Consider the following 57,671-nt stretch of genomic DNA (forward strand, 5'->3'; position numbering starts at 1 on the left):
TGATTCGCTACGCCATGGGCGACTATACTCTCGACGGCCTGAACAACGGCCAGTGGCGGGAGATCCCCCAGGAGAACAAACCATGAAGCGACCGATCCTTGCCCTCATCCTGCTTAGCCCATTCGCCGCCGGCGCGGCGAGCTTTGATTGCCAGCAGGCCAGGGCGGCGGATGAAAAGGCCATTTGCGCCCATCTCTCGCTAAACGATAAAGATGTCGAAATGGCAACTAAATACCAGTTTCTGAAAGGACTGTTCGCCATGGGCGGACGCGGCGCCATTCAGGATGCGCAGCAAAGCTGGCTCAAACAACGCCAGCAGTGCGGCGGAAACCTCTCCTGCCTGACGCAAGCCTACGACCAGCGTCTGAAACAGCTGGATGAGATATACGCCAGCATTAATAAGCCGCTTTAATAAGGATGCCTATGTTCAAGCCGCACGTCACCGTCGCCTGCGTGGTTCACGCAAAAGGCAAATTTCTGGTCGTTGAGGAGACTATCAACGGCAAAGCGCTGTGGAACCAGCCCGCAGGCCACCTGGAAGCGGATGAAACCCTGGTCCAGGCCGCAGAGCGTGAACTCTGGGAAGAGACCGGGATCCGCGCCACTGTGCAGCACTTTATCCGCCTGCATCAGTGGATCGCCCCGGACCGCACGCCGTTTCTGCGCTTTCTGTTCGCCATCGAGCTTGACGATACGTGCGCTACCGAGCCGCACGATAGCGACATCGACCGCTGCCTGTGGCTAAGCGCCGAGGAAATTCTCAATGCGCCCAACCTGCGCTCTCAGCTGGTAGCGGAAAGTATCCGCAGCTATCAGCGCGATCCACGCCACCCGCTGTCGCTGATCGGGGCCTTTAACTGGCCGTTTTAACAGGCAAAACGGGGGCCAACGCTCCCGGATCTCGCAGCTAGCCCCTCCGACGATAAGTCCGACCCGCGCAGCGGCGCGCAAGAGGGGGTGCCTGAGCCGCGACTGCGTGCTAGAATATGCCGCCTTGAAGTTCAATGTGGTGAGTATTCCAATGTCAGAAAATCCAAAAAAAGTGATCGTCGGCATGTCCGGCGGCGTCGACTCCTCGGTTTCCGCCTGGCTGCTTGTCCAGCAAGGCTACAAGGTCGAAGGCCTGTTCATGAAGAACTGGGAAGAAGACGATGGTGAGGAATACTGCACAGCCGCTGCCGATCTCGCCGACGCTCAGGCCGTCTGCGATAAGCTCGGCATTGAGCTTCACACCGTAAACTTTGCCGCCGAATACTGGGACAACGTGTTTGAGCTGTTCCTGGCTGAATATAAAGCCGGACGCACGCCGAACCCGGATATTCTGTGCAATAAAGAGATCAAATTTAAAGCCTTCCTCGAATTCGCGGCGGAAGATCTTGGCGCCGACTATATCGCCACCGGCCACTACGTGCGCCGCGCCGACGTTAACGGCAAAAGCCAGCTGCTGCGCGGGCTCGACGGCAACAAAGACCAGAGCTACTTCCTCTACACCCTCGGCCACGAGCAGATTGCCCAGAGCCTGTTCCCGGTGGGCGAGCTGGAAAAGCCGCAGGTACGCAAAATCGCCGAAGAGCTGGATCTCATCACCGCGAAGAAAAAAGACTCGACCGGCATCTGCTTTATCGGCGAACGCAAGTTCCGCGAATTCCTTGGCCGCTACCTGCCCGCTCAGCCGGGTAAAATCCTCACCGTAGACGGCGAGGAAATCGGCGAACATCAGGGGCTGATGTACCATACCCTCGGCCAGCGTAAGGGCCTCGGCATCGGCGGAACCAAAGAGGGTAGCGAAGATCCGTGGTACGTCGTCGATAAAGACGTCGAGAAAAATATTCTGGTGGTGGCCCAGGGTCACGACCATCCGCGCCTGATGTCGGTGGGGCTGATTGCCCAGCAGCTGCACTGGGTCGATCGCGAGCCGCTGAAAGGCACCCTGCGCTGTACGGTGAAAACCCGCTATCGCCAGACCGATATCCCCTGCACCGTGAAGGCGCTGGACGACGAGCGCATCGAAGTCATCTTCGACGAGCCGGTTGCGGCGGTGACGCCGGGCCAGTCGGCGGTGTTCTACAGCGGCGAAGTGTGCCTCGGCGGCGGCGTTATCGAACAGCGTCTGCCGCTGCAGGCCTGACAGACGGTTTTTACCGCCGATAGCTGAATTAGCCAGCGGCGGCTTACAAGGAGTACCTGTGGCGAAGAATTACTATGACATCACGCTGGCGCTGGCTGGCGTTTGCCAGGCAGCCCGTCTGGTTCAGCAGCTGGCGCACCAGGGGCATTGCGATAGCGACGCCCTGCACGTCTCGCTGAACAGCATCATCGACCGCAACCCGGATTCAACGCTGGCGGTGTTCGGTAGCAGTGAAGCCAATCTTCGCCTCGGGCTTGAAACCCTGCTCGGCGTTCTGAATACCGGCAACCGCCAGGGGCTGAACGCCGAGCTGACCCGCTACACTCTCAGCATGATGGTGCTTGAACGTAAGCTTGCCGCAGGCAAAGGCGCCATGGATACCCTCGGCAACCGCATCGCCGGCCTGCACCGCCAGCTGGAACATTTCGATCTGCAGTCCGAAACCCTGCTTAGCGCCATGGCGGGCATCTACGTTGACGTTATCAGCCCGCTGGGGCCGCGCATTCAGGTCACCGGCTCTCCCGCCGTGCTGCAGAGCCCGCAGGTGCAGGCGAAGGTTCGCGCCTCGCTGCTGGCCGGCATCCGCGCGGCGGTGCTGTGGCACCAGGTAGGCGGCGGACGTCTGCAGCTCATGTTTTCTCGTAATCGTCTGGTTAACCAGGCAAAACAAATTCTTGCTCATTTAACCCCGGAGTTATGATCTATGGAATTATCCTCACTGACCGCCGTTTCCCCTGTCGATGGACGCTACGGCGATAAAGTCAGCGCGCTGCGCGGTATCTTCAGCGAATTCGGTCTGCTGAAGTTCCGTGTTCAGGTAGAAGTACGCTGGCTGCAAAAATTAGCCGCGCACGCAGCGATCAAGGAAGTTCCTGCTTTTGCTGCTGACGCAATCGGTTTCCTTGATAAAATCGTTGCCGATTTCAGCGTCGAAGATGCGCAGCGTATTAAAACCATCGAGCGCACCACCAACCACGACGTGAAAGCGGTAGAGTATTTCCTCAAGGAAAAAGTGGCCGACGTTGCCGAGCTGCACGCGGTTTCCGAATTCATTCACTTCGCCTGCACCTCCGAGGACATCAACAACCTGTCCCACGCGCTGATGCTGAAAACCGCCCGCGACGAAGTGATCCTGCCCTACTGGCGGCAGATGATTGACGCGATCAAAAACCTCGCCACCCAGTACCGCGACGTGCCGCTGCTCTCCCGCACTCACGGCCAGCCGGCAACGCCGTCCACCATGGGGAAAGAGATGGCTAACGTCGCTTACCGCATGGAGCGTCAGTATCGCCAGCTGAATCAGGTCGAGATCCTCGGTAAAATTAACGGAGCGGTCGGCAACTACAATGCCCACATCGTCGCCTATCCGGAAGTTGACTGGCACCAGTTCAGCGAAGAGTTTGTCACCTCGCTGGGTATTCAGTGGAACCCGTACACCACGCAGATCGAGCCGCACGACTATATCGCCGAGCTGTTCGACTGCATGGCGCGCTTCAACACCATTCTGATCGATTTCGATCGCGACGTGTGGGGCTACATCGCGCTCAACCACTTCAAACAGAAAACCGTCGCCGGCGAAATCGGCTCTTCCACCATGCCGCATAAAGTGAACCCTATCGACTTCGAAAACTCCGAAGGCAACCTGGGCCTGGCTAACGCCATGATGCAGCACCTGGCAAACAAGCTGCCGGTCTCCCGCTGGCAGCGCGATCTGACCGACTCCACCGTCCTGCGTAACCTCGGCGTCGGTATCGGCTACTCCCTGATCGCCTACCAGTCGACCCTGAAAGGCGTCGGCAAGCTGGAGCTCAACGGCGATCGCCTGCTCGACGAGCTGGATCACAACTGGGAAGTGCTGGCCGAGCCGATTCAGACCGTGATGCGCCGCTACGGAATCGAAAAGCCGTACGAGAAGCTGAAAGAGCTGACCCGCGGCAAGCGCGTGGACGCCGAAGGCATGCAGCAGTTCATCGATGGTCTGCCGCTGCCGGAAGACGAAAAAGTGCGCCTCAAGGCCATGACGCCGGCCAACTACATCGGCCGCGCGGCCACAATGGTTGATGAGCTGAAGTAAGCCCCGCTACCCTCTTGCCCCAGGGGAAGAGGGTTTTGCCACCTCGCGCGCCAGCGCCAGAAAAGCGGCCAGCCCGGCAGAGGGATTACGCCTTCCGGGATAGTAAAGACACAGCCCCGGAAACGGCGGCGTCCAGTCCGATAGCAGCCGCACCAGCCGCCCGGCGGCAATATCCTCGGCAACGTTCTGCTCAAGAAAAAAACCGATCCCGACGTTTTCAAGCACCGCCGCGCGGGCCAGCGAAGCCTCGTCCAGGGTCAGCGGACCCTCGATCTGCGGATGGACCACCTCCCCCTGCTTTTCCAGATGCCAGCGATAGAGAGAGCCGTCGGGCAGCCGCACGCGAATGCAGGGATGATTTTGCAGATCCGCCGGCTCGCGCGGCGCCTCGCGGTTGGCCAGATAGCCCGGCGAGGCGACCACCGCATAGCGCTGCGGCTGCCCGAGGGAGAGCGCGATCATGTCATTGGGGATCAAATGCGCGACGCGAACGCCGATATCAAACCCCTCGGCGACGATATCAATCAGTCGCCCCTCGGTCACCAGATCGACGTGCATCTCCGGATAGCGACGCAGGAACTCCAGCACCAGCGGCGTCAGAATCGCGCGCCCGGCAAACGGCGGCGCGTTTATCCGCAGCACGCCCGACGGGGTCTCCCGCCGCGAACGAACCTCTGTCAGCGCGTCGTGAACGCCCTGCAGCGAGGGGCCCATCCGCGCGATGAACAGCTGCCCGGCATCGGTCAACGCCACGCTGCGCGATGTCCGATTAAATAGCCGCACGCCGAGGCTGGCCTCAAATTTGGCGACGGCGTGACTCAGCGCGGTGGTCGACACCCCGAGCTCAACGGCCGCCGCGCGAAACGTTCCCCGGCGGGCAATCGCCATAACAGCATCTAAATCCGTAAGCGCAATACGCGACATTATCCCGATTCCTTCATTGTGGCATCCCGGTTGGGCCCAATTGTTTAAATTATAAAGAGTTCTTACAGTAAGCAGGCCATTTAATTGCCGGAGTTTACGATGGATATACCAGCAGCCGTACAGCTTTTTTTCACCGCCCAGGATGCGGATACGATTGCCGAAGCGTTTACCGCTGACGCCGTGGTTCGCGATGAGGGCCATACCTACAGCGGGCGCCAGGCCATTCGGGCATGGCGGATCGCGGCAAGAGCGCAATATCAGTTTATTGCCGAACCTTTCGAAGCCCTGAGCCGGGACGATATCGTGACGGTGCGCGCTAAAGTGAGCGGTAATTTCCCCGGCAGCCCGGTGGTGCTCGATTACCGCTTTCAGCTGGCGGATGCGCACATCGCCCGCCTGGAGATTAAATAATGGCTGATTTTCTGACCTTCAGCGGAAAACGCGTGCTGATCACTTCCGGAACCAAAGGCGCGGGCGCCGCCACCGTCGCGCTGTTCAGCCAGCTCGGCGCGCGGGTGTTAACCTGCGCTCGCCATCCGCCCGCCGAGCCCTCTGAGGCGCTCTTCGTCAGCGCCGATCTGAGCGAGGAGGCGGGCTGCACCCTGTTGGCAAAGCGCGTACAGGAGCAGTTGGGGGCCGTCGATATTATCGTGCATATGCTGGGAGGCTCTTCAGCCCCGGCGGGCGGCTTTGCCGCGCTGGACGAGGCGCAGTGGCAGCGGGAGCTGGCGCTTAATCTGTTTCCGGCGGTGCGCCTGGATCGGCTGCTGCTGCCGGCGATGGTCGAAAGGAAGTCCGGGGTGATAATTCACGTCTCATCCATTCAGCGGACGCTACCGCTACCGGAAGCGACCACCGCCTACGCCGCCGCCAAAGCCGCGCTGTCGGTATACAGCAAAAGCCTATCCAAGGAGGTTTCCCCGGCAGGCGTGCGCGTTCTTAGCGTCTCCCCTGGCTGGATTGAAACCGAAGCCGCCGTCGGCTTAGCCAACCGTCTGGCGGCGCAGGCGGGGACTGACTACGCCGGCGGACAAAAGATCATCATGGACGCCCTCGGCGGCATTCCGCTCGGCAGGCCGTGCCGGCCAGATGAGATAGCCAATCTGATCGCTTTTCTGGCCTCCGACCGCGCCAGCGCCATCACCGGCGCCGAGTACGTTATTGACGGCGGCACCATCCCAACTGTATAAGCCCGCGCGGCGCTGGTTCACAGCCCGTAGCCGCGTCGTCCCGCTTTCTAACACGGCCGGCGCCCGGCTCCCCCACCAGCCAGGGCGCCGCGCGTTTAAATATTCCGCCCGCTTATCAATGACCTGCTACAAAAATGGCGGTTCAGCGCGAAAACACGCGAAAAATCAATTGAAATTCGTTATTTAACAGCCGTTTATATTCAAGGTGTATAATTAGCGCTAAACTATTCAAATCAAATAATGAATATGGAGAAGCGGCATGCGCGTACTCGTGGTTGAAGATAACGCTTTACTGCGCCACCACCTGAAAGTTCAGCTTCAGGAGTTAGGCCACCAGGTCGATGCGGCGGAGGATGCAAAAGAAGCCGATTACTATCTCGGTGAACACCTGCCGGACATCGCCATTGTCGACCTCGGCCTGCCGGATGAAGACGGCCTGTCGCTGATCCGCCGCTGGCGCAGCCATGAGGTGTCGGTGCCGGTGCTGGTGCTCACCGCCCGCGAAGGCTGGCAGGATAAGGTCGAGGTGCTGAGCGCCGGGGCGGACGACTACGTCACCAAGCCCTTCCATATCGAAGAGGTCGCCGCCCGCATGCAGGCCCTGCTGCGCCGCAACAGCGGCCTGGCGTCGCAGGTTATTTCCCTGCCGCCTTTCCAGGTCGACCTGTCGCGCCGCGAGCTGTCGGTCAACGATCGGCCGATTAAGCTGACGGCCTTTGAATACACCATTATGGAAACGCTGATCCGCAACCGCGGCAAAGTGGTCAGCAAAGATTCGCTGATGCTGCAGCTCTATCCTGACGCCGAGCTGCGCGAAAGCCACACCATCGACGTGCTGATGGGCCGTCTGCGTAAAAAAATCCAGGCCCAGCATCCGCACGACGTGATTACCACGGTGCGCGGCCAGGGCTATCTGTTCGAACTGCGCGGATGAAAGGTCCGCTACGGCATATTTTGCCGCTTTCCCTGCGCGTCCGCTTTCTGCTGGCGACGGCAGCCGTGGTGCTGGTGCTCTCGCTGGCCTACGGCATGGTCGCGCTGGTCGGCTATAGCGTAAGCTTCGATAAAACCACCTTCCGCCTGCTGCGCGGCGAAAGCAACTTGTTCTATATGCTGGCGAAGTGGGAAAACAACCGCATCGACGTTGATATCCCCGAAAACCTCAATATGCAGAGCCCGACGGTCACGCTTATCTACGACGCCAGCGGCAAGCTGCTGTGGACCCAGCACGACGTCCCGTGGCTGACCAAACGTATTCAGCCGGAGTGGCTGAAGAGCAACGGCTTTCACGAAATCGAATCCGACGTCGACAGCACCAGCAAGCTGCTGCGCAATAACCACGAAGCGCAGGAGGAGCTGGACGCCCTGCGTCAGCAGGACGATGGCTCCGAGATGACCCACTCGGTGGCCGTCAATATCTATCCGGCAACCGACAGAATGCCGCAGACTGAGTATCGTGGTGGTCGACACCATCCCGGTGGAGCTGAAACGCTCCTATATGGTGTGGAGCTGGTTTATCTACGTGCTGGTCGCCAACCTGCTGCTGGTCATCCCGCTGCTGTGGGTCGCCGCGTGGTGGAGCCTGCGGCCGATCGAATCGCTGGCCAAAGAGGTTCGCGAGCTGGAAGAGCGCCATCGCGAAATGCTCGACCCCAATACCACCCGCGAGCTGACGCGGCTGGTCAGCAACCTGAACCGCCTGCTGAAAAGCGAGCGCGAGCGCTACGACAAATACCGCACGACGTTGACCGATCTGACCCACAGCCTGAAAACGCCGCTGGCGGTAATGCAGAGCACCCTGCGCTCGCTGCGTAGCGAAAAGATCGACGTCAACGCCGCGGAGCCGGTGATGCTGGAACAGATCAGCCGCATCTCGCAGCAGATTGGCTACTATCTGCACCGCGCCAGCATGCGCAGCGGCGGAGGCTCTGCTCAGCCGCGAGCTGCATCCCATCGCCCCGCTGCTCGACAGCCTCACCTCGGCGCTGAATAAGGTCTATCAGCGCAAAGGAGTCAACATCACCCTCGATATCTCGCCCGAGATTAGCTTTGTCGGCGAACAGAACGACTTTATGGAGGTGATGGGCAACGTGCTGGATAATGCCTGTAAATACTGTCTGGAGTTTGTTGAAGTCTCCGTCCGCCAGACCAACGATAACTACCTGCATATTCTGGTGGAGGACGACGGACCGGGGATCCCGCACGGCCAGCGAAGCGCGGTGTTCGATCGCGGACAGCGCGCCGATACGCTGCGCCCCGGCCAGGGCGTCGGCCTCGCCGTCGCTCGCGATATCGTCGAGCAGTATGATGGCAATATTCTTACCGGCGACAGCCTGCTCGGCGGCGCCTGTATGGAGGTGATTTTCGGCCGCCAGCTGCCCGACGAGCCGGAAGACTAACCGCCCCTTCGCCCCCGGCGACGCCCGCCTCCCGCGGGCGTCGCGGATCTCTGTGACCAGGCAAACAAACGCTGCCAACAAAGAGGCAGTTTGAGGGATGGCGTGTATAATCCCAAACAGACACCTGCTGTGGAATATAAAAATGGATTATCAATTAACGCTTAACTGGCCTGACTTTATCGAACGCTACTGGCAAAAACGCCCGGTGGTATTAAAGCGGGGCTTTGCCAATTTCGTCGATCCGATTAGCCCGGATGAGCTGGCCGGACTGGCGATGGAAAACGAAGTCGATAGCCGCCTGGTCAGCCATCAGGACGGAAAATGGCAGGTCAGCCACGGTCCGTTCGAAAGCTACGATCACCTGAGCGAGAACAACTGGTCGCTGCTGGTGCAGGCGGTCAACAACTGGCACGAGCCGACGGCGGCGCTGATGCACCCGTTCCGCGCTCTGCCGGACTGGCGTATCGACGATCTGATGATCTCCTTCTCGGTTCCCGGCGGCGGCGTCGGCCCGCATCTCGATCAGTACGACGTGTTTATTATTCAGGGAACCGGCCGCCGCCGCTGGCGCGTGGGCGACAAGGTGCCGATGAAGCAGCACTGCCCGCATCCGGATCTGCTGCAGGTTGACCCGTTCGAGGCGATTATCGATGAAGAGATGGAGCCGGGCGATATCCTCTATATTCCGCCGGGATTCCCGCACGAAGGCTATTCGCTGGAAAACTCGCTGAACTATTCCGTGGGCTACCGCGCGCCGAACGCCCGCGAGCTGTTCAGCGGCTTTGCCGACTATATCCTGCAGCGTGAGCTCGGCAGCCAGCGCTACGCCGATCCCGACGTGCCGTCGCGCGACCATCCGGCGGATATTTTACCCGTCGAGCTGGATCGCCTGCGCGAGATGATGCTGGGCCTGATTAATCAGCCAGAGCACTTCAAACAGTGGTTTGGCGAGTTTATTACCCAGTCCCGTCACGAGCTGGACGTGGCCCCCGCGGAGCCGCCGTATCAGCCGGATGAGGTTTACGATGCGCTGCAGCAGGGCGACAGGCTGGTCAGGCTCGGCGGGCTGCGCGTGGTGCGCATTGACGGCGAAGTATTCGTTAACGGCGAGAAGATTAACTCCCCGCATCGTCCGGCGCTGGACGCGCTGGCAATGCATCTGGCGCTCAGCGCGGAGCACTTCGGCGATGCGCTGGAAGATCCATCGTTCCTCGCGATGCTGGCGGCGCTGGTCAACAGCGGCTACTGGTTCTTCGAAGACTAGACCTGCATTCCCGACCTGCGGGCCGGGCTACGGGCTCGTCGCCGGTAGCCCGGCTCAGCGCGGCGCTACTGCGCGCCCCGTTTTGCCGTCAGCTCGGCTATCCGCACGATAACCTGTACCGCCTTCTCCATTCCTTCCAGCGTCACGAACTCGTGCTTGCCGTGGTAGTTATAGCCGCCGGTAAACAGGTTCGGGCAGGGTAAGCCCATAAAAGAGAGCTGCGCCCCGTCGGTGCCGCCGCGAATCGGCTTCATTTCCGGTTCGATATGGCAATCAACCATCGCCTGACGGGCGATCTCCACGACGTGCGGATGCGCCATCACTTTTTCATGCATATTGTAGTAGCTGTCTTCAATCACCAGCTCGATATAGCAGTCCGGGTGCAGCCCTTTGCCGACCTTTTTGGCGATCTCCATCATCCTGCGCTTGCGGGCTTCAAACTGCTTGCGGTCAAAATCGCGGATAATGTAGTGCATCTCGGCGCGATCGACGGTGCCTTTGATATTCGACAGATGGTAAAAGCCTTCATAGCCTTCGGTGGTTTCCGGCGCCTCGTCGGCCGGGACTTCGGCATGAATTCTTGCCGCCAGCGACAGGGCGTTAACCATTACGCCTTTGGCGGTGCCGGGGTGAACGTTGTTGCCGACGATTTTGATGGTCACCGAGGCGGCGTTGAAGTTTTCAAACTCCAGCTCGCCGACGCCGCCGCCGTCCACGGTATAGGCCCAGCGCGCGTCGAAGGCGGCAACGTCGAAGTGTTTCGCCCCTTTCCCCACCTCTTCGTCGGGGGTAAACGCCACGCGGATATCGCCGTGGGGAACGTTTTTCGCCTTCAGCGTCGCCAGGGCGGTCATAATCTCGGCAATACCGGCCTTATCGTCCGCGCCTAGCAGCGTTTTGCCATCGGTGGTGATCAGCGTTTGCCCCAGCAGCTGATGCAGCACCGGGAACATCACCGGCGAGAGCACCTCGTCGCCGATGCCGAGCGCAATATCGCCGCCGCGATAGTTTTCGACAATTTGCGGGTTGACGTGCTTACCGCTGAAGTCAGGTGCCGTATCGACGTGAGAGATAAAGCCAACGGCTGGAATATCGCCCGCCACGTTGGCGGCCAGGGTCCCCATCACCGTCCCTTTCTCGCTTAGCGTCACGTTAACCAGCCCCATTTCTTCCAGCTGCGCCTGCAGCAGGCGCAACAACTTCCACTGCCCTTCCGTGCTCGGAATCTGACGCACGCCGGGCTTCGACTGCGTGTCTAAAGAAACGTACTGTAAAAAACGCTCAAGCAATTTATCCATGTGGCCACCCTCATCATTTGTGACAACATTATTCATAAGCCCGAAAAGACAAATATTGCGTCAGGTCATTTTTAACCCGGCAAACGCGAATTTAATACATTAACTTACGTAATGTTGTAAAGGTAAGCTCTCTGCGGGCGACAAGGATTGGCGATCGATAGCGTTTGCCGTAGAATGCTTGCCCTTATTAATTATGTGCAGCCCCAAAGGTGGTTAACCACAAACCCCGCATCGGTAAGCCCTCCGCTGCGTCTACATGGGACAGAGTCAAAAATTGAATATACAACCGCGTTCACCTTCGCCGCTGGTTCAGCTGGCGGGAATTGGCAAAAGCTTTGATGGCAAAACGGTAATCTCCGGTCTGAATCTGACCATCAATAACGGTGAGTTTCTCACTCTGCTTGGCCCTTCTGGCTGCGGTAAAACCACCGTTCTTCGTCTTATTGCCGGGCTGGAAAATGTCGATAGCGGGCATATTCATCTCGAAGACCACGATATCACCCACGTTCCGGCGGAAAACCGCCACGTCAATACCGTCTTTCAAAGCTACGCCCTGTTCCCGCATATGACGGTATTCGAAAACGTCGCCTTCGGCCTACGGATGCAAAAAACCCCGGCGGCGCAGATTGCGCCTCGCGTCGTCGATGCCCTGCGCATGGTGCAGACTGGAGGAGTTTGCCCAGCGCAGGCCGCACCAGCTCTCCGGCGGCCAGCAGCAGCGCGTGGCCATTGCCAGAGCGGTGGTCAACAAGCCGCGTCTGCTGCTGCTCGATGAATCCCTCTCGGCGCTGGACTATAAGCTGCGCAAGCAGATGCAAAACGAGCTCAAAGCGCTGCAGCGCAAGCTCGGCATCACCTTCGTCTTCGTCACCCACGATCAGGAAGAGGCGCTGACGATGTCCGATCGCATCGTGGTGATGCGCGACGGCAAAATTGAGCAGGACGGCACCCCGCGCGAAATTTACGAAGAGCCGAAGAACCTGTTCGTTGCCAGCTTTATTGGCGAGATCAATATCTTTAACGCTACGGTAATCGAGCGCCTCGACGAGCAGCGCGTCCGCGCCTGCGTTGAGGGCCGCGAGTGCAATATCTACGTTAATTTTGCCGTTGAGCAGGGGCAGTCGCTGAACGTCATGCTGCGCCCGGAGGATCTACGCGTCGATGAGGTCCACGACGCCAGCGAAGCCGACGGCCTGATCGGCTACATCCGCGAGCGCAATTACAAAGGCATGACCCTCGAATCGGTGGTCGAGCTGGAAAACGGCAAAATGGTGCTGGTCAGCGAATTCTTTAACGAGGACGATCCCGATTTTGACCACCCGCTTGACCAGAAAATGGCCATTAACTGGGTAGAGAGCTGGGAGGTTGTACTGGCTGATGAAGAACACCAGTAAATTCCAAAATGTGGTGATTGCCACCATCGTCGGCTGGCTGGTGCTGTTCGTTTTTCTGCCCAACCTGATGATTATCGGCACCAGCTTTTTAACCCGCGACGACGCTAACTTCGTCAAAATGGTCTTTACGCTGGATAACTATGCGCGCCTGCTGGACCCGCTCTATTACGCCGTGCTGCTGCACTCGCTGAATATGGCGCTGCTGGCGACGCTCGCCTGCCTGGCGCTCGGCTACCCCTTCGCCTGGTTTCTCGCCAGGCTGCCGGAGAGGGTCCGTCCGCTGCTGCTGTTTTTGCTGATCGTCCCGTTCTGGACCAACTCGCTGATCCGTATCTACGGGCTGAAAATCTTTCTCAGCACCCGCGGCTACCTCAACGAGTTTCTGCTGTGGCTGGGGGTCATTGAGACGCCTCTGCGCATCATGTACACCCCGTCGGCGGTGATTATCGGCCTGGTCTACATTCTGCTGCCGTTTATGGTGATGCCGCTCTACTCCAGCATTGACAAGCTGGATCGCCCGTTGCTGGAAGCGGCGAAAGACCTCGGCGCCAGCCGGCTGCAAACCTTTATCCGCATTATTATTCCGCTGACCATGCCGGGGATTATCGCCGGCTGCCTGCTGGTGATGCTGCCGGCGATGGGGCTGTTCTACGTCTCCGACCTGATGGGCGGCGCGAAGAACCTGCTGATCGGCAACGTCATTAAGAGCCAGTTCCTCAATATTCGCGACTGGCCGTTTGGCGCCGCCACCAGCATTACGTTAACCCTCGTAATGGGCCTGATGCTGCTGATTTACTGGCGTGCGGCAAGGCTGCTTAACAACAAGGCGGAGCTGGAATGATCGGTCGACTGCTGCGCGGCGGCTTTATGACCGCCATTTACGCCTATCTCTACATTCCCATTATTATTCTGATCGTTAACTCGTTTAACAGTTCGCGCTTCGGCATCAGCTGGCAGGGATTTACCACCGGCTGGTATGGCCTGCTGATGAACAACGACAGCCTGCTGCAGGCCGCGCAGCACTCGCTCACCATGGCGGTGCTGTCGGCGACCTTTGCCACCCTGATCGGTTCGCTGACCGCCGTCGCGCTCTATCGCTACCGTTTTCGCGGTAAGCCGTTCGTCAGCGGAATGCTGTTTGTGGTGATGATGTCGCCGGATATCGTGATGGCGATCTCTCTGCTGGTGCTGTTTATGCTGATTGGCATCCAGCTGGGCTTCTGGTCGCTGCTGTTCTCGCATATCACCTTCTGCCTGCCCTTCGTGGTGGTCACGGTCTATTCGCGCCTCAAGGGATTCGACGTGCGGATGCTGGAGGCGGCGAAGGATCTTGGCGCCAGCGAGCTAACGATTCTGCGCAAAATTATTCTGCCGCTGGCGCTGCCGGCGGTTGCCGCCGGATGGCTGCTGAGCTTTACGCTATCGATGGATGACGTGGTGGTCTCGTCGTTCGTGACCGGTCCCGGTTACGAGATCCTGCCGCTGAAGATCTACTCGATGGTCAAAGTGGGGGTATCGCCGGAGGTGAACGCCCTGGCAACGATTCTGTTAGTTCTGTCGCTGGTGATGGTTATCGCCAGCCAGTTGATTGCACGTGATAAAACTCAGGGGACGTTAAAATGAAAAAATGGTCACGCCACCTGCTTGCGGCGGGTGCTCTGGCAGTCGGGATGAGCGCCGCGCACGCGGACGATAGCAAAACGCTCTATTTCTATAACTGGACCGAATACGTGCCGCCGGGCCTGCTGGAACATTTCACCAAAGAGACCGGGATCAAGGTTATCTATTCGACCTACGAATCGAATGAAACCATGTACGCCAAGCTCAAAACCTATAAGGACGGCGCCTACGACCTGGTGGTGCCGTCGACCTATTTCGTCGATAAGATGCGCAAAGAGGGCATGCTGCAGAAGATCGATAAAAACAAGCTGACTAACTTCAGCAACCTCGATCCGCAGATGCTGAATAAGCCGTTCGACCCGAATAACGACTACTCCATTCCGTATATCTGGGGCGCCACGGCCATCGGCGTCAACGGCGACGCCATCGACCCGAAAACCGTGACCAGCTGGGCGGACCTGTGGAAGCCGGAGTATAAAGGCAGCCTGCTGCTAACCGACGACGCGCGGGAGGTGTTCCAGATCGCGCTGCGCAAGCTGGGCTATTCCGGCAACACCACCGATCCTAAAGAGATTGCCGCCGCGTATAACGAGCTGAAAAAGCTAATGCCAAACGTCGCGGCGTTCAACTCGGATAACCCGGCGAACCCCTATATGGAAGGTGAAGTGAATCTCGGCATGGTATGGAACGGCTCGGCGTTCGTCGCTCGCCAGGCCGGGACGCCGCTGGAGGTGGTATGGCCGAAAGAAGGCGGGATCTTCTGGATGGATAGCCTGTCGATTCCGTCCAACGCCAAAAACGTCGACGGCGCGCTGAAGCTGATTAACTTCCTGCTGCGTCCGGACGTCGCCAGACAGGTTGCCGAAACCATCGGCTATCCGACGCCGAACCTCGCCGCGCGCCGGATGCTCAGCCCGAGCGTTGCCAACGATAAATCGCTCTACCCGGATGCGGAAACCATCCAGAAAGGCGAATGGCAGAACGATGTCGGCAGCGCCAGCACCCTGTACGAAGAGTATTATCAAAAGCTTAAGGCTGGTCGTTAATCCCGCCCCTCGCCCATCAGTATCTGGCCGAACTCGGCCCGCAGCTGATTCTTCAGGACCTTGCCGGTGGCGCTCACCGGCAGGGCATCAATGAAAACGATGCGGTCCGGAACCTGCCATTTCGGCACCCGCTGCTGGTACCACGCCAGCAGCGCCTGCTCCTCGATTTCAGCGCCTTCCGCCCTGACGCACAGCAGCACCGGGCGCTCATCCCAGCGCGGATGCTGCGCGGCAATCGCCGCCGCGCTGCGAATCGCCGGGTGGGCAAGGGCAATATTTTCCAGCTCCACCGTTGAGATCCACTCCCCGCCGGACTTGATGATATCCTTAGCCCGATCCTGAATCGTCAGATAGCCGTTCGCATCGACGGTGCCGATATCGCCGGTATCAAACCAGCCGTCAGCGGTGAGCGCCGTTTCGCTGCGGCCAAAGTAGTTGGCCACCACCCAGTGGCCGCGGACCTGCAGATAGCCCCGGCTTTCGCCATCGCTGGGCAGCGGCTCTCCGTCGACGTCCACCACCCGCAGATCGATGCCAAAGATGGCCCTTCCCTGCCCCTCGGCCACCCGCTGCCGCTGCGCCTCCGTCAGCGCCTGGTGTTTACCCAATGGCGTATTGATGGTGCCGATGGGCGACGTTTCGGTCATTCCCCAGGCGTGGATCAGCTCGATACCGTAGTCGCGGCGAAACGCCTCCGCCATCGAAGGCGGCAGCGCTGATCCGCCGACGAACGAGCGTTTAAAACAGGGCAAGCGGATATCCGATTTGCGCAGCGCCGCCAGCAGCCCGGCCCAAATAACCGGTACGCCAAAGGCCACGCTGACCCGCTCGGCGCTCAGCAGCCGCAGCAGGCTCTCGCCGTCGAGATGCGGCCCCGGCAGCACCAGCCGTGCTCCAGCCATCGCGGCGATAAAGGGCGTGCCCCAGGCGTTGACGTGAAACATCGGCACTACCGGCAACAGGGAGTCGCGTGCCGAGATACCGGCGGCATCGGGCTGATTGCCGCTCAGCGCGTGCAGCACCAGCGAACGATGGGTATTGAGCACCCCTTTGGGTTTGCCGGTGGTGCCCGAGGTGTAGCACAGCGACGCGGGCGTGCTTTCGCTCAGCGCCGGCCAGGCGTAATCGGCATCGCCGCAGGCCAGCAGCTCATCGTAAAACAGCAGCGCATCAAGCTCGCTGAGCGCCTCTTCGCTGCGGGCTTCCATCAGGACAAAATAGCGCACGGTCGGCAGATGGGGCCGCAGCTGGCGCAGCAGCGGCAGGAAGGTGGCGTCAAAAAACAGCACCTGGTCGGCGGCGTCGTTGATGATAAAAGTCAGATGCTCAATCGACAGCCGCGGATTGAGGGTATGGGTCACCCTCCCTCCCGCGCCGATGGCAAAATAGATCTCCAGATGACGGCGATTATTCCACGCCAGGGTGGCGCAGCGGGCGCCGGCGGGGATGCCCAGCCGATCGACGGCGGATGCCAGGCGGCGCGCGTTAGCCGCTACCGCCCCCCAGCTGCTGTACTCCGTCTCCCCGCCCGTGCTCACGGAGACGATTTCGCTATCGGCATGATAGCGCCCCGCGTGATTGATTAACGTTCCGGTGGTTAAATCCTGATACATCATCGATGGGTGCATGGCAGGTTCTCCGCGGCGTCGACGCGCTTTTCGGGCAAAAAAAAGCGCCAATACGGGCGCCTTATGGGATATGCAAATTTTCGAGTGCGGTTTCGCGGCCAGAGATCAGGCGCGCACGGGGTGCGCCCGCGATTTAATCAGCGCATCTTCCACGTCAAAATCGCTCAGCGGGTAGTTTGTCGCCACCATATAGAAGCGGCCGTCCTGCGCCGGATACTCATGGACGTTGTAATTCACCATCCGCGGCTGGGCGCCTGAGGTCTCTTCGGCCGAACAGTGAGCATGTTGCGTCAGCGGATATTTCGAACGAACGGCAAGACGGTGGGTTTTAATCCCGCTGTAGATTTCGCCGTGATGTTCATCGCCGAGGATCAGGTAGTCAAAATACTCTGGATGCACGCTAACGCTCCCTTTCCGTTACAAGAATGTAGGAAGATGTCATAAAAAAGCATGCAATACCGTTTTCCCTGTCACATCATCGCATCAATTCCACAACCTCAGACGAAAATGCCGGAAGCGCCGGCGAGCAATACGCCGCAGATCGCGGCCCGGTCACGCCCTCCGGCCCTGAAATGCGCCCCCGCAGCGGCGTGCCTGTGCGCCAATCGATCACAGATCTTTTAAGAGCTGGTCGATAAACTCCGGCACCACCTGGCTTGCCAGGCCATAGCGCTTCTCGGCGAACTCGCTGCCCACCTGGCTCGGCTCAAGGTTGAGCTCAACCGTATGCGCCCCCTGCAGGCGGGCCTCATGAACGAAGCCCGCCGCCGGATAGACGTGCCCGGAAGTACCGATAGCAATGAAAATATCGGCATCGGCCAGCGCGCTATAAATATCGTCCATTCCCAGCGGCATCTCGCCAAACCAGACCACGTGCGGGCGCAGCGGCGCCGGGAACTGACAGCAGTGGCACTTGTCGTCCACGGTGACGTCCCCGGTCCACTCCAGCACCTGCCCGCTCCACGCGCAGCGCACCTTCAGCAGCTCGCCGTGCATATGGATCACCCGACGGTTGCCGGCGCGCTCGTGCAGGTTGTCGATGTTCTGCGTCACCAGCACAAAACGATCGCCCAGCGCCTCTTCCAGCCGCGCCAGCGCCAGATGCGCCGCGTTAGGGGCAATATCCGGCCCCTGCAGCTGGCGGCGGCGGGCGTTGTAAAACGCCTGCACCAGCGCCGGATCGCGGGCAAAGCCCTCCGGCGTCGCCACATCTTCCACCCGATGTTCTTCCCACAGGCCGTCGGCCGCGCGGAAGGTTTTAATTCCCGACTCAGCCGAAATCCCTGCGCCGGTCAGCACCACTATCCTGGGTTTGTCCATCGTTTCCGGAGCCACCTTATCCTCTTTAAAGAAAACTCGCTGACGCAGTCGCTCGCGCAGGCGTCGTTTATTGCGGCGAAAACGGCTCAATCGATGTAAGCGGCGCGACAACATAGCTACCTCTGTGATTAATCAGTCAAATGAAGGAAGGCCGCACCGCGCATTCCTCCCGCATCGCCGTGGCGCGCCCGCTCGATGCGCGGCACCCGGGCAACGGGAAGTAAATGACGCGGCAGGCGCTGCGCCAGCCCTTCGCTTATTGCAGTAAAGTTAGACAATCCTCCGCCAACTACCAGCAGATCCGGGTCAACGATGGTTAAAATATTACCCAGACACACCGCCAGCAGGTCAAGATAGCGCTCGACGTGGGCGCGCGCTTTTTCATCGCCCTGCTGCCACAGCGCGACAATTTCCGGTGAGGTGAGGGATTGTTGGTAAAAGTGCTGGTACAGCCAGGCAAAGCCGCGGCCGGAGAGATAGTTTTCAATGCAGCCCAGCTGACCGCAGCCGCAGCGGGTCAGCGGAAAATCGCGTCCGACCACCTCCAGCGCGTCCACCGGCAGGCGAATATGACCAAATTCGCCGGTGATATAGCTATGTCCGGTAATCGATTTGCCGTTGAGGATCAGGCCACCGCCTACGCCGGTGCCGAGAATCAGCCCCATCACCAGCGGATAGCGGGTAAACTCATCGTCCCAGGCTTCCGACAGCGCAAAGCAGTTGGCGTCGTTATCGAGACGCACCTCGCGCCCCAGCCGGGCGCTGAGGTCGGCGCGCAGCGGCTTACCGCTGGCGGCGGGCACGTTGGCGGCATATAGCGTACCGTCCGCGGTCTCCGGCATTCCCGGAATACCGATCCCGACGGAACCCTGGCAATCGAAGCGGGCGTCCGCCTCAAGCACCAGCGCCTCTACCGCCTGGAGAAAATCCTCATAACTCGCTTGCGGGGTGGCGACGCGCTTTTCCCACTGCAGCCGCCGCTCCCTGTTAAATACGCCTAACGCAATCTTGCTGCCGCCAATGTCAAATCCGTAATACATTTCAGCAATTCCTCTTTCTAACCCTGCGCTTCAGCTTGCAAAATGAAGCGCATTAACGGGTCATGACGATAAATTACTGGCCACTCAGCACCCTCGCCGGGTCAATGCGGCTGGCGCGGCGGGCGGGATACCAGCTGGCCAGCAAACTCAGCAACAGTGCCGTCACCAGCACATAAATGACGTCCAGCCAGTGCAGTTCAGACGGCAGGAAGTCGATAAAATAGATGTCGCCGGAGAGGAATTTATGCCCAAGCAGGGATTCAAGGCCGTTAATAATCGACGTCAGCTTCAGCGCGCAAACCACGCCAATGGCAACCCCAATCAGGCTTCCGACCGAACCGGCAAGTAAACCATACCATACGAAAATCGCGCGGATCAGGCCGTCTTTCGCCCCGAGCGTGCGCAGCACCGCAATATCGCTGCTTTTATCCTTCACCGCCATCACCAGGGTGGAGACGATGTTAAAGCAGGCGACCCCGATAACCAGCACCATCGCCAGATACATAATGGCGCGGATCATCTGGATATCGCGATACATATAGCCGTAGGTGCCGATCCAGCTCTTGATATAAACGTAGCTGTTGGTGACTTCACCGGCGTCGCGCACCAGGGTATTAGCGTGGAAGACATCGGTGACCTTAATCGCGATGCCGGTAACGCTGCTGCCCATATCCAGATACTGCTGGGCATCCACCATCGGGATCATGGCGAAGCTGTGATCGAGCTGGCCGCTCAGCTGCAGGATCCCGGTGACGTGCAGCCTGACGCGTTTCGGCTGCAGCAGCTGGTGCTCGGCGTCGGAGTTGGGGATCATTATCGAGACCCAATCGCCCTGCTTGACGTGCAGCGCATCGGCGACGCCCTTGCCTAAAATAACCTGCTGCTCGCCGGGCTTAAAGCCGGCCCAGGCGTTGTTCTGCACGAAGGTCGGCAGCGAACTCAGGCGGCTCTCCTGCTGAGGATCGACGCCCTTCACCTGAATGGCGCGCATGTTGCTGCCGCTCTCCACCAGCCCGGTAAAGTTGATATAGGGCGCCGCCGCCACGATGCCCTTGACCTTTTCAACCTTCGCCAGCGCGTCGTTCCAGTTGTTCCAGGGCTGCTTAACCGGCTCGATCTCCCCGTGGGGAACCACCGCCAGGATGCGGTTATTGAGCTCGCGTTCAAAGCCGTTCATGGCGCTCAGGCCGACGATCAGCACCGCCACGCCCAGCGCAATGCCGACGGTCGAAATCACCGAAATAAGCGATACCATGCCGCCGCGTCGGCGCCCGCGGCTAAAGCGCAGGGCAATCAACAGGGATAACGGAGAGGCCATTACTCGGCCCCCATCAGGGTCAGTTCCGCGTTCAGGTGGCCATCACGCATCTCCAGCTGACGGTTCATCCGTTTTGCCAGCTGCAGATCGTGAGTCACCACCAGAAAAGCGGTACGTTGCGCGATATTGAGTTCGCCCAGCAGCTGGAAAATGCTGTCGGCATTGCGGGCGTCAAGGTTGCCGGTCGGCTCATCCGCCAGCACCAGCCGCGGTTTATTAACCAGCGCGCGGGCAATCGCCACGCGCTGGCGTTCGCCGCCGGAAAGCTCGGACGGACGATGGTTACTACGGTGCTCAAGGCCGACCGCGCGCAGCATCTCTTTGGCCTGGCGTTCGATATCGGCCGCCTTCTGCTTGCCGATCAGCAGCGGCATCGCCACGTTTTCCATGGCGGTAAAATCCGGCAGCAGGTGGTGGAACTGATAGATAAAGCCCAGCTCGCGGTTGCGCAGGTCGGCGCGGGCCGCCGCGGAGAGCTGGCTCATCGGCTGGCCGGAGAAAATAACGTCGCCCGAGGTTGGGGTATCGAGGCCGCCAAGCAGATGCAGGAGCGTACTTTTGCCGGAACCCGAGGTGCCGACAATCGCCATCATCTCGCCCTCCTCGATGCTGAAGCTGACATCGTGCAGCACGTCCGTTTGCACGTTGCCTTCCTGATAGCGTTTGCACAGGTTGTCGCATTGCAGCAGGATCTTATTCATAACGTAAAGCCTCAGCGGGTTGGATGGCGGCAGCGCGCCAGGAAGGATACAACGTAGATAACAATGCCAGCACCATCGCCACCAGCGCGATAATCATCACCTGCAGCGGTTCGATGGCGACCGGCAGCGCGGCGCCGTCAAGAAACGCGCCGATAATCGGCATCAAATTGTTGAGCTGGCTGGCGAGCAGCGCCCCGAGCAGCGCGCCGAGCAGCGCCCCGACGATCCCGGCGCTGGCGCCCTGCACCATAAACACCAGCATAATCTGCCGCGGCGTCAGGCCGAGGGTTTGCAGAATCGCCACCTCGCCCTGTTTTTCCATTACCATCATCCCGAGCGAGGTGATGATATTGAAGGCTGCCACCGCCACAATCAGGCTCAGCAGCAGGCCCATCATATTTTTTTCCATCCGCACGGCCTGAAACAGCTCGCCCTTGCGCTCGCGCCAGTCCCGCCACTTCGTGCCCTCAGGCAGGGTCTGCTGGCTGAGCGTATCCACCTGCAGCGGCTGGTTGAGCCACAGGCGCCAGCCGGTAATATTGCCCAGCGGGTAGCGCATCAGACGCGAGGCGTCGTCGATGTTGGTCAGCATCTGGTAGCCGTCGACTTCGCTACTGGCGGCGAAGGTCCCGATGACGTTAAACAGGCGCTGGCTCGGCACCCGGCCCATCGGCGTAAACTGGCTGGCGGAAGGCACCATCACGCGGATCTGGTCGCCGCGATTAACCCCGAGCTGGCCGGCCAGCTGCTCGCCGAGAATAACGTTATATTTCCCGGCCTGCAGGTCGCTCTGCTTGACGTTAACGAGGTACGGCGTCAGCGGATCTTTCTGCGCCGGATCGATGCCAAGCATTACCCCAACCGCGACGCTGCGCGCGCTTTGCAGCACCACGTCGCCGGTGGTCAACGGCGCGACCCGGCTGACGCCCTGCAGCTTCACGGCGCTTTCCGGCAGCGTTTGCGGATTGATTGAGCCCTGCTGGGCGCTAAGAATGGCCTGCGGCATCAGCCCCAGGATGTTGTTCTGCAGCTCGCGTTCAAAGCCGTTCATCACCGACAGGACGGTCACCAGCGCCATCACGCCGAGCGTAATGCCGATGGTTGAGAGCCAGGAGACGAAACGGCCGAAGCGGTCGGCTGCGCGCCCGCGCATGTAGCGAAGGCCGATAAAGAGTGCGGCAGGTTGGTACATGTATTCCATCTGGTTGCTGATAGCCGATGCACGAGTATATATGTCATAGCACAACGCGTAAATCACTGAAACGGTAAGTTTTTGTCGCCAGACCGGGAAAAAGTAAAGATAAATCAACCGGATATTTGATATGTCAGTTCTTATCTATCAGAATCTTTCCCCGCCGCCGCACATCCTTTTGTCATTCGGGTTGGCGAATTAAAACCAATCGCGGATAATCAGAGGCATTGAATATCAGCGATTTGCCCCTACATCGTAGAGCGAATCACTCAGGGCCTATTGCGGTAGGCATACTTTGCTGGCACATAAAAAAGCCTAATGGGATAGGCTCTAAGGGATCCTGACAACCGCTATGTCTCAACAATATCGATACTCACTGCCGGTCAAACCCGGCGATCAGCGGCAGCTCGGCGAACTCACCGGCGCGGCCTGCGCGACCCTGGTCGCGGAAATGGCCGAACGTCACGATGGCCCGGTGATCCTCGTCGCCCCCGATATGCAAAACGCCCTGCGCCTGAATGATGAAATTCGGCAGTTTACCGACAGCATGGTCATCGCCCTGGCGGACTGGGAAACCCTGCCCTACGATAGCTTCTCGCCGCACCAGGATATTATCTCTTCCCGGCTGGCGACCCTTTACCAGCTGCCGACCATGCAGCGCGGCGTGCTGATCGTACCGGTCAGTACCTTAATGCAGCGCGTCTGTCCGCATAACTACCTGCACGGCCACGCTCTGGTGATGAAAAAGGGCCAGCGCCTGTCGCGGGATACCCTCCGCGAGCAGCTGGATAGCGCGGGCTATCGCCATGTCGATCAGGTGATGGAGCACGGCGAATACGCGACCCGCGGCGCCCTGCTCGATCTCTACCCGATGGGCAGCGAACAGCCCTATCGCCTCGATTTCTTCGATGATGAAATCGACAGCCTGCGCCTGTTTGACGTTGACAGCCAGCGCACGCTCGAAGAGGTGGCGGCGATCAATCTGCTGCCGGCCCACGAGTTCCCGACCGATCAGGCCGCCATCGAGCTGTTCCGCAGCCAGTGGCGCGATCGCTTCGAGGTCAAGCGCGATGCCGAGCATATCTATCAGCAGGTCAGCAAAGGCACCCTGCCCACCGGCATCGAATACTGGCAGCCGCTGTTTTTCAACGAGCCTCTGCCGCCGCTGTTCAGCTACTTCCCGGCGAACACGCTGATCGTCAATACCGGCGAGCTGGAAGCCAGCGCCGAACGTTTCCAGAGCGAAACGCACGCCCGCTTTGCAAGCCGCGGCGTTGACCCTATGCGCCCGCTGCTGCCGCCGGAGCTGCTCTGGCTGCGCAGCGATGAGCTGTTCAGCGAGCTGAAAAAATGGCCGCGCGTGCAGTTAAAAACCGACCGTCTGGCGGAGAAAGCGGCCCATACCAACCTCGGCTTTCAGAAGCTGCCGGAGCTGGCGATTCAGGCGCAGAACAAAGCGCCGCTGGATAACCTGCGCCGCTTCCTCGAATCCTTCAGCGGGCCGGTTATCTTCTCGGTCGAGAGCGAGGGCCGCCGGGAAGCGCTGGGCGAAATGCTGGCGCGTATTAAGGTTGCGCCGAAGCATATCCTGCGTCTCGAAGAGGCGACCGGCAGCGGCCGCTATCTGATGATCGGCGCCGCCGAGCACGGCTTTATCGATGGCCCGCGCGGCCTGGCGCTGATTTGTGAAAGCGATCTGCTGGGCGAGCGCGTGGCGCGCCGACGTCAGGATTCGCGGCGCACCATCAATCCCGATACTCTGATTCGCAACCTCGCGGAGCTGCATACCGGCCAGCCGGTGGTGCATCTTGAGCACGGCGTTGGCCGCTATGCGGGAATGACCACCCTCGAGGCCGGCGGTATCAAGGGCGAATATCTGATGCTCACCTACGCCAACGACGCCAAACTGTACGTGCCGGTCTCCTCGCTCCATCTGATTAGCCGCTACGCCGGCGGCGCGGAAGAGAGCGCCCCGCTGCATAAGCTCGGCGGCGACGCCTGGACGCGGGCGCGGCAAAAAGCGGCGGAGAAGGTGCGCGACGTGGCGGCAGAGTTGTTGGATATCTATGCCCAGCGCGCGGTCAAATCCGGGTTTGCGTTTAAGCACGATCGGGAACAGTATCAGCTCTTTTGCGACGGCTTCCCGTTTGAGACCACTCCCGATCAGGCGCAGGCCATCAACGCGGTGCTGAGCGATATGTGCCAGCCGCTGGCAATGGACCGTCTGGTCTGCGGCGATGTGGGCTTTGGTAAAACCGAAGTTGCCATGCGCGCCGCCTTCCTCGCGGTAGAAAACCATAAGCAGGTGGCGGTGCTGGTGCCGACGACCCTGCTCGCCCAGCAGCACTTCGACAACTTCCGCGATCGCTTCGCCAACTGGCCGGTGCGCATCGAAATGTTGTCTCGCTTCCGCAGCGCCAAAGAGCAGGCGCAGATTCTGGAACAGGCGGCCGAGGGCAAAATCGATATACTGATCGGCACCCACAAGCTGCTGCAGAGCGAAGTGAAGCTGCGCGATCTTGGGCTGCTGATCGTCGATGAGGAGCACCGCTTCGGCGTGCGGCATAAGGAGCGCATCAAGGCCATGCGCGCCGATGTCGATATTCTGACGCTCACCGCGACGCCGATCCCGCGTACCCTGAATATGGCCATGAGCGGCATGCGCGATCTGTCGATTATCGCCACTCCTCCGGCGCGCCGCCTGGCGGTGAAGACCTTCGTGCGCGAGTACGACGCGCTGGTGGTCCGCGAGGCCATGCTGCGCGAAATACTGCGCGGCGGCCAGGTGTACTATCTCTACAATGACGTGGAGAACATCCAGAAAGCCGCCGACCGCCTGGCCGCGCTGGTGCCCGAGGCCCGTATCGCCATCGGTCACGGGCAGATGCGCGAACGCGAGCTTGAGCGGGTGATGAACGATTTCCACCACCAGCGCTTTAACGTGCTGGTCTGCACCACCATTATTGAAACCGGGATTGATATTCCGACCGCCAATACGATTATCATCGAGCGCGCCGATCATTTCGGTCTGGCCCAGCTGCACCAGCTGCGCGGGCGCGTCGGGCGTTCGCACCACCAGGCCTACGCCTGGCTGCTGACTCCGCATCCGAAGGCGATGTCCGGCGATGCGCAAAAGCGTCTGGAAGCGATCGCCTCGCTGGAGGATCTCGGCGCCGGGTTCGCCCTGGCAACCCACGATCTGGAAATCCGCGGCGCCGGCGAGCTGCTTGGCGAGGACCAGAGCGGGCAGATGACCACCATCGGCTTCTCGCTGTATATGGAGCTGCTGGAGAACGCCGTTGATGCGCTGAAGGCCGGGCGCGAGCCTTCGCTGGAAGATCTTACCAGCCAGCAAACGGAGGTCGAACTGCGCATGCCGTCACTGCTGCCGGACGACTTTATCCCGGATGTGAATACCCGCCTCTCGTTCTACAAGCGCGTCGCCAGCGCCAAAAACGAACACGAGCTGGAAGAGATCAAGGTTGAGCTCATCGACCGCTTCGGCCTGCTGCCGGACGCGGCCAGAAATCTGCTGGATATCGCCCGCCTGCGCCAGCAGGCGCAAAAGCTGGGCATCCGCAAGCTTGAGGGCAACGAAAAAGGCGGCATCATTGAGTTTAACGAAAAGAACCACGTCAACCCGGTGTGGCTGATTGGCCTGCTGCAGAAGCAGCCGCAGCGCTTCCGCCTTGACGGGCCGACGCGGCTGAAGTTTATGCAGGATCTCGCCGAGCGTAAAACGCGGATGGACTGGGTTCGTCAGTTTATGCGCCAGCTGGAAGAGAACGCCGTCGCCTGACCGTGACCGGGAAATGGCTGTGGTGATATTCATCGCAGCCATTTTTTTCACCTGACACATTCAGCAAGCTTTACAAATGTTTTGCAATCTACCAGGGTTTCACCACACTCCCCTGCGCCATAATTTGCGTCTGTTTTCGTAAAAAAATAACCACTTACTTATTATTGCTATAAACTCTTCGCGTATCTCTCTGTGGCTGGCGCTGGTTACCGTTGTCGCCGCCCTGGCGCTTCCGGCCCGCGCTAACACCTGGCCTTTACCGCCGCCCGGCAGCCGCCTGGTGGGGCAAAATCAGTTCCACGTGGTGCAGAATAACGGCGGCTCGCTGGAAGCCATCGCCAAAAAGTATAACGTTGGTTTTCTGGCGCTCCTGCAGGCCAACCCCGGCGTCGATCCCTATGTTCCCCGCGCCGGCAGCGTGCTGACCATTCCGCTGCAGACGCTGCTGCCGGACGCGCCGCGCGAAGGGCTGGTGATCAATCTCGCCGAACTTCGTCTTTACTACTACCCGCCGGGCAAGAATGAGGTGACCATCTACCCTATCGGTATCGGCCAGCTCGGGGGCGATACCCTCACGCCAACGATGGTGACGACCGTGTCAGATAAGCGCGCCAACCCGACCTGGACGCCGACGGCCAACATCCGCGCACGCTACAAGGCGATGGGTATCGAGCTGCCGGCCGTGGTTCCCGCCGGGCCGGATAACCCGATGGGGCACCACGCGATCCGCCTGGCGGCCTACGGCGGCGTCTATCTGCTGCACGGCACCAACGCCGATTTTGGCATCGGTATGCGCGTAAGCTCGGGCTGCATTCGCCTGCGCGATAATGATATTAAGACGCTGTTCAATAAAGTTACCCCCGGAACCCGGGTGAATATCATCAACGCGCCGCTTAAGGTTTCCGTTGAGCCAAACGGCAGCCGGCTGGTAGAGATTCATCAGCCGCTATCGAAGCATCTTGATGACGATCCGCAAACGCTGCCAATCGTACTTGATGCGGCAATGCAGACCTTTAAGCAGGCGCAGCTCACCGACCAGCCGGTTATGGAGCGGGCGATGGAACTGCGATCGGGGATGCCGATTGACGTCACCCGCCATCAGCCGAGCGCCGGACATGCGCTGTAGTCGTATAGTCTGCCGGACGTACGGCGTGCGGAATACCGCTTAATTGACGGGTTCTTTATGACGTTTTATTGGGGAGATAGCCGGGGATTTAGCCTGCGAGTCGCGGTCCCATAAGGGCTGGGGACCGCTTCGCAATATTGGCATAACAGGGGAACAGCTTACTGCGTACTACCGCGGCCTGATAAAGGGGTCAGAACCGCGTTTGTCAGTGGCATGACGGAGGGAACAACTTATTTGTAAATAACCGCAGTCCCGTGCAGGGTGTTAGGACCAGTTACCGAGGTAATGCGGAATGAAGTCGCGCCCATTTCTTCCGCTTTCTGCGCCAGCTGATCTTCCAGAGAGCCCAGGTTGGTGCCTGCGGAAGCGGAAACGGTGCCGATTTTTTGCTGGCCGGCAGGAGTGGATTGCACTTCAACGGCGGCAAAACTGGCGAAAGAGAGTGAGCTCAGGACAGCAGCGAGGGTCAGCGTTTTGATGGTTTTCATGATTATTGTACCTATGCAGATGATTTTTTATTAGGGTCGCAAGAATTAACTTAACGATCGATAGGTAAATAATAATGTGACTCACATCACACGTCAATGCATTTTTATAACGATCGTTTAATTATTTATAAACAACTTAAAATTCATACATATATGAATTATTTATTTTTGGGCCGACTCTGCTGGTAGGTTGTGCCGTTTGTTTTTATAATGGCCTCTCAACAAACCAACATAGGTACAAGCGGCATCATGACAACTGACGTCCAAAGTTGCACAAAAAAAAGCCGTGGCCGACCTAAAGTGTTCGACAGGGAAGCGGCGCTGGATAAGGCCATGGCACTGTTCTGGCAGCATGGGTATGAGGCAACCTCCCTTGCCGACCTGGTGGAAGCCACCGGGGCAAAAGCCCCTACGCTTTACGCCGAGTTCGTCAACAAAGAGGGACTGTTTCGCGCGGTGCTGGATCGCTATATTTCGCGCTTTGCCGCCAGGCACGAAGCGCAGCTGTTTGACGAAGAGAAGTCGGTCGACCAGGCCCTGCGGGACTATTTCACCGCCATAGCCACCTGCTTTACCAGTAAAGACACCCCGGCGGGCTGCTTTATGATCAACACCTCCGCGGCGCTGGCGGCTTCCTCTACCGATATCGCCAAAACCATTAAGTCGCGGCACGCGATGCAGGAGCAGACCCTGACCCAGTTCCTGCAGCAGCGCCAGCTGCGCGGTGAGCTGCCGGAAAATGGCGACGTTCGCCAGCTCGCACAGTTCTTAAGCTGCGTGCTGCAGGGGATGTCGATCAGCGCCCGCGAAGGCGCCGATTTCAGCAAATTAATGCAAATTGCCGACACCACCCTGCGCCTGTGGCCGCAAATTCTCCAGCCCTAATCCGCTCTTCTGTCCGGTGACGTAAGTCGCCGGACCTGCGTTACCCCTCCGCCTTAACCCCAATTTTACTAATGTTTTCACACCCTTAAGCGTTAATTTGTTGTAAATGATATTGATAACAATAATCACTACGTGCAGAATTCGCATTTGCGTTTTTCAGTTTGTTTCACCCTGTAACAATCGGTGCGCCCGCGCCGAAAACTAAAACAACAATGCTTAACAACAAAGCAATTAACTCATAAAAGGAATGCGAATGAACACGCGTCTCTGGGTGCTGAACCCACTGCTGCTGGCCACCACCCTCCCCGTATTTAGCGCCCAGGCGGCCGAAGAGAACCTGATCGTTAGCGCCAACCGTACGCACCGTACCGTTGCCGAAATGGCGCAGACCACCTGGGTTATTGAAGGTCACGAAATTGAACAGCAGGTTCAGGGCGGCAAGGAGTTCAAAGACGTGCTGGCGCAGTTTATTCCGGGCATCGACGTCAGCAGCCAGGGACGGACAAACTACGGCATGAATATGCGCGGTCGCGCGATCGTGGTGCTGATCGACGGCGTACGGCTGAACTCCTCCCGCACCGACAGCCGCCAGCTGGACTCGATCGACCCGTTCAATATTGAGCACATCGAGGTCATCTCCGGCGCCACCTCGCTGTACGGCGGCGGCAGTACCGGCGGCCTGATCAATATTGTGACCAAAAAAGGCCAGCAGGATAGCCAGGTTGACCTCGAACTGGGAGGTAAAACGGGTTTTGCTAACAGCAACGATAATGATGAGCGGGTGGCGGCAGCGGTGAGCGGCGGTACCGACCACGCCTCCGGCAGATTATCGGTGGCTTATCAACGCTTCGGCGGCTGGTATGACGGCAATAACGATGCGCTGATCCTCGATAATACCCAGACCGGCTTACAGCACTCCGACCGCCTCGACCTGATGGGCACCGGCACCATCAATATTGACGACAATCGTCAGCTCCAGTCTGGTGACGCAATACTATAAAAGCCAGGGCGACGATTACGGTCTGTACCTGGGGAAAAATATGTCGGCGGTAACGGTGCGTGTCAAGGTAGTTGTCGCCTCAGTTGATTCATGCGGCCCGCGTTTCCCGCTCCGGATTTAGCCACACTTCTTCCTGCCGGCTCCAGTTTCGCGTTGCCCCTGACCAGCGGTGCGGATGCTGCTTTTTCGCGGCCTCGTACACCGATTTTCGCTGTGACAGAAGTTGACGGTCTTCGCCTCTGTGCCGCTGACCCGGCGTCACATAGCGGATACCGCTGTGCCGGTGCTCTTCGTTGTACCAGCCGACGAAGCCTTCCACCCAGGCACGGGCCTCTTCCAGCGACGCGAAGCCCTTCTCAGGCCACGCCGGGACGTATTTCAGCGTCCTGAACAGCGACTCCACGTGGGCGTTGTCGTTGCTTACCCGTGGCCGGCTGTGCGACGCGGTTATCTTCAGTTCCGCAAGCTTCACCTGCAGCACCTGTGACTTCATGGGGGCCCCGTTATCCGCATGCAGCACCAGTGGCTCCTGCCAGCAACGCTCGCTCAGCACTGTCCGCTTTACCAGCTCTGCCGCATATTCCCCGCTTTCTACCGGATGCACTTCATAGCCCACGATTTTGCGGCTGAACACGTCTTCTGTCAGATACAGGTAGAACCAGTGGCCCGCCGTCAGCGACTTCAGCCACGTGATGTCCCACGACCAGACCTGGTTCGGCGCTGTTGCCTTCCAGGTCGACAGCGGCCTGCTTTGTGGAGCCTGCTGACGTCCCCGGTGACTGACTTCGCCGTAACGCCGCAGTACCCGGTAAAACGTCGATTCACTGGCGATGTAACGACCTTCATCGGCCAGCACCGGGACGATTTGTGCCGGTGGCAGACTGGCGAACCGGGGTTCATGACAGACAGCCAGCACCAGCTGCTCCTCTTCAGCGCTGAGCCTGTTCTTCGGCACCGGCCGGGGGGCAGCGGGACGCCGGTCATCAGAGCCTGCGTTGCCAGCGCTGGCGAGTCCGTTCGCTGATACCCACACACTGACAGGCTGCGTGCTGCCGGGCGCCGGCATCAAGGGCTTCCTGCACCATGGACATCAGCTGTAATCTGTCGGCCGCGGGTGTCATTCGTCCTCGCGTTCTTCGGCGAAGAACGCCTTCAGCTTTTTTTCCAGAATGAGCAGCGCCGCGGCTTCAGCCAGCGCCTTGTCCTTGCGGGCTATTTCACGGTTAAGTTGCTGAATTTCTTTTTTCTGCTTTTTAATCAAGGCTCTTTCTTCACGCTGACCGGGCTGCATAAATTCGTCCCTCCACTGCTGAATTTGCTCAGGATAAAGACCTTTACGGCGACAGTATTCAGCCACAGCATGAGCAGAAAGCGGTGCGGTTTCAACGAGAACGGCAAAGCGGGCGTCCTGCGACCATTCTGGCGTTGACTGACTTTCCGCTACACGAACGCCAGCCTGAGTACGCCAGGCATAAAGCGTATTGGCCGGGATCCCCTCAGAACGGGCTAACTGAACGACCGGTTGATTATGTGGCGGCATCATTCTGGCGATCAGAGCGGCTTTACGCTCAGGTGAATAAGTGTTCATTATTGTCCTCTCCGGCCCCCGGAAATTTTTCTGTCAGAGGCGACAACTACCCTGACATGGGGGGGTAACCGGCGACGGCAAGGCCTACACCACCGACGGGCTGGATTCCGACCGCGTGCCTGGCACCGAGCGTCATCTGATCAGCCTCCAGTATTCCGACGCCGACTTCTACGGCCAGAATCTGGTCAGCCAGATCTACTATCGCGACGAATCCCTGACCTTTTACCCCTTCCCGACCCTCACGAAGGGCCAGGTCAGCAGCTTCTCCTCCTCGAAGCAGGATACCGATCAGTACGGGGCCAAAATTACCCTCAACAGCCAGCCGCTGGAGGGCCTGGATCTGACCTGGGGGCTCGATGCCGATCATGAAACCTTCAACGCCAACCAGATGTTCTTCGATCTCAATCAATCGATGGCTTCCGGTGGGCTGAATAATCAGTCGATCTACACCACCGGCCGCTACCCGGGCTACAGCATCACCAATCTCGCCCCGTTCCTGCAGAGCAGCTATGACCTGAACGATATCTTCACCGTCAGCGGCGGCGTGCGCTACCAGTGGACGGAAAACCGGGTGAATGATTTTGTCGGCTACGCGCAGCAGCAGGACGTCGCCAACGGTAAAGCCCGTTCGGCGGATGCCATTCCCGGCGGGAAAACGGATTACGATAACTTCCTGTTTAATGCCGGGATTGTCGCCCACATTACCGACCGTCAGCAGACCTGGTTTAACTTCTCGCAAGGCATCGAGTCTGCCGGATCCGGGTAAATACTACGGCATTGGTCAATACGGCGCCGCCGTTAACGGCAATCTTCCGCTGCTGTCGAGCGTCAACGTCGGCGACTCGCCGCTGCAGGGGATAAAAGTTAACTCTTACGAGCTGGGCTGGCGCTACACCGGCGATAACCTGCGCACGCAGCTGGCGGCTTACTACTCTACGTCTGACAAAAACATCGTCGTCAACCGCGCCGATATGACGATTGACGTTCAGTCCGATAAGCGGCGTATTTACGGCATTGAAGGGGCGGTGGATTACGCCTTCCCGCAGAGCGACTGGAGCACAGGCGCTAACTTCAACATTCTGAAATCGCAGGTGAAGAGCGACGGCAGCTGGCAGAAATGGGATGTAACCCTGGCCTCACCGTCGAAAGCCACCGCCTGGGTCGGCTGGGCGCCGGACCCGTGGTCGCTGCGCGTGCAAACGCAGCAGGTGTTCGATATTAGCGACGCCAGCGGTAACAAACTTGATGGTTACAACACCGTCGACTTTATCGGCAGCTACGCGCTCCCGCTGGGCAAGCTGACCTTCAGCATCGAAAACCTGCTGAACGAAGACTACGTTACCCTCTGGGGCCAGCGCGCGCCGCTGCTCTATAGCCCAACCTACGGCAGCAGTTCGCTGTATGAGTACAAAGGCCGCGGCCGCACCTTTGGTCTGAACTACGCCCTGAGCTTCTGATAAAAAAAGCCCCTCATCCTGAGTGATGAGGGGCAAATAGCAATAAACGTCTTTTTTACGCTTTGTTATTCAGAATCAGCTGACCGTTACTATCCAGCGGAATTTGCGTGCCGGGGTCATGTTCCATGCGAATCTTGCCCTGCTGATCGCCGATTTTGTAGGTGACGTCATAGCCCAGCATTTTATCCGATTTGTCGTACACCGTTTTGCAGCGCTGCTGCGTGGTGGTGTAGGTGTCGCCTTCCTGCATCGATCCCTGAATCTGGTTACCGGCATAGCCGCCGCCCAGCGCGCCCACTACCGTGGCAACGCTGCGGCCGCGACCGCCGCCAAACTGATGGCCGATAACCCCGCCGGCAACCGCGCCGAGCACCGAGCCGGCAATCCGGTTTTCATCCTGCACCGGACGACGGTGGGTAACGGTGACGTTGCGGCACTCCTGGCGCGGCGTTTTAATGCTCTCTTTTATCGGCGTACTGGAGACCACCTGTGCATACTGCGGGCCACGATCCAGTACGTTAAGACCGGCGACGGCGGCCACGCCCAGCGCGGCGGCCACGCCAATCCCTATACCCGCCAACATTGATTTATTCACGGGACATCCTCCTTTGTTGCTGATAGCGATAATTTTGCTATCAGCCCGGGGAGCTTGCAAATCAGAAAGCGGATGAAAAATGCGAGGACATCCAGCAAACGGCGGGGATTCAGAGGAATCCGAGAGGATATAGCGAATATTGCAGAAGGATATTCCGGATAGTCGCCCGGCAGCGAGTTATCTGACCGGGCGGCGGTTCGGCGCGTTCCGCCCCCCCGGAGAAGGCGCTAACGCCGTCATCCGGGAGCCGGGCGCCCGAAAATTAGTGCAGCTTCAGACGCGGACGGATGATACGGTTGATGCGCCCCACCAGCATCATCAGGCCGGTTTTAAAGTAGCCGTGCAGCGCGATCTGGTGCATGCGGTACAGGGAGATGTAAACGAAGCGCGCAATACGACCTTCGACCATCATTGAGCCGCGCATCAGGTTACCCATCAGGCTGCCGACGGTCGAGTAGTTGGAGAGCGAAACCAGCGAACCGTGATCCTTATAAGCATAGGTTTTCAACGGCTTGTTTTTCATCTGCGCGAGGATGTTATGCAACGCGCAGGTTGCCATCTGGTGGGCGGCCTGCGCGCGCGGCGGCACGAACCCGCCTTCCTGACGGGCGCAGGAGGCGCAGTCGCCGATGGCATAGATGTCGGCATCGCGGGTCGTTTGCAGCGTCGGTTCGACCACCAACTGATTGATGCGGTTGGTTTCCAGACCGCCAATCTCTTTCATAAAGTCCGGCGCCTTAATCCCGGCGGCCCATACCATCAGATCGGCATTAATAAACTCGCCGTCTTTGGTGTGCAGGCCGTTAGCATCGGCGCTGGTGACCATGGTTTTTGTCAGCACCCGCACGCCGAGCTTGGTCAGCTCGCTGTGCGCGGCGCCGGAAATACGCGGCGGCAGCGCCGGCAGAATACGCTCCCCGGCCTCAACCAGGGTGACGTTCAGCGCTTCGTTGGTCAGCCCTTTGTAGCCATAGCTGTGCAGCTGCTTAACCGCGTTATGCAGCTCGGCAGAAAGCTCAACGCCGGTGGCCCCGCCGCCGACGATAGCAATATTCACTTTGCCGTTAGCGCCGAGATCCGCGGAGTATTTCAGGAACAGGTTGAGCATTTCCTGATGGAAACGACGCGCCTGATGCGGGTTATCGAGGAAAATACAGTTCTCTTTCACGCCCGGCGTATTAAAGTCGTTCGAGGTACTGCCCAGCGCCATGACCAGCGTGTCGTAAGGCAGCTTGCGCTCGGCCACCAGCAGCTCGCCCTTTTCGTCACGCAGTTCGGAAAGCGTGATGGTTTTTGCTTCGCGGTTGATATCCGCGACGGAACCGAGCTGGAACTGGAAACCGTGATTGCGGGCATGAGCCAGGTAGCTCAGCGCATCTACACCTTCGTCGAGCGAACCCGTTGCCACTTCATGCAGCAGCGGTTTCCACAGATGGCTATGATTGCGATCCACCAGGGTGATTTTCGCCTTTTTGCCGCGGCCCAGCTTTTTACCCAGCTGAGTAGCCAGTTCCAGCCCGCCGGCACCGCCACCAACGATTACTATTCTTTTCAATGGTGTAGTCACGTGACCCCCTAAAAGTATTAACCAATTGTTAATTAAAAGTTATACAAATAGCCTTTATTTAACAACAGGTTACAGCATTGAAACCATTCAGCGAAATCGAGAATAACATGAACGGTTCATTGGTCATACCAAAATTGATATGCATCAAGTTTTACCGCATATTTTTTGAGCAGACAATCACAGAATAGATAAAAAAAGCCCGCGGTGCGTTCACACGGCGGGCCGGAGGGAGGCTATTAGCCCAGGGTCTTAAAGGCTTTTATCCGCTGCAGGTGCGGGGAGATACTCTTGAATTTATGGCCCTGCTCGTTATCCCAGATGATTTCATAGTAGTGATGCAGCAGCTCGGCCGAACGCTGGCTGTCCAACGCTTCATCCTTGCGGGACAGCATCACCAGGCAACGATCGCGGTTTTTTTCACGGAAGTTATTCACGCACTTGGTAGCGATATCCGCGTACTCTTCCGGGCGGTCGATCTTCCCTTCCATGTTCTCGTCGGGAAACAGATTCGGGTTAAAAATCGCCTGGCGGATATCGCAGAGGAAGCCAATGCGTTCCGCCCAGTAGCCGCCGAGACCAACGCCGCAAATCAGCGGCCGATCGTCGGCGTTGAGCTGCAGCATCTTATCGACCTCTTTTAACAGGTGCTGCATGTCATGCTTCGGATGCCGCGTACTGTAGCTAATCAACCGCACGTCGGGATCGATAAACTGCAGACTGCAGCACCTTTTCATGGTTACCGGGGCTGTTAGAGTCAAAACCGTGTAAATAGATAATCATCGCATCCTCACCAGACAACAACGCCCTTCAGGTTTGCTACGCGGACTTCGCCTCTTGCCAGCGCGCGTGGAGCTGCTCCAGCTGCGCGTTGACCGCCTTCCAGCGGGCGGAATCCCTTAGTTCCTGACGGGTAAAGGAACCTTTATGATACAATTTCGTAACACGCTCTGCTTTGATCGGCGACAGGTTATCCAGCACGCTGACCGCCCCCTTACGATTATTACAGACCAGGATCATATCGCAACCCGCGTCGAGGGAAGCCTGCCCGCGCTCGGCGTAGCTGCCCATAATCGCCGCGCCTTCCATCGACAGATCGTCGGAGAAAATCACGCCGTCAAAGCCTAACTCCCCGCGCAGCACCGTCTTCAGCCAGTGCGCCGAGCCGCTGGCCGGACGCGGGTCGACGTCGGTGTAAATGACGTGGGCGGGCATAATCGCATCAAGCCGCTGCTCCGCAACCAGCGTGCGGAAAACGGCCATATCCCGGGCGCGTATTTCCGCCTCAGCGCGCGGGTCGCGCGGTGTCTCTTTATGTGAATCCGCGGTTACCGCGCCGTGGCCCGGAAAATGCTTCCCGGTCGTCTTCATGCCCGCCTCATGCATACCGTCAATAAAACAGCGCGCGATGGCCAGCGCCTTCTCGGGATCCTCATGGTAGGAGCGCTCGCCGATGGCGGCGCTAATGTGGCCGACGTCGAGCACCGGCGCAAAGCTGATATCAATATCCATGGCGATCATTTCGCTGGCCATCAGCCAGCCGGCCTGCGCCGCCAGCCTGCCGCCCTCTTCCATCCCCAGCAGCGCGGCAAAGGACTGCGCGGCCGGCAGGCGGGTAAAGCCTTCGCGAAAGCGCTGCACGCGCCCGCCTTCCTGATCGACCGCGATCGCCAGATGATTGTGCGAAGCTTCGCGGATCTGCCGCACCAGCTCGCGCAGCTGCGCCGGATCGTGATAGTTGCGGGTGAAGAGAATCAGTCCGCCAACCAAAGGATGCGCGAGGATCTCCCGCTCTTCCGCATCCAGTTCAAAACCTTCGACATCCAACATTACCGGACCCACACTAACCTCTCTTATATTATGTGTCTAACTGACCCCAGGCCGCATCAGCCAGGGCGATAAACTGTCGGTCGCCGGTTTGCTGCCAGCGACGCTCGTACCAGCCTGCCATGAGCATCAATACCCACGGGCGCCAGCGCTGAATTTGCCGCCACAGCTGGCGTTGATTAACGTTCGCCAGCCGGGCATACTCCGCAGCCAGCTGCCGCTGCTGCGCGGGATCGATCCACACGGCGGCAAGCTCCAGCGCAATATCGCCATCGCCGGCATATTCCCAGTCGATCAGCCGCAGCCCGCCCTCGGTATGGACCAGATTGCCGGCATGCACGTCCATATGCAGCGGCGCCAGGCGCAGCGGCCGCGGCTCTCCGCGGCGTAACAGACGTTTATACCAGCGCAGCCAGAGCGGGGTTCGTCGCGCGCGGTCGCTCTGCTGCCAGTAGCGTTCCAGCAGCGGCGCCAGCGCGATACGCCAGCCGAAGCGCGGCTGACGGTGCAGATGATACAACACCCCGGCCAGCCTGCGGGCACGGCGGAAGCGCGCTTTTCATTTCACCGACGCAGTATTCCACCACCATCCAGCGCGGCGAGTAAAATAGTGGCGACGGCGCAAGCGTATCCGGCATCCGGGATAGCGCGCGATATTGACGAAGGAAATCGCTGGAGGGCGCGGCAGGATCGTGCGGCTGGCGTAATACCAGCCGCCGGGTGCCGTTGCTGATAATGCAGCTACCGCCGCTCAGACCGGCAAAGGCCGGATCGTCGAGCGGCGAATAGCGGGGGAAAAAGCGCGACAATAGCTCATCGCGCGTTAGCTTACTGTTGCTGAACTGCACCTTTACCTGACCAAATAATCTCGCCGGTTTGCACCAGCATCAGCTGCATCTTTAGCTCAGGCGAATTGACGTTACCGGTGGCATTGGAGTAGAGCACGTACTGCGCGCCGACGGTGCGCGCAATGCCCATCGCTTTGCTGCGGCTGCCGAGGCTATCCTGCGGCGACAGGCCAAGCTGCTGTTTCGCAACGCCCAGTCTGCTGCGATGAAACCAGCGTAAACTTGCCGTTTCCGGTCAGTGCATTGCGCAGGGCCTCGGTCGCCTCACCCGCGTTCAACGTCCCGTTAGTGCGGTTATTGACGCTATCGACCAGCAGAATGCTGCCCGCATTCACGCCGCCCGCCTGCAGCATCTGCCCGACCATCGGCTGTACCGCACCGTTCCAGTCGTAGTGGCGAACGCGCGGCGTCGGCTGCGTCGGCTGCTGTTCATGCTCAATCGGACCCGGCTGCGCCGGCACTGCCGGAATGCCCGGCACGGTCGGCACCGTAGGCTGCGGCTGCGCGGGCTGTTCCGGCTTCGGCTGCGCCTCCTCTACCGGCGCGGGCTCCTGACGCTGCCCGACGCACCCGGCAAGGAATATCGCCAGTGCTGTGATCAACGCATAGCGACACATTTTCATCATCACAATTACCTCTTACAGATAAAGATAAAGTCGGGCCTTATGCGCCCCCAAAATATTCGCACTGCCGTAAAGCGTCACGGATGAGCGTGCGGGCACCGTTATGCTGCGGGCCGGCTCCAGCGGGTGCATCTCCAATCCTCTGGCGTCATACCAGAAGAAGCGGTAATGCACGACGATCGGCTCCTGACGTTCGTTGAACAGCCTTGAGGTCGCGGTGGCCTGAATCTGTGAGGCGGTAACCTCAGGCGCATCGGCGCTGATACCCGCGGCTAAGACGTTAGATTCCATCACCAGCGTCTGCTGCTCTCCCACCGGAATTTCCGCATGGGAACCGCAGCCGGCCAGCAGCGCCGCCGCCAGAAGAGTGCCGAAATGAGCTGCGCGCATTGATTAGCCTTTGTGAGCCAGCATGGGACCCAGCGGGCGACCGCCCAGCAGGTGCATATGGATATGGTAGACTTCCTGGCCGCCGTGGCGGTTGCAGTTGACGATCAGACGATAGCCGTCGTCGGCAAGACCTTCATCACGCGCAATTTTCGCCGCGACGGTCATCATTCGTCCCAGCGCCAGCTCGTGCTCCGCGGTGACGTCGTTGACGGTAGGAATCAGGATATTGGGGATAATCAGAATATGGGTCGGCGCCTGGGGAGAAATGTCGCGAAAGGCGGTAACAAGCTCATCCTGATAAACAATATCCGACGGGATCTCCCGGCGAATGATTTTGCTAAAAATCGTTTCTTCTGCCATGACTGATTCCTTATTAATTTTTATACCGTGCTCTGGTCTGCCTCTGCAGATAAACGCGGACGCACAGGATTCGTCTAAGAGTATGAGCGAGTTACTCCCCCTCTTTCAACCCGAATGCACTTTTTCTTACTCCGCGGCGGACTTAGCTGATGACGGATTAGGCATATCCCTGATTATGTCCGGCGGCGGCAGCGATTAAAGACCATTTTTGACCGCCATTCTTACGTCTGTTTACACATTAAATATAAATGCGTATATTTCTCATTTGTATTTATCTCATGGACGCAACGCACTTCAGGAATGGTTTGACCGCGGCCACAGAGCCTCGGCGTAAAATGCTTGTCTTCTAATTAAGGGTTAATAATGTCTTTCACCACCAGCTCACGGGACGGTCGCCGCGCGCCGTCTCTCCTCGCCGTCGGCATCGCGTTGGCGCTCTACCCCACGCTCGGCCTTGCCGCCGATACGACCGACGACACCATCATTGTAGAAGGAACAACGCCGTCAGGCAGCGACGAACAGCGGCAGGATTACAGCGTTAAAGCCACCACTGCCGGAACAAAAATGCTGATGACCCAGCGCGATATTCCGCAGTCGGTGAGTATCATCAGCGAGCAGCGGATGCAGGATCAGCAGCTGCAAACCCTTGGCGACGTGATGGACAACACGCTCGGGATCAGCCGCAGCCAGGCGGACTCCGATCGCAGCAGCTATTACTCCCGCGGTTTTCAGATAGACAACTATATGGTTGATGGGATCCCGACCTATTTTGAGTCCCGCTGGAACCTGGGCGACGCGCTCTCCGATACCGCGCTCTTTGAGCGGGTCGAGGTCGTACGCGGCGCCAACGGCCTGCTTACCGGGACGGGCAACCCCTCAGCATCGATCAACATGATCCGCAAGCATGCCACCAGCCGCGAGTTTACCGGCAATGTCTCCGCCGAATACGGCAGCTGGAACAAGCAGCGCTACGTCGCCGATATGCAAAGCCCGCTGACCGAGGATGGTAACGTTCGCGGGCGTATTGTCGCAGGCTATCAGAATAATGACTCCTGGCTCGATCGCTACAACAGCGAAAAAACGTTCTTCTCCGGCATTCTCGACGCCGACCTGGGCACCTCGACCAGCCTCTCCGCCGGCTACGAATATCAGCGAATCAACGTCGACAGCCCAACCTGGGGCGGCCTGCCGCGCTGGAATACCGACGGCAGCAAGAACCACTACGATCGCGCCCACAGCACCTCTCCGGACTGGGCCTACAACGATAAAGAGTTCAACAAAGTCTTCGTCACGCTGAAGCAGCGCTTTGCCGATACCTGGCAGGCGACCATGACCGCAACCCACTCCGAGGTCAAATTCGACAGCAAAATGATGTACGTCGATGCGTACGTCAACAAAGAGACCGGCATGCTGGTCGGCCCCTACGGCAGCTATGGCCCGGGCTATGACTACGTTGGCGGGACGGGCTGGAACAGCGGCAAACGTAAAGTCGATGCCGTAGATCTGTTTACCGATGGCGGTTTTGATCTGTTCGGACGCCAGCATAACCTGATCGTCGGCGGCAGCTACAGCAAACAAAATAATCGCTATTTCAGCTCCTGGGCCAACGTGTTCCCGGATGAAATCGGCAGCTTTAATAACTTCAATGCGGGCAATTTCCCTGAAACGGACTGGAACCCGCAAAGCCTTGCCCAGGACGACACCACGCGGATGAAGTCCCTGTACGCCGCGACGCGCTTCTCCCTCGCCGACCCGCTGCACTTAATTCTCGGCGCGCGCTATACCAACTGGCGTATCGATACCCTCTCTTACAGCATGGAGAAAAACCATACCACGCCATACGCCGGCCTGGTGTACGACATCGATGATAACTGGTCGACCTACGCCAGCTACACCTCAATCTTCCAGCCGCAGAAAGTCCGCGACAGCTCGGGTAAATATCTGACGCCGATCACCGGTAACAACTATGAGCTTGGCCTGAAATCAGACTGGATGGACAGCCGTCTGACCACCACGCTGGCCGTTTTCCGCATCGAGCAGGATAATCTGGGCCAGTCTACCGGGACGCCGATTGCCGGCAGCAACGGCGAGACGGCCTACAAAACCGCCAACGGCACGGTGAGTAAAGGCGTCGAGTTCGAAGTGAACGGGGCGATTACCGATAACTGGCAGATGACCTTCGGGGCCACGCGCTTTGTTGCGGAAGATAATGAAGGCAACGCGGTGAACCCTAACCTGCCGCGCACCAGCGTCAAGCTGTTCACCCGTTACCGTCTGCCGGCCGTGCCCGAGTTGACCGTTGGCGGCGGCGTGAACTGGCAGAACCGGGTCTATAAAGATACCGTCACGCCGTACGGAACCTTCCGCGCCGAGCAGGGCAGCTACGCGCTGGTTGATTTATTCAGCCGCTACCAGGTCACCAAAAACTTCGCCTTACAGGGTAATATCAACAACCTGTTCGACAAAACCTACGATACCAACATTGACGGCTCGATTGTTTACGGCGAACCGCGCAACTTCAGCATCACCGCCAGCTACCAGTTCTGATTTATCCTCAGCGCTGACCAGCAGAATCCAGGGAGCCCGCCGGCTCCCTTTTTTACTCGCTTAAATCAATAAAAAAGGCAGCCATTCGGCTGCCTTAGTCTCCCCACATCACAACTTAGTTGGCGCGGATGTACTCGTCCATTTCAGTTTTCAGGTTATCGGATTTAGTCCCGAAGATAGCCTGAACGCCTGAACCTGCAACGACCACACCGGCAGCGCCCAGTTTTTTCAGGCCAGCCTGATCAACTTTCGCGACGTCAGCCACGCTAACGCGCAGACGGGTGATGCACGCATCAAGGTTAGTGATGTTTTCTTTACCGCCGAACGCCGCGATCAGAGCCGGAGCCATTTCGCTGGAAGAGCCCACTTTGCTGTCTTCGGTTGAATCTTCGCGACCCGGAGTTTTCAGGTTCAGCGCTTTAATCAGCACGCGGAAGACAACGTAGTACACGATCGCATAGCAGATACCGACAATCGGGAACAGCCACAGCTTGCTGCTGTTACCGGACAGGACGATAAAGTCGATCAGACCGTGGGAGAACGACGTACCGTCACGCATACCCAGCAGGATACAGATCGGGAACGCCAGACCCGCAAGAATCGCGTGGATAACGTACAGGATCGGCGCAACGAACATGAAGGAGAACTCGATCGGCTCGGTAATACCGGTCAGGAACGAGGTCAGCGCCGCGGAGATCATAATACCGCCCACTTTCGCGCGGTTTTCCGGTTTAGCGGAGTGCCAGATAGCGATAGCTGCGGCCGGCAGACCGTACATTTTGAACAGGAAGCCGCCGGACAGTTTGCCCGCGGTCGGGTCGCCAGCCATGTAGCGCGGGATATCGCCGTGGAAGACCTGACCCGCCGCGTTGGTGTATTCACCAATCTGCATCTGGAAAGGAACGTTCCAGATGTGGTGCAGGCCAAACGGTACCAGGCAGCGCTCAATGAAGCCGTAGATACCGAACGCCACAACCGGGTTCTGGTACGCAGCCCACTGGGAGAAGGTCTGGATAGCAGAGCCGATCGGTGGCCAGATAAAGGAGAGGATCACGCCGGTGAAAATAGCGGCCAGACCGGAGATAATCGGCACAAAACGCTTGCCCGCAAAGAAGCCCAGATACTCAGGCAGCTTGATGCGATAGAAGCGGTTGAACATATACGCGGCGATTGCACCGGAGATAATACCGCCGAGTACGCCGGTATCCGCCAGATGTTTCGCCGCAATCTCTTCCGCAGGTAAATGCAGAACCAGAGGCGCAACGACCGCCATGGTTTTCACCATGATGCCGTAAGCCACGACCGCCGCCAGCGCCGATACGCCGTCGTTATTGGTGAAGCCAAGCGCCACACCGATAGCAAAGATCAGCGGCATATTAGCGAATACTGAACCGCCCGCCTCTGCCATGACGTGGGAAACGACTTCTGGCAGCCAGCTGAAGTTTGCGGAACCGACGCCCAGCAGGATACCTGCGATAGGCAGCACGGAGACCGGCAGCATCAGCGATTTACCGACCTTCTGCAGGTTAGCAAATGCATTCTTAAACATAATTGAGAGTGCTCCTGAGTATTTGGTACTTTTTTACGTTTTCACGCATTGGCACGGGGGGAGAACCGCGCCGTGGACAGGACATCTAAGCGCCCTTTATTTATTACACAGAGTAAAATAATTGGCGGAATGATTGTTTGACGGCTATCACGTTTCAATCAGTCGGCGTGGAAAAGTTTACATCAACTTACATAACCTGTATCTAAATGTAACCAAAAGCACGTCACCGCCCCTTTTGTGGCGGTGAACTTTACTCGCTTTAAGTATTAATTACGAGCCTTAAAATAATAGGAAGATCGGCAGGTTACGGGCGGGAGGGGTCGATATGGAACAATCTGGCGAAATTATCGGTGGTCTGCTGCGCCAGCTGCTCCAGCGAAACGCCCTTCAGAACCGCCATATATTCGGCAACGTCGCGGACCATCGCCGGCTGGTTCTCTTTACCACGATGGGGAACCGGCGCGAGGTACGGCGAATCGGTCTCCACCAGCAGGCGATCGAGGGGAACGTAGCGCGCGGCATCGCGCAGTCTGTTCGGCGTTACGGAACGTGACAATACCGGAAAACGAGATATAGAACCCCATGTCCAGCAACTTACCCGCCGTCTCTCTATCCTCTGTGAAACAGTGTAGTACGCCGCCGCAATCCGTCACTTTTTCTTCCTGCAAAATTGCCAACGTATCGGCCCGCGCGTCGCGGGTATGCACAATCACCGGCTTGTTGAGCTCGCGGCCGATGCGGATATGATCGCGGAAGGACTCCTGCTGGCGGGGCCGGGTTTCCGGGGTGTAAAAATAGTCCAGCCCGGTCTCGCCCATCGCCACGACGCCCTCCTCCGCCGCCAGCCGACGCAGCTCGTCGACATCGTACGCTTCATCCTGGTTGAGCGGATGCACGCCGCAGGAGAAAACCACGTTGTCGCGTGCCCCAACCAGCTCGCGCATCCCGCGGTATCCCGGCAGCGTCGTCGCAACGGCGAGGAAGAACTTCACGTCACGCGCGGCGGCTTTCGCCAGCACATCGTCCACGTCTTTATGCAGGGTTTCATAATCCAGACCATCAAGATGGCAGTGGGAGTCGACTAAAAACATAATGTCTCGCTCAGAGGTGGGAAACGGGAAGAACCGCCCCAGGTTGCAGGTAATGTTCCCAGCGCAGAAGGCGCTCGGTTAGCAGCAGTTCGCGGTTGACGCCGACCACGCTCAGCAGACTGCTCGCGGCAGGCGCTGACGTCCCGGGCAATAGCCTGCAGGCGGCTGGCTGACAGCGTCTGCGCCAGCTGGTTTATCAGCGTCCAGGCATCGGGGTTGCTCAGCAGAGAGATCCCCTGCTGCCTTTTTTGCGCATCCAGCAGCAGCGATGCCAGCCAGTGCAGGCGAACGGCGGCCTGTTCATGATTGAGGATCGGCAGCAGCGTTAGCCAGTCACCGTCGGTTAATGCGTTTACCAGAGTCTGGATGAGCTGCTGCCGGGCGGCCCAGCGGCTCTCTGCGAGCAGATCCAGCGCCGCCGCTGGCGCATTAGCGCTCAGGCGTAGCGCGGCCAGCAGCGCGTTTTGCTCCAGCGTCACCTCGCGCTCCAGCCACGCCAGGCCATAGGACTCCGCCGGCGGAGCAAGATGATACAGGCGACAGCGGCTGCGCAGCGTGGCCAGCAGCCGCGCCGGCTCCTGACAGGCGAGGAAGAACCAGGTATTTTCCGGCGGCTCTTCCAGCGTTTTCAGCAGGGCATTCGCCGCCGCGTCGGTCAGCAGCGCCGCGTCGCTAATCCATACCACCTTGGCGCCGCCAAGGCGCGAGCGTTCGTAGAGCTTTTCATTGACGTCGCGAACGGCATCAATACCGAGGGCGCTTTTGCCCTTCTCCGGCACCAGCGTATAGTAGTCGGGGTGCGTACCGGCCTGCATCAGCTGGCAGCTATGGCAGTGACCGCAGCTTTTATGTCCTTCCGGCTGTCGGCACATCAGGTAGCGGCACAGCGCGTAAATCAGCGCATCGCCACCCATTCCCGGCAGCGCCTGCAGCAGTAACGCATGGTGACCCCGCCCGGCCTGATAACCGGTGACTAACTGCTCGAACGGCGGGCGTAACCACGGATACCATTTCATGCGTGCTGCTCCGCCACCCACTGGCTGATAACCGCGCGAATATCGCGCGCGACCGCTTCCAGCGGCTGGGTGGCATCGATGGTGCGGATCGTCGGGTCCTGCGCCGCCAGACTCAAGGTAGCGCGCGCGGGTGCGGTTGAAGAAGTCCAGCGACTCCTGCTCAATACGATCGAGCTCGCCGCGCGCGCGCGCGCGCTTGAGGCCCACCGCGGGCGTGACGTCGAGATAGAGCGTCAGGTTCGGGCGAAAATCGCCGAGCACCGCGTCGCGCAGCGTCGCCAGCATCGTCTGGTCAATACCGCGACCGCCGCCCTGGTAGGCCTGGGTTGAGAGGTCGTGGCGATCGCCAATCACCCACTGTCCACGGGCGAGGGCCGGCTTAATTACCGTTTCCACCAGTTGAACGCGGGCGGCATAAAACATCAGCACTTCGGCTTTATCATTAATCACTTCATCGCCGGTGGACTGGATATCGAGAACCAGGCTGCGCAGTTTCTCGGCAAGGATGGTGCCGCCCGGTTCGCGGGTAAACAGCAGATCGCTGACGCCGGATTGCTCCAGCGCCTCTACCACCAGGTTACGCGCGGTGGTTTTTCCTGCGCCCTCCAGGCCTTCGATAACGATGTAATTACTGCGCATTTTTTTCCTTAAGAACTTTTAAATAATCCTGAACCGAACGGTTGTGGCTGGACAGATTGGTATTAAACGTATGTCCGCCCTTGCCGTCAGCGACAAAATAGAGGTACGGCGTTTTCGCCGGATGCGCGGCGGCGGTCAGCGAGGCCTCTCCGGGCGCGGCGATCGGCCCCGGCGGCATACCGCTAATCACATAGGTATTATAGGCCGTCGGAGTTTCGAGATCCTTGCGCGTCAGCTTGCCATTATAGCCCTCACCCATGCCGTAAATCACCGTCGGGTCGGTTTGCAAACGCATGCCGATGCGCAGGCGGTTGATAAAGACCGACGCCACGCGATCGCGCTCTTCCGGCACCGCCGTCTCTTTTTCGATAATTGACGCCATGGTCAGCAGCTGGTTTTGATCCTGGTACGGCAGGTTATCCATCCGCCCTTCCCACGCTTTGTCCACCTCGGTGACCATCTTCTGATGCGCCCGCTTGAGGATCGCTACATCGCTGGTATTGGCGGTATACATCCAGGTATCCGGCCAGAACCAGCCTTCCACCCAATCCGGGTGCTCAAGGTCGAGCGTTTTCGCTACCGTTTCATAGCTGTCGTCGGCCAGCGTATGCTTCACGTACGGCGCGTCGCGCAGCTGGCGCAGATAGTCGCTCACCCGCATGCCTTCGACAAAACGCAGCGGGAACTGGGCCTCTTTGCCGCTGCCCAGCAGGCGGAGCATTTCGCGCACCGTCATTTGCGGCGTGAAGCGGTAGGTGCCGGCTTTGAAGTGCGACAGCTCCGGCTCAACGCGCAGCAGCCACTGGAAGACCCGAGGCCGGTTGATGACCTTATCGCCGTACAGACTGCTGGCCCAGCGCGATGCGCCCGGTGCCGGCTGCAAGGGTGAAGATGGTCTCTTCTTTGATAAGCAGCTTGGTGTCAGCGAGCTGGCGGACTTTCCACATCCCCACGCCTGCGGCAATGCCGAACACCACTAACAACAGCAGGATAAAACGTAACATTTTCTTCATGACTAACCAGGCAGCTCACACAGTGGGGCTAAAAAATGATAAAGCTCGCGCGAGGACCAACGGCTCTCGTCCCAGCGGCGAACCGGCACCAGCGGAATCAGGGCGTTGCAAATCAGCACTTCATCGGCATCGCGCAGCGCATCGGGACCCGCGGTGACTTCGACAACGCCAAACGGCGATTGTGCCAGCCGCGCGATACAATACTGGCGCATAATCCCGTTCACGCCCGCCTGGTCGAGACGCGGCGTAAAGACCTCCATTCCCTTGCGCCAGAACAGATTCGCGGCACAGCATTCCGTAAGCCACCCGTCGCTGTCAAGAACCAGCGCCTCGTCGGCGTCCGTCTGCTCAAGATGAGAGCGGATCAGCACCTGCTCCAGGCGGTTAAGGTGCTTAAGGCCGGCCAGCGACGGGTTGCGCCCCAGCCGTATTGGACTCAGGGTCAGGGCGATGCCCTCTTCGCGCCAGCGGGTGTAGTGCGCAGGCAGCGGGGATACGCTGAGAATGCGGGTCGGCGCCTGGCACAGCGTGCCGCTATAGCCGCGACCGCCGGAACCGCGCGTCAGAATAACCTTGAGGACGCCGCTCTTCTCGGTTTGCGCCAGGCGCAGCATCTCCTGTTCCAGCGTTTGCCAGTGGCTATAGGGGATCATCAGCTTTTCGCAGGCCTGCTGTAAACGCCGCAGGTGGGCAGGCAGCATCTGCACGCGACTATCCACAATCCGCGCGGTGGTAAAGCATCCGTCGCCAAACTGTATCGCCCGGTCGTTAGCGGCCAGGACGTCCTGTTCGCGGCCATTAATCAAGAACATAGTGGCTCCTTATCGGTGGCCCGCCAGTGTCGCAGGATGAATTACGCGGGACAAGCAGAGAAAGCTGAAGAAAAAAGAAGGCCCGCATAAATGCAGGCCTGAGTCATGGCTGGATGAGGCGATTAACGCGCTTAGACCTTTTTAAAGATCAGCGAACCGTTGGTGCCGCCAAAGCCGAAGGAGTTGCACAGAGTGTACTCCATGCCGGAGACCTGACGCGCTTCGTGCGGAACGAAGTCCAGGTCGCAACCCTCATCCGGATTATCCAGGTTGATGGTTGGCGGAACCACGCCATCGCGCAGCGCGAGGATTGAGTAGATAGACTCTACCGCCCCTGCGGCGCCCAGCAGGTGCCCGGTCATCGATTTGGTCGAGCTGACCATCACGCGGCGAGCCGCATCGCCAAAGACTGACTTAACGGCCTGAGTTTCCGCTTTATCGCCCGCTGGCGTCGAAGTACCGTGCGCGTTGACGTAGGCAATCTGGCCCGGCTCAATGCCCGCATCGCGAATGGCGTTAACCATTGCCAGCGCCGCACCCGCACCGTTCTCCGGAGGAGAGGTCATGTGGTAAGCATCGCTGCTCATACCAAAACCGACGATCTCCGCGTAGATTTTCGCGCCGCGTTTTTTAGCGTGCTCGTACTCTTCAAGCACCACCATACCCGCACCGTCGCCAAGCACGAAGCCGTCGCGATCTTTATCCCACGGACGACTTGCCGCCTGCGGATTGTCGTTGCGAGTAGAGAGCGCACGGGCTGCGCCAAAGCCGCCCACGCCGAGCGGGGTACTGGCTTTTTCCGCACCGCCGGCAACCATTGCGTCGGCATCGCCGTACGCAATAATACGCGCGGCCTGACCGATGTTATGCACCCCGGAAGTACAGGCGGTGGCAATGGAAATGCTCGGCCCACGCAGGCCAAACATGATGGTCAGATGCCCGGCCACCATGTTAACAATTGTAGACGGTACAAAGAACGGGCTGATTTTACGAGGTCCGCCGTTGGTCAGCGAGCTGTGGTTTTCCTCGATCAGGCCGAGGCCGCCGATGCCGGAGCCAATAGCTGCGCCGATGCGGTCCGCGTTCTCTTCCGTTATTTCAAGACCAGAATCCTGCATGGCCTGAACGCCAGCGACAATTCCATATTGAATGAAGGCATCCATCTTGCGCTGCTCTTTGCGCGAGATGATGTCATCACAGTTAAAATCCTTTACTAAGCCAGCAAATTTTGTTGCATAGGCGCTAGTATCGAAATGGTCGATCAGGCTGATGCCACTCTGACCGGCAAGGAGAGCTTTCCAGGTAGACTCTACGGTATTGCCGACAGGAGACAACATGCCCAGTCCGGTCACAACTACACGACGCTTAGACACGGTTGTCCTCCAGGGAGGGAAAATAAATTCTTGTGGGACAAACTAAAGATAAAACTCAGGCGGTCGAATGACCGCCTGGAGATGTTCACTTACGCCTGGTGACCGTTGATGTAATCAATGGCAGCCTGAACAGTGGTGATTTTCTCAGCTTCTTCGTCCGGAATCTCAGTATCAAACTCTTCTTCCAGAGCCATTACCAGCTCAACGGTGTCAAGAGAATCAGCGCCCAGATCTTCAACGAAGGAAGCATTGTTGGTAACTTCTTCCTGCTTAACGCCCAGCTGTTCGCCGATGATTTTCTTAACGCGTTCTTCGATAGTGCTCATACTCTTAAATTTCCTATCAAAACTCGCTTTCGCGATGGTTTTCGTAGTGTATAAAATGTTGAAAAATTTGCAACTAAATCCCGGCAGGTCGTACCACGATTTTACGCTATTTTGCGGCTGTTTGCCCTCATAACGCAAATCATTTTGCACAAAACCGTACCCGGAATCGCACAGACTGCGCGGTTCCTGAACGTTTTGCGCAAAACTCGGTCAGACCATGTACATTCCGCCGTTGACGTGCAGGGTTTCACCAGAGATGTAACCTGCTTCGTCAGAAGCTAAAAACGCAACCGCACTGGCGATTTCTTTTGCATCGCCGAGGCGACCCGCCGGAACTTGCGCCAGAATACCCGCACGCTGATCGTCAGATAGCGCACGCGTCATGTCCGTTTCAATAAAGCCCGGAGCAACAACGTTAACAGTAATACCGCGGGACGCGACTTCACGTGCCAGCGACTTACTAAAACCAATCAGACCCGCTTTCGCCGCAGCGTAGTTAGCCTGACCAGCATTTCCCATGGTACCGACCACAGAACCGATAGTAATAATGCGGCCGTGACGCTTTTTCATCATAGCGCGCATTACTGCTTTTGACAGACGGAAAACTGATGACAGGTTGGTTTCGATAATATCGTTCCACTCGTCATCTTTCATTCGCATTAACAGGTTATCACGAGTAATACCGGCATTATTAACCAGGATATCAACTTCACCAAACTCTGCGCGAATATTTCCCAGAACAGATTCGATAGATGCCGGGTCGGTCACATTCAGCAGCAGACCTTTACCGTTAGCCCCTAAATAGTCGCTGATCGCCTGCGCACCGCTCTCGCTGGTGGCAGTACCGATAACCTTCGCGCCGCGGGCAACGAGCGTTTCAGCGATTGCACGGCCGATCCCGCGACTTGCACCGGTAACCAGCGCGATTTTTCCTTCAAAACTCATGATATTCCTCTTTTATTGCTCAAGCGCCGCAGACAGCGCTGCAGGCTCGTTAAGCGCGGAAGCGGTCAGGGTGTCAACAATACGTTTAGTCAGGCCGGTGAGGACTTTACCCGGCCCCACTTCATACAGGTGTTCTACGCCCTGAGAGGCCATAAACTCAACGCTTTTGGTCCACTGAACCGGGCTGTACAGCTGGCGGATCAGGGCGTCGCGAATGGCGTCAGGCGCGGTTTCGCACTTCACATCAACGTTGTTCACCACCGGAATAGCCGGCGCGTTAAAGGCGATTTTTTGCAGCTCAGCCGCCAGCTTCTCTGCCGCCGGCTTCATCAGCGCGCAGTGGGACGGTACGCTGACAGGCAGCGGCAGCGCGCGCTTGGCGCCGGCGGCTTTACAGGCGACTCCGGCGCGTTCTACGGCCTCTTTGTTGCCAGCGATAACCACCTGCCCCGGGGAGTTGAAGTTAACCGGTGAAACCACCTGGCCTTCGGCAGACTCTTCGCAGGCTTTGGCAATGGACGCATCGTCGAGGCCAATGATGGCCGACATGGCGCCGGTACCTTCCGGCACCGCTTCCTGCATAAATTTGCCGCGCATTTCAACCAGACGCACGGCGTCGGCGAAGTCGAGAACCCCGGCACAAACCAGCGCCGAGTATTCGCCCAGGCTATGGCCTGCCAGCAGCGCCGGCGCTTTGCCGCCCTGCTGCTGCCACGCGCGGTACAGCGCCACGGAGGCGGTGAGCAGCGCGGGCTGGGTCTGCCAGGTTTTATTCAGCTCTTCTGCCGGGCCCTGCTGGGCAAGCGCCCACAGATCGTAACCCAGCGCCGCGGAGGCTTCGCGGAACGTCTCTTCAATAACGGGGTAAGCTGCTGCCATATCGGACAACATTCCTACCGCCTGCGAGCCCTGTCCCGGGAACACAAAAGCAAATTGCGTCATCTCTAAATCCTTATACTAAAAACGAACCAGCGCGGAACCCCAGGTGAAACCGCCACCAAAGGCTTCCAGCAGAATCAGCTGACCGCGCTGAATGCGGCCATCGCGCACCGCTTCGTCCAGCGCGCAGGGGACGGAGGCGGCGGAGGTATTGCCATGACGATCGAGCGTCACCACCACGTTCTCCATCGACATTCCGAGCTTTTTCGCCGTCGCGCTGATAATACGCAGGTTGGCCTGATGCGGCACCAGCCAATCCAGCGCGGAACGATCGAGGTTGTTCGCCGTCAGCGTTTCGTCAACGATATGCGCCAGCTCGGTTACCGCCACTTTAAAGACTTCATTACCCGCCATCGTCAGGTAGATCGGATTTTCCGGATCTACGCGATCGGCGTTCGGCAGCGTTAACAGCTCGCCGTAGCGGCCGTCGGCGTGCAGATGGGTTGAGATGATCCCCGGCTCGGCAGATGCACCCAGCACAACGGCGCCGGCGCCGTCGCCAAAAATAATGATCGTCCCGCGATCGGCAGGATCGCAGGTGCGCGCCAGAACGTCAGCGCCAATAACCAGCGCGTAGTCTACCGCGCCGTTTTTGACGTACTGATCGGCGATGCTCAGGGCATAGGTAAAGCCGGCACAGGCCGCGGCAACGTCAAACGCCGGGCAGCCGTTAATTCCCAGCATAGACTGAATCTGACAGGCCGAACTCGGAAACGCGTGGGTGCCGGAGGTGGTCGCAACGATAATCAGACCAATTTGCTCCGGCTTAACGCCCGCCATCTCCAGCGCATTTTTTGCAGCTTCAAAACCCAGCGTAGCGACGGTCTCATTCGGTGCGGCAATACGACGTTCACGGATACCCGTACGGGTGACAATCCACTCGTCAGACGTATCTACCATTTTTTCCAGGTCGGCGTTAGTACGCACTTGCTCGGGCAGATAGCTGCCGGTACCAATAATCTTCGTATACATGTACGCTCAGTCACTCTTGGGTAACATACCCGCCTTGTTCAAACCGCCGGGGCGTCAGTCCTGCTCGTTCGTCCCGCTTTGCTGTCGGGAGTTCCCGCTTTTGCCGCCCACCGGCAGTTCGAAACCTGCTGGGTATAAAGATTCCAGGCGAGCGGCGATCCGTTGAGGTATCTGCCGCTGCACCGCCTGCACTGCCTGCTCTATTGCAACGCTAAAGGCGCGCTGATTGGCAGCACCATGACTCTTAATCACGGAACCGCGCAATCCTAACAGACAGGCGCCATTATACTGGTCGGGGTTGAGGTGACTGAATCGCCTTGCGAGGCTTTTTTGTAACCAACGTTTCAATAACAGCAGCCACCACGACCGTTTTTTGCCCTCTCCCTGCGATTTCAGCAGCGAAAGGAACATTCTGACAACGCCTTCCATGGTTTTTAATGTGACGTTGCCCGTGAATCCATCACAAACCATGACGTCGGTTTTGCCCGTCAATAGTTCATTGGCTTCAAGATAGCCTATATAGTTGAGGGACGGCAGCTTTTTCAAAACCGCCGCGGCGTCGCGAATGCTGCTGAGGCCCTTCATCTCTTCTTCGCCAATATTCAGCAGCGCGACGCGGGGGTTTTTAATACCGACCACTTCTTCCGCCAGTACCGCCCCCATCACCGCAAACTGGACCAGCATTGTGCTGTCGCAGTCGACGTTGGCGCCAAGATCCAGCACCACCGTTTTTCCCTTCTGCTGGTGCGGCAGTATCGTCACCAGCGCCGGGCGCTCAATCCCCTCTATGGGCTTGAGCAATAATTTTGCCAGCCCCATCAGCGCGCCGGTATTGCCCGCGCTGACGCAGGCCTCTGCCCGCCCCTCTTTCACCAGCTCGAGCGCCATGCGCATTGAGCTGCCGCGGCTGCTGCGAATCGCCTGCGCGGGTCGCGCATCACTGGCAATAACTGACTGCGCAGGAATAACCTGCAGACGCGAACGTTGCTCGAAATCAGCTTTGGCAAGTAATGGCGTGATGGCGTCGGGGTCGCCGACTAAAAGAAGTGTGAGTTGCGAATTAGAGGTCAGTGCCTGCAGTGCTGCAGGCACCGTCACGGAAGGACCAAAATCGCCCCCCATGACATCTAACGCCAGGGTTAGACGTGTCAAGGTATCGTCGCTGCCCGGTTCGGTTATTCCCCAGTTACCTGGGGAAATCCTCACTAAGCTTCACCACGCTTATACTCGTTGTCCCTCATGCCGCAGAACCGCTAGCTGCGCGGGCTTTCTGCAACACGAAATTCACAGAGTATCGCGTGATTACTTAGTGATAACCTTGCGACCGCGGTAGAAACCGTCGGCAGTGATGTGGTGACGCAGGTGCTTCTCACCAGAGGTTTTGTCTACAGACAGGCTGGTGACTGCGGTCAGAGCGTCATGGGAACGACGCATGCCACGTTTGGAACGGGTTGGTTTATTCTGTTGTACGGCCATGGACCTTACTCCTCAATTACTTATGCTTTAAGCTGGCTAATACGGCAAATGGGTTTGGCTTCTGTGCCTCTTCAGGCAGTTCACCAAAGACCATGTCCGCGTCGGACACTTCACAGTGTTCAGAATCATGCACCGGAACTACCGGCAGGGAGAGAATAACTTCATCCTCAACCAACGCCTGCAGATCGATTTCACCGAATTCGTTAACCTCAATCGGCTCATACGCTTCCGGCAGTGCTTCGGCCTGTTCGTCATTTCTGACCGGGCTGAAACAATACGTTGTGTGGACATGATGGGGGAACGGTTTCCCGCAACGCTGACATTCGAGGGTTACTGACACCTTCGCATCGCCGGTTATAACGGCAAGACGCTGGTTATCAATAGCGAACGACATGCTGCATTCCACATCGCTGTCCACGCTGACTACAGAATCGGCCACACGCGCTACCTGATCGCGGACATAAATGCCCTGGTAATCAAGGCGTTTTTGAGCCGTGCGAACCGGATCAAGAGTCAGGGGTAATTTTACTTTTTGCATAGGGCGCGCATATTAACTTTGTAATGTCATAGAGTCAAAGAAAAAGGCAGCCTCAGGTTGCCTTTTGCCATTTATTCGCACACATTGCGGCCCATAGTTTAAAATGATGCTCTTCGAAGCGCTATATGTGGATGAAAAAATATGTCTGAGCTTATCCTGGCGTCGACCTCACCCTGGCGGCGGATGCTGCTGGAAAAGCTGGCGGTACCGTTTGAATGCGCGGCGCCTGAGGTCGATGAAACGCCGCATCCCGGAGAGTCCGCTCGCCAGCTGGTGGTGCGTCTGGCGCAGGCTAAGGCGCAAATTCTCGCCGCCCGCTACCCGCAGCATTTAATTATAGGCTCCGATCAGGTTTGCGTCCTTGATGGCGAAATAACCGGTAAACCGCATAGCGAAGAGAACGCCCGCCTGCAGTTAAGAAAAGCCAGCGGCACCATCGTGACCTTTTACACCGGGCTGGCGCTCTATAATTCGGCGAACGGCCATCTGCAAACCGAATGTGAGCCCTTTGACGTTCATTTTCGCCATTTAAGCGACCGGGAGATAGAGACCTACGTGCGCAAAGAGAACCCGCTGCAGTGCGCCGGGAGCTTTAAAAGCGAAGGGCTGGGGATCACGCTTTTCGAGCGCCTGGAAGGCCGGGATCCCAATACGCTGGTTGGCCTGCCGCTGATTGCGCTCTGTCAAATGCTGCGCAGAGAAGGCTATAACCCGCTGCTCGCCTGATGCGCGGACCGCATCCGGCGAATCACCGCCGCAGGCTCATCGGCCCGGGCGGTGAAGGCGGCGGATAGCGCATCCGCCGTCCCGCTACTTCCTGGCGCGTAGCACCTGCAGGCAGCCTTTGAGCTGGCTATCCAGCGGCGCCTCAACGCGCATCACCTCCCCCGTTCCCGGGTGGGTAAACTTCAGCGCCGCGGCGTGCAGGAACAGGCGATTGAGGCCGGTACCCGTGAGCTGCTTATCAAATTCCCGATCGCCGTAACGATCGTCAAACGCGATCGGGTGCCCGGCATACTGCGTATGCACGCGAATCTGATGGGTGCGACCGGTCACCGGACTGCAGCGCACCAGCGTAGCGTCGGTAAAGCGCTCTTCTACCTTAAAGCGGGTTTCCGACGGCTTGCCTTCCTGATTGACGCGCACGATACGCTCGCCGCTTTGCAGGATGTTTTTCAGCAGCGGCGCCTGGACCACTTTGGTATGCGACTGCCACTGGCCGCGCACCAGCGCCAGATAATCCTTCTGCATCCCCTTATCGCGCAGCTGCTCGTGCAGCGAACGCAGCGCGGAACGTTTCTTCGCCACCAGCAGCACGCCGGAGGTATCGCGGTCAAGGCGGTGCACCAGCTCGAGGAAGCGCGCTTCCGGCCGCAGCGCGCGCAGGCCTTCAATCACGCCAAAGCTCAGGCCGCTACCGCCGTGAACCGCGGTACCAGAAGGCTTGTTGAGCACCAGGATATGATCGTCTTCATACAGAATCACCTCCGTCAAAGCCGCTACTTTTTGCAGATGTGGGGAGACCGCCTCCTCCTCACGCTCGGCAACGCGTACCGGCGGAATACGGATCTCGTCGCCCGCTTCCAGCTTATACTCAGGCTTAACGCGCTTTTTGTTCACCCGCACCTCGCCTTTACGCAGGATGCGATAAATCATGCTCTTCGGTACGCCCTTAAGCTGCGTACGCAAAAAGTTATCGATACGTTGCCCCGCTTCATCGGCGGTAATAGCAACCATTTTTACGCTTGGGGTCTCAGTTTTCATGGTGCGCGATTCTAAATAGCCCGACGCATTAGCGCCACTCATTTTTATATGCTTATATTTATCATTATCCGGTTTTCATCGTATGCGTCATCGTCGTTTTGTTTGTTATTAGAACAATCTGTATACGCCGGTGATAAAACTGTGAGTAACCGGGTGATAAAAGGTAAAAGTCAACTTGCTATAACAAGCTTAGCAATGGAATAATGATGCCGTTTTCCGTGTTGAATCTTGTTAGAACAAGGGATTAGCGGAATGACCAATTTTGTCTGACCGATCATCAACGCAGCAATGGCGTAAGACGTATTGATCTTTCAGACAGTTAGCGGGCTGCGGGTTGCAGTCCTTACCGGTACAGGCTCTATGGATTTCACGTCGCAGGAAGGCGTCGACTCCGGGTATCCCCGGGTGCTCATTATAATCACATGATTGTGATGAGCAGGTTAAGCCAACACGCCTGCAACGTGAAAGACGATAGAATATACGCAAAATTATTCGAGATGTGTCATGGCAGCAAGAGAGTGAATCCCCGGAAGCCGGCATCGCCAGGTAACAGGGATGAGCGAGCGCAGCCAGTGCAGAAGCAGACTCGATGCATGAAGTGTATAAATGGAATCTTCTCTGGTGATACATCCCAGGCAATTCCCCTGACAATTGCGCTGTGTTTCCGTTTGAAATGCAGGCGACCGACACTCTGCGCCTCTTAAGCGCGCGACAACCGTGAGGTTGGCGACGTGAAACAGACACGAGGCCATCGGTTTCCCCCGGCAAGGCGTTACTCTGCCCGCAGCTTAGTCGTCAATGTAAGAATAATGAGTAAGTTACGATGAAAAGAATGTTAATCAACGCAACTCAGCAGGAAGAGTTGCGCGTCGCCCTTGTTGATGGGCAGCGCCTGTACGACCTGGATATCGAAAGCCCCGGGCACGAACAGAAAAAAGCGAACATCTACAAAGGCAAAATCACCCGCATTGAACCTAGCCTGGAGGCCGCATTTGTTGATTACGGCGCCGAGCGTCATGGTTTCCTCCCTCTTAAAGAAATTGCCCGCGAATACTTCCCTGCCAGCTACAACGCTCATGGCCGTCCGAACATTAAGGACGTGCTGCGTGAAGGCCAGGAAGTTATTGTTCAGATTGATAAAGAAGAACGTGGCAACAAAGGCGCCGCGCTCACAACCTTTATTAGCCTGGCAGGCAGCTACCTGGTACTGATGCCGAACAACCCGCGCGCTGGCGGTATTTCCCGCCGCATCGAGGGTGACGATCGCACGGAGCTGAAAGAAGCGCTGGCCAGCCTCGAGCTGCCGGACGGTATGGGGCTGATTGTGCGCACCGCGGGCGTCGGCAAATCTGCCGAAGCGCTGCAGTGGGACCTGAGCTTCCGCCTGAAGCACTGGGAAGCTATCCAGAAAGCCGCAGAAAGCCGCCCGGCGCCGTTCCTGATCCACCAGGAAAGCAACGTCATCGTGCGCGCGTTCCGCGACTACCTGCGTCAGGATATCGGTGAAATTCTTATCGATAACCCGAAAGTGCTTGAGCTGGCTCGTCAGCACATTGCCGCGCTGGGTCGTCCGGACTTCAGCAGC

At 58.4% G+C, this 57,671-nt stretch carries 44 protein-coding genes and 14 pseudogenes (2 of these 58 only partly in view); 24 read left to right on the forward strand and 34 right to left on the reverse strand.

Translation table 11 applies throughout. The features are described from left to right. From rluE to purB, 6 genes are all read left to right on the forward strand, one after another. On the forward strand, positions 1-86 hold the 3' portion of the coding sequence (gene rluE, locus ABOC21_RS14670) for a 23S rRNA pseudouridine(2457) synthase RluE (protein ID WP_426815076.1). Its footprint begins 580 nt before the window's first position; only the last 86 of its 666 coding nucleotides appear in the window; its start codon lies beyond the left edge, outside the window; the stop codon is at positions 84-86. Beyond that, entirely contained in the window at positions 83-412 is a 330-nt protein-coding gene (locus ABOC21_RS14675; RefSeq protein ID WP_426815077.1) for a lysozyme inhibitor LprI family protein, read from the forward strand. Before rluE ends, ABOC21_RS14675 begins: the two co-directional genes overlap by 4 nt. An 11-nt stretch (positions 413-423) precedes the next feature. Then, a complete protein-coding gene (locus tag ABOC21_RS14680; protein ID WP_426815078.1) occupies positions 424-870 on the forward strand; it encodes an NUDIX domain-containing protein in 447 nt (148 codons plus the stop codon). A 151-nt stretch (positions 871-1,021) separates the two neighbouring features. Next, complete coding sequence (gene mnmA, locus ABOC21_RS14685) at positions 1,022-2,128, forward strand: tRNA 2-thiouridine(34) synthase MnmA (protein WP_426815079.1); 1,107 nt, start codon at positions 1,022-1,024, stop codon at positions 2,126-2,128. Between the two features lie 58 nt (positions 2,129-2,186). Then, on the forward strand, positions 2,187-2,828 hold the full coding sequence (gene hflD / locus ABOC21_RS14690) for a high frequency lysogenization protein HflD (protein ID WP_426815080.1): 642 nt from the start codon (positions 2,187-2,189) through the stop codon (positions 2,826-2,828). 3 nt (positions 2,829-2,831) lie between these two features. Continuing rightward, on the forward strand, positions 2,832-4,202 hold the full coding sequence (purB, locus tag ABOC21_RS14695; protein ID WP_426815081.1) for an adenylosuccinate lyase: 1,371 nt from the start codon (positions 2,832-2,834) through the stop codon (positions 4,200-4,202). Between the two features lie 6 nt (positions 4,203-4,208). On the opposite strand, the gene ABOC21_RS14700 is transcribed toward purB, so the two are convergent. Continuing rightward, positions 4,209-5,126: a LysR family transcriptional regulator gene (locus tag ABOC21_RS14700; protein ID WP_426815082.1), complete on the reverse strand. Its 918-nt coding sequence runs from the start codon at positions 5,124-5,126 to the stop codon at positions 4,209-4,211. A 99-nt stretch (positions 5,127-5,225) separates the two neighbouring features. Between ABOC21_RS14700 and ABOC21_RS14705 the strand changes: the two genes are divergently transcribed. The 5 genes and pseudogenes from ABOC21_RS14705 to ABOC21_RS14725 all read left to right on the forward strand — a co-directional run bounded on the left by ABOC21_RS14705 (position 5,226) and on the right by ABOC21_RS14725 (position 9,979). Then, positions 5,226-5,537, forward strand: a complete 312-nt coding sequence (locus ABOC21_RS14705; protein WP_426815083.1) for a nuclear transport factor 2 family protein — start codon at positions 5,226-5,228, stop codon at positions 5,535-5,537. After that, entirely contained in the window at positions 5,537-6,316 is a 780-nt protein-coding gene (locus tag ABOC21_RS14710) for an SDR family oxidoreductase (RefSeq protein ID WP_426815084.1), read from the forward strand. The genes ABOC21_RS14705 and ABOC21_RS14710 overlap by 1 nt, the downstream gene beginning before the upstream one ends. 259 nt (positions 6,317-6,575) lie before the next feature. After that, complete coding sequence (phoP, locus tag ABOC21_RS14715) at positions 6,576-7,250, forward strand: two-component system response regulator PhoP (RefSeq protein WP_426815085.1); 675 nt, start codon at positions 6,576-6,578, stop codon at positions 7,248-7,250. After that, positions 7,247-8,715: pseudogene (gene phoQ / locus ABOC21_RS14720) on the forward strand (two-component system sensor histidine kinase PhoQ). Before phoP ends, phoQ begins: the two are co-directional and overlap by 4 nt. 142 nt (positions 8,716-8,857) lie before the next feature. Beyond that, positions 8,858-9,979 (forward strand): JmjC domain-containing protein, encoded by a 1,122-nt coding sequence (locus ABOC21_RS14725; protein ID WP_426815086.1) that lies wholly within the window; start codon positions 8,858-8,860, stop codon positions 9,977-9,979. A gap of 65 nt (positions 9,980-10,044) precedes the next feature. Here the strand turns inward: ABOC21_RS14725 and pepT are convergent, their stop codons facing one another. Beyond that, entirely contained in the window at positions 10,045-11,277 is a 1,233-nt protein-coding gene (gene pepT / locus ABOC21_RS14730) for a peptidase T (protein WP_426815087.1), read from the reverse strand. 256 nt (positions 11,278-11,533) lie between these two features. Between pepT and potA the strand changes: the two are divergent. The 4 genes and pseudogenes from potA (at position 11,534) to potD (ending at position 15,337) form a co-directional block, all read left to right on the forward strand. Continuing rightward, positions 11,534-12,671: pseudogene (gene potA, locus ABOC21_RS14735) on the forward strand (spermidine/putrescine ABC transporter ATP-binding protein PotA). Continuing rightward, entirely contained in the window at positions 12,655-13,512 is an 858-nt protein-coding gene (gene potB / locus ABOC21_RS14740) for a spermidine/putrescine ABC transporter permease PotB (protein ID WP_426815088.1), read from the forward strand. The pseudogene potA and the gene potB overlap by 17 nt, the downstream one beginning before the upstream one ends. Beyond that, positions 13,509-14,294: a spermidine/putrescine ABC transporter permease PotC gene (gene potC / locus ABOC21_RS14745; protein ID WP_426815089.1), complete on the forward strand. Its 786-nt coding sequence runs from the start codon at positions 13,509-13,511 to the stop codon at positions 14,292-14,294. Before potB ends, potC begins: the two co-directional genes overlap by 4 nt. Further along, entirely contained in the window at positions 14,291-15,337 is a 1,047-nt protein-coding gene (gene potD / locus ABOC21_RS14750; protein WP_426815090.1) for a spermidine/putrescine ABC transporter substrate-binding protein PotD, read from the forward strand. Before potC ends, potD begins: the two co-directional genes overlap by 4 nt. Here the strand turns inward: potD and ABOC21_RS14755 are convergent. The 7 genes from ABOC21_RS14755 to lolC form a co-directional block, all read right to left on the reverse strand. Continuing rightward, entirely contained in the window at positions 15,334-16,965 is a 1,632-nt protein-coding gene (locus ABOC21_RS14755; protein WP_426815091.1) for a long-chain fatty acid--CoA ligase, read from the reverse strand. The genes potD and ABOC21_RS14755 overlap by 4 nt on opposite strands. Positions 16,966-17,070: 105 nt before the next feature. Next, positions 17,071-17,364 (reverse strand): hypothetical protein, encoded by a 294-nt coding sequence (locus ABOC21_RS14760; RefSeq protein WP_426815092.1) that lies wholly within the window; start codon positions 17,362-17,364, stop codon positions 17,071-17,073. Positions 17,365-17,574: 210 nt separating this feature from the next. Continuing rightward, the gene (gene cobB / locus ABOC21_RS14765) at positions 17,575-18,399 is read right to left on the reverse strand and encodes a Sir2 family NAD+-dependent deacetylase (protein WP_426815093.1); all 825 of its coding nucleotides are present in this window, start codon (positions 18,397-18,399) and stop codon (positions 17,575-17,577) included. A 14-nt stretch (positions 18,400-18,413) separates the two neighbouring features. Next, positions 18,414-19,325, reverse strand: coding sequence for an N-acetylglucosamine kinase (nagK, locus tag ABOC21_RS14770; protein WP_426815094.1), 912 nt, complete (start codon positions 19,323-19,325; stop codon positions 18,414-18,416). Positions 19,326-19,398: 73 nt separating this feature from the next. Continuing rightward, positions 19,399-20,643 carry a lipoprotein-releasing ABC transporter permease subunit LolE gene (gene lolE / locus ABOC21_RS14775; RefSeq protein ID WP_426815095.1) on the reverse strand — a complete coding sequence of 415 codons (1,245 nt, stop codon included), beginning with the start codon at positions 20,641-20,643 and terminating at the stop codon, positions 19,399-19,401. Then, complete coding sequence (lolD, locus tag ABOC21_RS14780) at positions 20,643-21,344, reverse strand: lipoprotein-releasing ABC transporter ATP-binding protein LolD (protein ID WP_426815096.1); 702 nt, start codon at positions 21,342-21,344, stop codon at positions 20,643-20,645. Before lolD ends, lolE begins: the two co-directional genes overlap by 1 nt. After that, entirely contained in the window at positions 21,337-22,536 is a 1,200-nt protein-coding gene (gene lolC / locus ABOC21_RS14785; protein WP_426815097.1) for a lipoprotein-releasing ABC transporter permease subunit LolC, read from the reverse strand. The genes lolD and lolC overlap by 8 nt, the downstream gene beginning before the upstream one ends. A 352-nt stretch (positions 22,537-22,888) precedes the next feature. Here lolC and mfd point away from each other — a divergent pair, with 352 nt between their 5' ends. Together mfd and ldtC are read left to right on the forward strand one after the other, a co-directional pair. Further along, complete coding sequence (mfd, locus tag ABOC21_RS14790) at positions 22,889-26,335, forward strand: transcription-repair coupling factor (protein ID WP_426815098.1); 3,447 nt, start codon at positions 22,889-22,891, stop codon at positions 26,333-26,335. Positions 26,336-26,504: 169 nt separating this feature from the next. Then, a complete protein-coding gene (gene ldtC / locus ABOC21_RS14795) occupies positions 26,505-27,461 on the forward strand; it encodes a L,D-transpeptidase LdtC (protein ID WP_426815501.1) in 957 nt (318 codons plus the stop codon). Positions 27,462-27,691: 230 nt separating this feature from the next. On the opposite strand, the gene bhsA is transcribed toward ldtC, so the two are convergent. Further along, positions 27,692-27,949: a multiple stress resistance protein BhsA gene (gene bhsA, locus ABOC21_RS14800; RefSeq protein ID WP_041144985.1), complete on the reverse strand. Its 258-nt coding sequence runs from the start codon at positions 27,947-27,949 to the stop codon at positions 27,692-27,694. 96 nt (positions 27,950-28,045) lie between these two features. On the opposite strand from bhsA, the pseudogene ABOC21_RS14805 reads away from it, so the two are divergent. From ABOC21_RS14805 to ABOC21_RS14815, 3 genes and pseudogenes are all read left to right on the forward strand, one after another. After that, a pseudogene (locus tag ABOC21_RS14805) lies at positions 28,046-28,135 on the forward strand (hypothetical protein); the annotation flags it as partial. A gap of 63 nt (positions 28,136-28,198) precedes the next feature. Continuing rightward, on the forward strand, positions 28,199-28,834 hold the full coding sequence (locus tag ABOC21_RS14810; RefSeq protein WP_426815099.1) for a TetR/AcrR family transcriptional regulator: 636 nt from the start codon (positions 28,199-28,201) through the stop codon (positions 28,832-28,834). A 253-nt stretch (positions 28,835-29,087) separates the two neighbouring features. Continuing rightward, positions 29,088-29,889: pseudogene (locus ABOC21_RS14815) on the forward strand (TonB-dependent receptor plug domain-containing protein); the annotation flags it as partial. Positions 29,890-29,922: 33 nt separating this feature from the next. Here ABOC21_RS14815 and ABOC21_RS14820 read toward each other — a convergent pair. Further along, a pseudogene (locus tag ABOC21_RS14820) lies at positions 29,923-31,422 on the reverse strand (IS3 family transposase). A gap of 64 nt (positions 31,423-31,486) precedes the next feature. Here ABOC21_RS14820 and ABOC21_RS14825 point away from each other — a divergent pair. After that, positions 31,487-32,879 (forward strand): annotated as a pseudogene (locus ABOC21_RS14825) (TonB-dependent siderophore receptor); the annotation flags it as partial. A 55-nt stretch (positions 32,880-32,934) separates the two neighbouring features. Here ABOC21_RS14825 and ABOC21_RS14830 read toward each other — a convergent pair. From ABOC21_RS14830 to hinT, 8 genes and pseudogenes are all read right to left on the reverse strand, one after another. Then, the gene (locus ABOC21_RS14830; protein ID WP_426815100.1) at positions 32,935-33,474 is read right to left on the reverse strand and encodes a glycine zipper 2TM domain-containing protein; all 540 of its coding nucleotides are present in this window, start codon (positions 33,472-33,474) and stop codon (positions 32,935-32,937) included. Between the two features lie 262 nt (positions 33,475-33,736). Then, entirely contained in the window at positions 33,737-35,041 is a 1,305-nt protein-coding gene (locus ABOC21_RS14835) for an NAD(P)/FAD-dependent oxidoreductase (protein WP_426815101.1), read from the reverse strand. 236 nt (positions 35,042-35,277) lie between these two features. Continuing rightward, positions 35,278-35,821 (reverse strand): annotated as a pseudogene (gene ycfP / locus ABOC21_RS14840) (alpha/beta hydrolase YcfP). 36 nt (positions 35,822-35,857) lie between these two features. Then, positions 35,858-36,868, reverse strand: a complete 1,011-nt coding sequence (nagZ, locus tag ABOC21_RS14845; RefSeq protein ID WP_426815102.1) for a beta-N-acetylhexosaminidase — start codon at positions 36,866-36,868, stop codon at positions 35,858-35,860. 28 nt (positions 36,869-36,896) lie between these two features. Further along, positions 36,897-37,713, reverse strand: a pseudogene (thiK, locus tag ABOC21_RS14850) (thiamine kinase). Continuing rightward, positions 37,694-38,330: pseudogene (gene lpoB, locus ABOC21_RS14855) on the reverse strand (penicillin-binding protein activator LpoB). The pseudogenes thiK and lpoB overlap by 20 nt, the downstream one beginning before the upstream one ends. A 21-nt stretch (positions 38,331-38,351) precedes the next feature. Then, positions 38,352-38,726: a YcfL family protein gene (locus tag ABOC21_RS14860; protein ID WP_045854851.1), complete on the reverse strand. Its 375-nt coding sequence runs from the start codon at positions 38,724-38,726 to the stop codon at positions 38,352-38,354. A 3-nt stretch (positions 38,727-38,729) separates the two neighbouring features. Beyond that, positions 38,730-39,086: a purine nucleoside phosphoramidase gene (gene hinT / locus ABOC21_RS14865; RefSeq protein WP_045854850.1), complete on the reverse strand. Its 357-nt coding sequence runs from the start codon at positions 39,084-39,086 to the stop codon at positions 38,730-38,732. Between the two features lie 363 nt (positions 39,087-39,449). Here hinT and fhuE point away from each other — a divergent pair, with 363 nt between their 5' ends. Next, complete coding sequence (gene fhuE / locus ABOC21_RS14870; RefSeq protein ID WP_426815103.1) at positions 39,450-41,633, forward strand: ferric-rhodotorulic acid/ferric-coprogen receptor FhuE; 2,184 nt, start codon at positions 39,450-39,452, stop codon at positions 41,631-41,633. Between the two features lie 115 nt (positions 41,634-41,748). Here fhuE and ptsG read toward each other — a convergent pair whose 3' ends face one another. The 14 genes and pseudogenes from ptsG to yceD all read right to left on the reverse strand — a co-directional run bounded on the left by ptsG (position 41,749) and on the right by yceD (position 54,322). Continuing rightward, positions 41,749-43,182, reverse strand: a complete 1,434-nt coding sequence (gene ptsG, locus ABOC21_RS14875) for a PTS glucose transporter subunit IIBC (protein ID WP_426815104.1) — start codon at positions 43,180-43,182, stop codon at positions 41,749-41,751. 304 nt (positions 43,183-43,486) lie between these two features. Further along, a pseudogene (locus ABOC21_RS14880) lies at positions 43,487-44,273 on the reverse strand (metal-dependent hydrolase). Between the two features lie 10 nt (positions 44,274-44,283). After that, positions 44,284-45,289, reverse strand: a pseudogene (gene holB, locus ABOC21_RS14885) (DNA polymerase III subunit delta'). Beyond that, positions 45,286-45,928, reverse strand: a pseudogene (gene tmk / locus ABOC21_RS14890) (dTMP kinase). Before tmk ends, holB begins: the two co-directional pseudogenes overlap by 4 nt. Further along, positions 45,918-46,941: pseudogene (yceG, locus tag ABOC21_RS14895) on the reverse strand (cell division protein YceG). The pseudogenes tmk and yceG overlap by 11 nt, the downstream one beginning before the upstream one ends. Before the next feature lie 2 nt (positions 46,942-46,943). Beyond that, positions 46,944-47,753 carry an aminodeoxychorismate lyase gene (gene pabC, locus ABOC21_RS14900; RefSeq protein ID WP_426815105.1) on the reverse strand — a complete coding sequence of 270 codons (810 nt, stop codon included), beginning with the start codon at positions 47,751-47,753 and terminating at the stop codon, positions 46,944-46,946. A 131-nt stretch (positions 47,754-47,884) separates the two neighbouring features. Beyond that, positions 47,885-49,126 (reverse strand): beta-ketoacyl-ACP synthase II, encoded by a 1,242-nt coding sequence (gene fabF / locus ABOC21_RS14905; RefSeq protein WP_426815106.1) that lies wholly within the window; start codon positions 49,124-49,126, stop codon positions 47,885-47,887. An 89-nt stretch (positions 49,127-49,215) separates the two neighbouring features. Continuing rightward, complete coding sequence (gene acpP, locus ABOC21_RS14910; RefSeq protein WP_000103754.1) at positions 49,216-49,452, reverse strand: acyl carrier protein; 237 nt, start codon at positions 49,450-49,452, stop codon at positions 49,216-49,218. Positions 49,453-49,662: 210 nt separating this feature from the next. Further along, positions 49,663-50,397: a 3-oxoacyl-ACP reductase FabG gene (gene fabG / locus ABOC21_RS14915; RefSeq protein WP_041144966.1), complete on the reverse strand. Its 735-nt coding sequence runs from the start codon at positions 50,395-50,397 to the stop codon at positions 49,663-49,665. A gap of 12 nt (positions 50,398-50,409) precedes the next feature. After that, complete coding sequence (gene fabD / locus ABOC21_RS14920; RefSeq protein WP_426815107.1) at positions 50,410-51,339, reverse strand: ACP S-malonyltransferase; 930 nt, start codon at positions 51,337-51,339, stop codon at positions 50,410-50,412. A gap of 15 nt (positions 51,340-51,354) precedes the next feature. Next, the gene (locus ABOC21_RS14925; RefSeq protein WP_426815108.1) at positions 51,355-52,308 is read right to left on the reverse strand and encodes a beta-ketoacyl-ACP synthase III; all 954 of its coding nucleotides are present in this window, start codon (positions 52,306-52,308) and stop codon (positions 51,355-51,357) included. A gap of 54 nt (positions 52,309-52,362) precedes the next feature. Next, positions 52,363-53,460, reverse strand: coding sequence for a phosphate acyltransferase PlsX (gene plsX / locus ABOC21_RS14930; RefSeq protein WP_426815109.1), 1,098 nt, complete (start codon positions 53,458-53,460; stop codon positions 52,363-52,365). A 150-nt stretch (positions 53,461-53,610) separates the two neighbouring features. Next, positions 53,611-53,784: a 50S ribosomal protein L32 gene (gene rpmF / locus ABOC21_RS14935; RefSeq protein ID WP_003857964.1), complete on the reverse strand. Its 174-nt coding sequence runs from the start codon at positions 53,782-53,784 to the stop codon at positions 53,611-53,613. A gap of 16 nt (positions 53,785-53,800) precedes the next feature. Continuing rightward, a complete protein-coding gene (gene yceD, locus ABOC21_RS14940) occupies positions 53,801-54,322 on the reverse strand; it encodes a 23S rRNA accumulation protein YceD (RefSeq protein WP_426815110.1) in 522 nt (173 codons plus the stop codon). A gap of 141 nt (positions 54,323-54,463) precedes the next feature. Here yceD and ABOC21_RS14945 point away from each other — a divergent pair, with 141 nt between their 5' ends. Continuing rightward, a complete protein-coding gene (locus tag ABOC21_RS14945) occupies positions 54,464-55,048 on the forward strand; it encodes a Maf family protein (RefSeq protein ID WP_426815111.1) in 585 nt (194 codons plus the stop codon). Positions 55,049-55,132: 84 nt separating this feature from the next. Here ABOC21_RS14945 and rluC read toward each other — a convergent pair whose 3' ends face one another. Continuing rightward, positions 55,133-56,086: a 23S rRNA pseudouridine(955/2504/2580) synthase RluC gene (gene rluC, locus ABOC21_RS14950; protein ID WP_426815502.1), complete on the reverse strand. Its 954-nt coding sequence runs from the start codon at positions 56,084-56,086 to the stop codon at positions 55,133-55,135. An 823-nt stretch (positions 56,087-56,909) separates the two neighbouring features. Between rluC and rne the strand changes: the two are divergent. Beyond that, positions 56,910-57,671: pseudogene (gene rne, locus ABOC21_RS14955) on the forward strand (ribonuclease E) (it continues 2,615 nt past the right edge of the window).

This window comes from Klebsiella sp. WOUb02, assembly GCF_050058015.1.
Lineage (GTDB): Bacteria > Pseudomonadota > Gammaproteobacteria > Enterobacterales > Enterobacteriaceae > Klebsiella.

Bases quoted from the DNA above. Each gene is read 5' to 3' on its own strand.
- ABOC21_RS14675 (WP_426815077.1), top strand. From the start codon at position 83: ATGAAGCGACCGATCCTTGCCCTCATCCTGCTTAGCCCATTCGCCGCC.
- ABOC21_RS14680 (WP_426815078.1), top strand. From the start codon at position 424: ATGTTCAAGCCGCACGTCACCGTCGCCTGCGTGGTTCACGCAAAAGGC.
- mnmA (WP_426815079.1), top strand. From the start codon at position 1,022: ATGTCAGAAAATCCAAAAAAAGTGATCGTCGGCATGTCCGGCGGCGTC.
- purB (WP_426815081.1), top strand. From the start codon at position 2,832: ATGGAATTATCCTCACTGACCGCCGTTTCCCCTGTCGATGGACGCTAC.
- ABOC21_RS14700 (WP_426815082.1), bottom strand. From the start codon at position 5,126: ATGTCGCGTATTGCGCTTACGGATTTAGATGCTGTTATGGCGATTGCC.
- ABOC21_RS14705 (WP_426815083.1), top strand. From the start codon at position 5,226: ATGGATATACCAGCAGCCGTACAGCTTTTTTTCACCGCCCAGGATGCG.
- ABOC21_RS14710 (WP_426815084.1), top strand. From the start codon at position 5,537: ATGGCTGATTTTCTGACCTTCAGCGGAAAACGCGTGCTGATCACTTCC.
- phoP (WP_426815085.1), top strand. From the start codon at position 6,576: ATGCGCGTACTCGTGGTTGAAGATAACGCTTTACTGCGCCACCACCTG.
- ABOC21_RS14725 (WP_426815086.1), top strand. From the start codon at position 8,858: ATGGATTATCAATTAACGCTTAACTGGCCTGACTTTATCGAACGCTAC.
- pepT (WP_426815087.1), bottom strand. From the start codon at position 11,277: ATGGATAAATTGCTTGAGCGTTTTTTACAGTACGTTTCTTTAGACACG.
- potB (WP_426815088.1), top strand. From the start codon at position 12,655: ATGAAGAACACCAGTAAATTCCAAAATGTGGTGATTGCCACCATCGTC.
- potC (WP_426815089.1), top strand. From the start codon at position 13,509: ATGATCGGTCGACTGCTGCGCGGCGGCTTTATGACCGCCATTTACGCC.
- potD (WP_426815090.1), top strand. From the start codon at position 14,291: ATGAAAAAATGGTCACGCCACCTGCTTGCGGCGGGTGCTCTGGCAGTC.
- ABOC21_RS14755 (WP_426815091.1), bottom strand. From the start codon at position 16,965: ATGCACCCATCGATGATGTATCAGGATTTAACCACCGGAACGTTAATC.
- cobB (WP_426815093.1), bottom strand. From the start codon at position 18,399: ATGTTGTCGCGCCGCTTACATCGATTGAGCCGTTTTCGCCGCAATAAA.
- nagK (WP_426815094.1), bottom strand. From the start codon at position 19,325: ATGTATTACGGATTTGACATTGGCGGCAGCAAGATTGCGTTAGGCGTA.
- lolE (WP_426815095.1), bottom strand. From the start codon at position 20,643: ATGGCCTCTCCGTTATCCCTGTTGATTGCCCTGCGCTTTAGCCGCGGG.
- lolD (WP_426815096.1), bottom strand. From the start codon at position 21,344: ATGAATAAGATCCTGCTGCAATGCGACAACCTGTGCAAACGCTATCAG.
- lolC (WP_426815097.1), bottom strand. From the start codon at position 22,536: ATGTACCAACCTGCCGCACTCTTTATCGGCCTTCGCTACATGCGCGGG.
- mfd (WP_426815098.1), top strand. From the start codon at position 22,889: ATGTCTCAACAATATCGATACTCACTGCCGGTCAAACCCGGCGATCAG.
- bhsA (WP_041144985.1), bottom strand. From the start codon at position 27,949: ATGAAAACCATCAAAACGCTGACCCTCGCTGCTGTCCTGAGCTCACTC.
- ABOC21_RS14810 (WP_426815099.1), top strand. From the start codon at position 28,199: ATGACAACTGACGTCCAAAGTTGCACAAAAAAAAGCCGTGGCCGACCT.
- nagZ (WP_426815102.1), bottom strand. From the start codon at position 36,868: ATGTTGGATGTCGAAGGTTTTGAACTGGATGCGGAAGAGCGGGAGATC.
- ABOC21_RS14860 (WP_045854851.1), bottom strand. From the start codon at position 38,726: ATGCGCGCAGCTCATTTCGGCACTCTTCTGGCGGCGGCGCTGCTGGCC.
- hinT (WP_045854850.1), bottom strand. From the start codon at position 39,086: ATGGCAGAAGAAACGATTTTTAGCAAAATCATTCGCCGGGAGATCCCG.
- fhuE (WP_426815103.1), top strand. From the start codon at position 39,450: ATGTCTTTCACCACCAGCTCACGGGACGGTCGCCGCGCGCCGTCTCTC.
- ptsG (WP_426815104.1), bottom strand. From the start codon at position 43,182: ATGTTTAAGAATGCATTTGCTAACCTGCAGAAGGTCGGTAAATCGCTG.
- pabC (WP_426815105.1), bottom strand. From the start codon at position 47,753: ATGTTCTTGATTAATGGCCGCGAACAGGACGTCCTGGCCGCTAACGAC.
- acpP (WP_000103754.1), bottom strand. From the start codon at position 49,452: ATGAGCACTATCGAAGAACGCGTTAAGAAAATCATCGGCGAACAGCTG.
- fabG (WP_041144966.1), bottom strand. From the start codon at position 50,397: ATGAGTTTTGAAGGAAAAATCGCGCTGGTTACCGGTGCAAGTCGCGGG.
- fabD (WP_426815107.1), bottom strand. From the start codon at position 51,339: ATGACGCAATTTGCTTTTGTGTTCCCGGGACAGGGCTCGCAGGCGGTA.
- ABOC21_RS14925 (WP_426815108.1), bottom strand. From the start codon at position 52,308: ATGTATACGAAGATTATTGGTACCGGCAGCTATCTGCCCGAGCAAGTG.
- rpmF (WP_003857964.1), bottom strand. From the start codon at position 53,784: ATGGCCGTACAACAGAATAAACCAACCCGTTCCAAACGTGGCATGCGT.
- yceD (WP_426815110.1), bottom strand. From the start codon at position 54,322: ATGCAAAAAGTAAAATTACCCCTGACTCTTGATCCGGTTCGCACGGCT.
- ABOC21_RS14945 (WP_426815111.1), top strand. From the start codon at position 54,464: ATGTCTGAGCTTATCCTGGCGTCGACCTCACCCTGGCGGCGGATGCTG.
- rluC (WP_426815502.1), bottom strand. From the start codon at position 56,086: ATGAAAACTGAGACCCCAAGCGTAAAAATGGTTGCTATTACCGCCGAT.